Below are 57,325 nucleotides of genomic sequence, written 5' to 3'. Positions count from 1 at the left end.
GTCGATCTCGGCGAAGCGGCCCTGCGCGTCGAGGGCGGCGCCGACCTTGAACTTCTTGACGGTCGGTTGCGACGAGTACGGCGACTGCGTGATCGTGCGCGTGCCGGTGAACGAGCGGTCCCCGGTCTTGGTGACGTCCTTGGCCTGGAGCGCCGGGTTGGTCAGGTTCCACGGGAACTCGTCGTGGAACGTGACCGAGAGCTCATGGCCGTTCGGCAGCGCGGTGTGCGCCCAGGCGCCCGCCGCGAGCCGGTCGCGCACGGCCGGCTCGATCAGCATGGACTCCAGGATCGTGCCGCCGGCCCGGACGTAGAGCTCGGTGCCGACGCGGCGGACGACGTACTCCTTGCCGGTGATCTCCCAGCTGCCGGTCTTCGCATCCACGGTGCCGGTGTAGTCGTACCGACCGTCGCCGGTGTCCTGGCCGAAGTGGGCGGACTGGGTGCCGAGCCGGGCTTTCGCCGCGGCGAACGCTTGCGTGGGATCGGCCGGGATGCTGACCGCGGGCTCGGGGGAGGGGTTCGTGGCGGGCGCGCCGTCATCGCTGGCGGAGCAGCCGGCCGCTGCCGTGAGCACGATCGTGCCGGTGACCATCAGCTGTCGTGCCCGCATCCCGAAACCCCGTCCATTGATCATGATGGGCGTCACTGTAGCGGGAGGCGCGGGCGTCGTTAGAGTTAACACTCTTGACTAATTGATTAATCTCGATGTCAAATGTGACAACGTTGTCGAGCGGCGGGAGCGGTCATGATGGCTCGGGGTGTGCTGGCAACCGTGCTCGCCGTCGGTGTGGTGCTGCCGGCGGTGCCGGTGCGGGCCGCGGTGCAGGCGGTGGTCTGCAATCGCTACTGCGACGGGCGCGACGCCGGCTCGGCCGCTGGCGACCGGATCGCGGTGACCAGCGCGCTGTACGGGCGCACGTTCCGGCTGCACGTCAACGACACCGACGCGATGGCCTGGGCCACGGTCGACGGCGGGCAGGCCGGTGACCAGGTGTGGCTGGATCGCTCGTTCGACGGCGGGCGCACCTGGGCCGGGGACAGCAGGCTCGGCGTCACCACCGTTCCGGCCGGCTCGACCGGCTGGCGCACCGGGCAGTACAACGTCGACGACTGGAACACCACAGGTGTCGGGGCGCTGCGGGCCTGCGGCAAGGCCGGCGACCGGGCCGAGATCAGCTGCACGTCGTGGGCGCGCAGCAACTGGAACGCCTGGGACCGCCGCACGGCCGCCGCGACCGCCCTGATGATGCGGTTCGACCGGGGCACCGGCCTGTTCGACGGCAACGGCTGGTGGACCGGCGCGAACGCGCTCACCGCCGTGATCGACAACATCAGGCGCAGCGGCATGCACAGCTATCAGTACGCGATCGCGAGCACGTACGACAAGAACGTCAACGCCCGGCAGGGGCAGTTCCGCAACGAGTTCCTCGACGACACCGGCTGGTGGGGCCTGGCCTGGGTGGCCGCCTACGACGTCACGGGTGACAGCCGCTATCTCAGCACCGCGCGGGCGGACGCCGACCACATGTACAGCTACTGGGACGCGACCTGCGGTGGCGGCGTGTGGTGGAAGACCGATCGCAAGAACAAGAACGCCATCGAGAACAGCCTGTACATCCAGCTCAACGCGATGCTCAGCCAGCGGATCAGCGGCGACGTCACCTATCGCGGCCGCGCCCAGCAGGCCTGGACCTGGTTCCAGGGGACCGGCATGATCAACGGTTCGAGCCTGGTCAACGACGGCGTCAACCTGAGCACGTGCAAGAACAACGGGGACGTGACCTGGTCGTACAATCAAGGGGTTTTGATCAATGCCTTGGTGCAGCTGAACAAGCTTACCGGCGACGCCAACGCCCTGAGTGTGGCCCGGCGCATCGGTGACGCGATGACCGGTAGCACCTACCTGTCGCCCGGCGGGATCCTGCGCGAACCGAACGAGCCGGACGCCTGCTCCGGCGACGGCGCGTCGTTCAAGGGCGCGGCGATCCGGGGTCTCGGCGTGCTGAACGCGGCGGCCGGCGGCGCCTACAACACCTATTTGACCCGCAACGCCGACAGCGCCTACAGCCGCGACCGCGACAGCCTCGACATGTACGGCTCGCACTGGGCCGGCCCGTTCGCCGGGACCAACCACAGCTGCCAGCACAGCGCGCTGGACCTGCTCAACGCCGCCCCCTGAGCCGATCTCACCCGGTGGCGCTGACCGTCACCGCACAATGCACCACGCCGGCCGAGACCAGCGTGCGGCGACCGTCGAGCCGAGCCTCGAACGTGAGGGGATCACCAGGGTTGCCGATCTTCTCCTGGAGGGTCTTGCCGGTGTCGCCGTCGCGGATGAGCACGTCGCATTGGTCCTCGACCGGGGTGGCGAGGACGCGAATCTTCTCGACCCCGCTGATGAGCAGCGAGTCCGATCGCGTCTGTGTGATCGTGAACGGAAGTGACGCCGCGCCGGCGCCGGGGCGCGGGCGGGCCGTGCACGTTCCGGAGGTCTTGCTGATCCGGTACCGGAAGGTTCCCGAGGAGCGCACCTGGAGCCAGGCGGTGCCGCTGGCGTCGTTGGTGCTGTACACCTCGCCGACGGCCTCGTCGGAGCTGTTGAGCAGTTCCACCCAGCAGCTGACACCGGTGGTTTCCAGGCGCCAGGGAGCCGTGGCCTTGAACGACTCGGACGCCGCGTGGAAGGAGGCGTCCGCTCCGTCGGTCGGCGTGGCTCTGGTGGTCGACGCCGGGGAGCTGGGCGCTTGTCTTTCGCCCTGAGGGTCACCGGGGTCGTCGAGCAAGCTGAAGAACATGCCGGAGGCGGGCAGGGCCACGAGCAGTGTCGCGCTGATCGCCTGCACGATCCGGCGATGCCGTAGGACGCCGCCGGATCGCGTCGTGCCGTAGCCCGGCTGTTCCGCCGGCTTGCGTGTGCTGCCGGCCGCTTTCGGCCGGGTGAGTTCGTGGACGCGCGCCTCGTCCTCACGTACGCGGCTCTCGGCGCCGCGTAGTTCATCGGCCAGCCGGTCCGTCTGCTGTCTGACGTCTTCCACCGGGTCAGGGGACTCTTCCACCGGGTCAGGGGACTCTTCCGGCGGTGGGACGACGTCCGCGACGGCCGGTTTCCGCGTCTCTGCGCTCAGCCGGGCCTGCATGCTGGCCAGTTGCTCGGCGAGCTGCTTCTGCTCCAACCGGGAGTTCTCGAGTTCCTTCTCCCGGGCCTCGAGGATCTCCCGCAGTTCCAGGTTCTCCCGCTTCGGATCACGCTGGAGTACCGCCGGGATCGCGTTGCGGGCGAACTCGAACTCGTCGGCGGTGTCGCTGGTGCGCCGGGTCGGTGAGGGCTTGCCGTCGGCGAGGAGCCGGGAATGGACCTCCAGATAGATCGGGTTGAGGCGGAGCCGGCCAGGTTCGCCGGCGATCCCGTCCCGCAGCACCGTGGCGAAGTTCTTGGTGAAGTACGTGAGAGGCGGCTCGCCGCCGGACCCGGTGGACTCGAACCAGGCCGCGCCGAACGGGCCGCTGGCCGCCATGGTGTACACACCGTTCGCCCTGGCGCGGACCGCCAGGTCCGCCGAGGATCCGGACAGGCTGTTCGCCTGTTCGGTCGCGATACCCGAATAGCAGCAGTCCAGAATGACGATCTTGACGCGCGCCGGGGAACGCTGCAGGGCCCGGCGCACGGCACCGTATCCGAGACTCGTCGTGCTGCGCCGGGGCGCTTCGGTCACCGACCTGGCGGTGCAGAGGCAGAGCTGGTCCTCCTCGTCCACCTGCCCGTGTCCGACGAAATAGAACAACGCGACGTCGCGGGCCTCGCCGAACAGCTGGACCAGCTGATCCGGCAGATCGGACGGATAACCCGGATTTCGCAGGGTGGTGACACTGCTCTGCGGCCAGCCGCAGATGTCACTGGTCAGCGTGGTCCGCATCAGCTCCAGGCTGTTGCGCGCCGCCGGAACGTCCGGAAGGTCAGCTGAGGTGTACGACCAGGTGCCGATGAGCACCGCACGAGACGCACCGAGGTCGACCTCGGTCACTGGCCGGTCAGCTTGTCTAACATGGTGGCCGCGTCGGTGGCGTTGTCGGCACTGACTTCGATGGTGCGACCCTTGTGGCGCAGTTTGACGACGACCGGTGACCGCTTCGAGCGGATGAACTCCGGGATGACCTGGACGAGGGCGGCGAGGGCGGAGCTGCTCACCACGGCGATCACGATGTCCGCGGCTCCCAGCTCTCCCGCGCCGGGCGGTACGGCGACCCGTCTCACCCGGGTGTCCGGGGACCGCCCGAGCCAGCGCGCGAGGGAGGACAGCAGCGCCGGGTCGGACACCTCGACCTCCAGCTCGACCAGATCATCCGGGTGGGCGTTGCCCGAAGCGGCGGTCTTCTGTGAGTGATGATCGGCGTCCATGGATCAACAGATACCCGAACCCGGCCGTCGGCGCATCCGACGAGAATGCAGTTCATCGACACGGACGACGCTGCCGGCCGACAATCCCGCCACTGTGGAGCACCGATCGGCCCGGCCCGGCTCCGGTTCTGACCGGCGCGACGGCGGCCGGACAATGAGCGGCCCGGCAGCCCTTCGCGGGCGGCCGGGTGCCGGTCAGACGCCGTCGAACGTGTTGAGGGTGCTGAGCAGGGTGGTCAGCTTGGCGGCGCAGTCGGCCCGGTTCGGGGTGCCGGCTCGCAGCGCGGTCAGCACCTCGTCGATCTGGTCGTCCAGCTCGTGCCACTTGGCGGAGTCGCGGGGCTTGAGGCCGGCCTCGGCGTCGTCCCAGGCGACCTCGAGGTCCTTGACCCGGGTCTTGCCGCCGGCCAGGTCGTTGCCGGTGACCTTCGCCTGCAGGTCGGTGACGATGGTGGCGAACGCGCTCACGTTGCCCAGCCGGGTGGTCGGGTGCACGACCTGCGTGACCGGCGCTGCGGTGGCGGCCACCCCCGGCTCGGTCGCTGAAGGCGCGTTTCCGCTGCTCAGCGCGATTCCTGCGGCGGCGATCACCACGGCCGCGCCGGCGGCCCACGCGTAGTCACCGCGCTGCCCGGCGTCCTTGCCGCCGGGGCGGCCGGCCAGCAGCTGCTCCCGGCCGACCAGGGTCACGATCACGGCGAAGAACAGCAGGCTGGTGGTGCTGGCGCCGAGGTCGAGACCGCCGAAGTCCTTGGCCTGGGTGAGCAGGTCGCCGAGCGAGGCACCGAGCGGGCGGGTCAGCACGTAGGCGATCCAGAAGGTCAGCACCAGTCCGGCGCCGAACCGGCCGGCGAGCCAGGTGACCAGGATCAGCCCCGCGAAGATCACCGTGCCGGTCCGGAAGCCGAGGCTGAGCGCCTCGGTGGCCAGGTCACCGGCGGCGGTGCCGAGCGCGAACGTGGTCAGGATCGCGCCCCAGTAGAACGCCTCCCGGCGCGGGGTGTCGATCGAGGTGATCGCCAGGGTGCGCTCCTGGCGGTACCAGGCGGTGAACACGACGGCGAGGATGACCGCGAAGACCGCGGAGCTCACGTAGAGGCTGACACCGAGCGTGTCGGTGAAGAAGTCGGTGATCTGGGTGCCGACGATGCTGACCAGCACCACGCACAGCCAGTAGATCCACGGCGTGTACCGCCGGGTCCGGAACTGCACGACGAGCGCGACGGCGAGCACGGTCATCATCACCGCGTCGGTGACCAGTGGGCCGAGCCCCACGTTGACGGCCAGGTAGTCGGCGAACGTCTCACCGACCGTGGTCGACAGCACCTTGATCACCCAAAAGATGGCGGTGATCGCCGGGACCTTGGTCAGCCAGGCGCCGGCGCTCGTGCGTGTCGCCGTGCCGTGGGCGTACTCCATGGTTTCTCCTGCCGAAGTGGGACGGCCGCGCCGCGGCGACCGTTGATCGTCACCACCATGGGGAAACGGTCCTGAGAGCGGCCTGAAGGCCGCACCGGCTCGCCGACGGTGACATCGGCGCCCACCTCGACGGTCGCAGTCACCGGGTCGCCAGCGCCGACGCCGCCCTCGGCAGGCCCTTAAAGCAGCATAAATCTCACTTTCAGGGGTTATTCAGGTTCGGTGTCGCACGCTTCTGCTCGAACGATCTCGACCGACTGTTCCGAGGAGAAGACATGACCGCATCCGTGATGCCGCCGTCGAGCCGGGCCGAGGCCGTGATGAAGAAGTTGCCGGAGATCACGCTGGCGTTCTGGGTGATGAAGGTGGCGGCGACGACGTTGGGGGAGACCGCGGGTGACATGATCTCGCAGACGTTGGAGCTGGGCTATTTCCTGAGCACGGTGACATTGTTCGCGATCTTCGTGGTGACGCTTGTGGTGCAGTTGCGGTCGAGCCGGTATCACCCGGTGTTCTATTGGACGGTGATCCTGTCGACGAGCATGGCCGGGACCACGCTGTCGGACTTCATGAACCGGGACACCGGCAACCTGTCGGCCGGGACGACATCGCTGGGCTGGGGCCCGCAAGGCCTGGGGCTGGGGTATCCGACGGGTGCGGCGATCCTGACGTCGTTGCTGATCGCGGTGTTCGTGGTGTGGAGGACGACCGGCCTGACGTTCGACATCAGCAAGATCAATACGTTCCGTGGTGAGGCGTTGTTCTGGACCGCGATCCTGATCTCGAACACGCTCGGCACGTCGATGGGTGACTTCCTGGCCGACAGTTCCGGCCTCGGCTACCTCGGTGGCGCGGTGCTGATCACGGCGGTGCTGGCGGTGCTGGCCGCCTGCACGCAGGTGCGGTGGATGCCGAACGTGCTGGTGTTCTGGCTGGCGTTCGTGCTGACCCGGCCGTTGGGTGCGACGGTGGGTGACTTCTTCACCAAGCCGGCCGCGAAGGGTGGTCTCGGCCTGGGCACCTACGGTGCTTCGGCGGTGCTGCTCGCGGTGCTGGCCGGCTTCATCGGGTACGCCATGGTGGGCGAGCGCCGCCGCCGGGCGATCGCGGTGCCCGCCGCCACCGTAAGGACGTCAGCGCCGATCTGACCACGTTCACCCAGAACAGCCGTACCCGTACCGGCGGCAAATGACCACGCCGCGTCCTCACCTGCCGCGACCCTGTCAGCCCGGCGACGCCGGCCGGCCGAGCACCGGCATGTCGTCCAGGTGCGTGCCGGGCTGCCAGGGCCAGCGGAGATACCGGTCCGGCCACACGATCTGCAAGGCCTCGACGGCCGAGCCGGTGCCGGCGTAGAACAGCGCGGCAACGGGCAGGTGGCGGTCCGGCTCGATCACCGCGACGAACTGAACCGGGTGCCCCTCGAGAACGTCGTCGGCGTATTGGCCCGGGGTGAACCGGCGCCGGCCCGCGATGATCTCACCGGCGACCGCGCGCAGGGTGGGCCGGGAGATGTCGGGAGGCAACCCGAACAAGATCATTTCAGGCTGCCCGTGTCCCGTGAGACCGATCGTGTACCAGCACGTCTCCAGGGGAATCGGCTGCGGCACGAACTGCAGATGGACCCCGGAGCGCTCGATGGCCTCGCCGATCTGACCGAGTCCGATCTCCTGCTGTCCAGCCGTCACCGGATCACTTCCCGCCTGTCGCTGCCGGTCCCGGCGTCACTGTGAGACCAGGCATGTGCCCTTCGTACTGCGTACCCGCGAGCTGAACACCCATGCCCCGGCTGTGCGAACACGTCCGACGGGCCATCTGAGGATCCGGTTCCAGCTCACCTACCGCAAAGATTTCGCCTCCGACGTGGCAGCGGCGCTCGCCCCCGACAACTCCGTGACCGTCCGCCGGGAGCTCGCCGCGGAAACCGTCGATCCAGCCGTCCTGGCGTCCTTGAGTGCCGACACCGTCGCCAAGGTCCGAGCCGGCGCGGCGATGAACATCCGTACGACGGCCGAACAGCGCCGACTCCTCGCCACAGCTCCGTCAGCTCTGGCCCGGTCCGCCCTCGTGCGCACAGTCGCCCCGCATGAGGAAGACCTGCAGCGGCTCGCCCGGGATCGATCGATAGAGTCCGATGGGTGGATGGCCACCGCACGTCGCACCCCACGACACATCCGCACCATATTGAGGCAGGACCCGGATCCATCCGCTCGCCAACGGGCGGAATTCCCTCGTACTGAACGATCTCGCCGGCACGGCTCACCAATCCCGCCTTCGACACCTTCACATGCCGACGAGAGTGCGAATGTGCCGACGGCCCTCGCGGGCGCATAGTGTCCCGGATCTAGGATCATCACGTGGTGAGAATTCTTGGCAAGGCTGTCCCTGACTGGCGCACCGAAATGGCACGCTGGTCGACCGATGGTTTGGTCGAGCCGCTCAATGACGCCACTGTAATTCACTGGCAGGTGAGCGCCGAATCTCGAGTGCTCCTCTCGGAAGTTGGCCTGCCAGCATTCGGATCGATCTTCACTCGTTGTCCTCAAGATTCGAAGGAGCCATTAGCTCCTCCCTACTACATCCTGGGGATGGAAGCTGTTGGAAAGCATCCGCACATGCTCTCCACGCATGCTGCCTGTGGGTGTGGATACTTTGGAGTCAGCGCCGCTGATGGCACCGTTTCTCAGCTGTTCCCTGGCGGCAAAATACTTCCGGTCAACTCGAATCTGCCGCTTTTTTACTACTTTCTTCACAAGGTGGGCGGGGCGTGGCCCCGAAGTGACAGCGAGATTTCCGAGCGAATCGCTGTACGGCGGGCCGAGACGGTAATGCGACGCCTAGTCAAAAGAGACCCCATACTGACGAGCGGGGTTGACTCCTTCTGGGGTTATCTTTTTGAGCGCCCGTGGGGTTGAGCGAGTCAGCAACGCGCTCAACTGCCGCCGATAGGGGCGTGCCGGCGGCCTTGGCTCGTCGGCATCGAGCGCTCGGCCACGGCTGCCATCCTGATCAGTTCGCGCTGATCAGCCGCCGGATCAAAGTGTCGACGTTGAGCGAGATCGCCTCGGCGGAACGCTCGATTGGAGCGGTCAATGCCGCCAGCAGCCGCCCGCTGCGTTCGACCATCAGTAGTCCTCGATGCGGCGGACCGGGCCGCCCGAACGTCGAGTACCTCCTGCCAACGGGTTGACAGTCATCTATTGGATACCGGACGGTCAAGGGATGCACACACACCGCTTCCGTGCATTGCTGGCCGTTCTGCTCTCCATCGGCGCGCTGCTCCTGGTCGCCGGTCGGGCCGCAGCGGCTGCGGCGCCCTCTGCGCCCGCCAACCTCCACGTCACCTCCGTCAGCCCCACCTCCGTGACTCTCGCCTGGACCGCTTCCACCGGCGATCCCGTCGACTACTCGCTCACCTACTGGCCAGCCTTCGGCGACGTCGGCTACGGCCAGCATGTCGGCAACGTCACCACCGCAACGATCACGTCCGGCATCAACCCGAACGGCCAGATCCAATTCACCGTCCAGGCCATCGACGCCGACGGCCACTCCTCAACGGCGAGTAACACGCTCGTCGTGGTCACCCCGGCGAACACCACCGGTGACATGACCGCACCGACCGCCCCCGGCAACCTCACCCTGACCGGCGTCGGACCGGCCGGCGCGCAGCTGACCTGGGCGGCGTCCACCGACGACGTGGAGCTGACCGGCTACTACGTCTACCTGTTCGACGGCTGGTACGTGTCCCGGTATCTCGGCACCACGACCGGCACTTCCTTCACCGCGCCGATCCTGAGCACCCAGACCGGCATGGTCCGCTACTACGTTCGCGCACGCGACGCGGCCGGCAACCTGTCGATCGCCTCCAACCAGGTATCCACGACCGCCACCCCACCGGCCACGCGGTGCAAAGTCGCCTACAAGACGACCAGCGACTGGCCGGGCGGCTTTGTCGCCGAGGTGACGCTGACCAACACCGCGACCACACCGGTCAACGGCTGGTCCCTCACCGTCTCTCTGGGCGGGGACCAGCACGTCACGTCGTCGTGGGCGGCGAAGTGGGCCCAGTCCGGCTCAACGGTGACGTTGACCAACGAAACCTGGAACGCGACGATCCAGCCCGGCGCCGGCATCACGGTCGGCCTGGTCGGCACGTACACGAAGAACAACGCCTCCGCCACAATCGCCGCGCTGAACGGCACGGCCTGCACCCTGGCCTGATCTGCGGGGTATCCAGACTTTGGGCGCCCGGCTCCCGCCATCGAAATCGACTGCCGAGCTCTTGCCCAATCAGCGTCCGTGCGCCGTCCAGGTGGGAACGGACGTCTTAGAACTGGTGTCGTCGCGAGCCCTCTGAGGCTCGCGGCGGCATTTATGCACGTCTTGGACAACAGCTTCAAGGCCAAGGACCGATGCAAGGAGATCTGCCGGCTCGAGCAGGCGTACGATCTGGACGAAGAGCGGCGGGACCGGCTGGTCGCAGAAATCGATTCCGCAGTTGCCGCCATACTCTCCCAGGTCTCACGACTTCGTCTGTTGGCGCCGAAACATGTCATCGACACGAGCCTGGCGCTCGGTGATGCGAATCTTCGCTTTCGCGTCGCCGTCACAGACGAACCGAATTCTGTCGTGGTGCTGGACGACACTCTGCATCGTGCCAGGATTCGGGATTCTCGCGATCGAGTAATCGCTGCGGCGAAGCGTTTCATGCAGATCCCGCAATAGCCCTGCCCGAGCCGCGGCCGGTGACCGGGTCTGTCGGTCACGCTCGGCGTAGCGCTGCTCATGTCGATGACGGGCAGGGGTGGACCGGCGGGCGATGGGAGTCGCTGAGCTGGGCTCAGCGGGGATCGGTGATGTCCAGGTCGACGAGGAAGCCGCGGGCCTGCCACTGTTCGGCCGGCAGCTGGTCACGAACCAGCCGGAAGTATTCCTCCGGGCTCATCAGCCGCACGGTGCCGGGCTCGGGTTCCCCGTCGTCAGGCATCGGTTCGTCGAAGGACGGCTCGTCACGCAGACGTGCAGGGCAGGCGTCGGGGACGTCGGTCAGGCGTGTGCCCCCGGGCCGGCGGATCCATTCGCTGGTGCCGCGATCGTGCAGTTCATGCACGACACGGACTCGCCGGACGACGCCCCCCGTGGTGGGCAACTCGCCGACGAGCCCCAGGAAGGCGCCGAAGCCCAGGCATCCGTCGAGCGTCACGTCACCTGCTCGGTGATCACCCTCCCGGATCGCGCGCAGGTCGCCGGCCTCGATGAGTTGCGCCCATGGCTGCCCGTCGACATCGAGCAACGTGCTGGCCCGCACGGTGATCCGGTGCCGCACCAGGTCCTCGGGGAGACCGGGGTCGTCGAGCCATCTCAGACGGGTCGAGACCCGTTCACCCAATGACCACACGCTGTCGCGGGGAGCAGCGTCGAGCAGGACCGGCCAGAGCATCGCTCTATCGTGTCACTCCCGGCGACCGGCACGCGGCGGTGGGGAAGAGTCGAAGAGGCTTTTGTCCCGGCTTGAGCCGACGGTCTGGCGGTCGTGGGACGACTTGCGGCCTCTATCCCAGGCCGTGGGGCCGGGTCGCCGTCGACCGCGATGGTACCCATCTCGCTAGGCGATCGCAGGTCATCGGCATGGCCGCGCCCACACGATGGTCACCACCGTCCTGGACACCACCCATGCTCTGCTGAAGAGTTGGTCGCTCGGTCACGACCTGCAGCCGGCCCGGCCCCTGCGCGCACAGACCGGGGTGCACGAGTCCGGTGGTCCATCATTCGCGGTGGCGCTGGACTATGCGGGGATCGCCGTCTACCCGGACGTGTTCGGTCCCCGGGTGAGCCTCGACGCGCTGCCGGGCACGGTGGAGCGGCTGTTGCGCGATTTCCGTGAGCGAACCCTGGTGACGGCGGGGATTCCGGCCACGGTGCCGATCCGAATCTGTGAGAACGGTTGGCCACCGGCCCGGGCCGGCCTGAGGAACAGCAGGCAGTGTGCTGGAAACCATCATCCGGACGGTGTATCGGCTGCGGGCGGAGCTGAACGTGACGCACTGGCAACTGTTCACACTGCGCGACGCGGACAGTGCGAAGGACGACCTGTTTCACCGGTTCGGCGTGTTTGCGCAGCGACTATTCGCCGAAGCCTGCGTTCCACAGCCTCCGTCGCCTGATCGCGGAGCTCGGCTGATTCCTGTTCGATGGAAGTCGTCGGCTCCCGGCGTGCTGGCGTCGAGGTCCAGGTCGTCATCGGTGCGCGGTCAGCCAGGCGTGGCTGGTGCTGGTCAGATGCGGAAGGTGGCGACCAAGGCGCTGAGGTCGGTGGACATGCGGGCCAGTTCGGTGGTGGCCTGCTGGGTCTCGTTGACGCCGTGGCTGGTCATCCGGGCGGCCTCGGCGACGCCGGTGATGTTCTGGGCGATCTCGCCGGCCCCGCCGGCTGCCTCGCTGACGCTGCGGTTCATTTCCGCGGTGGTGGCGGTCTGCTCTTCCACGGCCGAGGCGATGGTGGTCTGGAACTCGCTGATCTGTTCGATGACGACGGAGATTTCGTCGATGGCGGCGACCGCGCCGGTGGTGTCGGCTTGGATCGCCTGGACTCGGCGGGAGATGTCTTCGGTGGCCCGGGCTGTTTCTTGGGCGAGGTCCTTGACCTCGGAGGCGACCACGGCGAAGCCCTTGCCCATCTCCCCGGCCCGGGCGGCCTCGATGGTGGCGTTGAGCGCAAGCAGGTTCGTCTGCTCGGCGATCGCGGTGATCACCTTGATGACGTTGCCGATCTCGGCGGACGAATCGCCGAGTTTGTTCATCGTGGCCAAGGTGGCGGTGGTGATGGTGACTGCTCCTGAGGCGATCCGGGCGGCCTCGGCGGCGTTCTGGGAGATCTCCCGGATGGAGGCCCCCATCTCTTCGCTGCCTGAGGAGACCGTTTCCACGCTGCGGGAGACCTCTTCGGCGGCGGCCGCTACCGCCAGCGCCTGGCTGGATGTCTGTTCTGCGGACGCGGCGATGTTGGCGGCGGTGCTGCTCATCTGCTCGGAGGCGCCGGCCAGCGAAGTGGCGGACCCCTCGATGGTGGTGATGGTCTGCCGCAGTCGCGTCAGAGCGGCGTCCAGCGCGCGGGCCATCCGGCCTGGCTCGTCGCGGGTGTCCAGGCCGGTCCTGCGGGTCAGGTCGCCGTCGGCGAGTCCATAACACACGTAGGTGACCTTCATCAGCGACTGCACGATCTTGCGGGCGACGATGACGCCGATCGCCAGGGCGAGGACGAGGCCGACGGTCAGAGTGATGAGGGACGTGGTCCGGCTGGACTCGTAGCCTGACTTCGCGGCGGCGGCGTTCTTGGCGGCGTCAGCGGTTTCCAAGCCGTCCATGGTGGCCAAGGCGTCGTACACCCTCGTCAGGATCGGCAGCACCTCGCTGTCGCGGATCTTCGTCCACTCGACCAGGGCGCGGCGGTTCCCGGCCGGAATCAGTTTGTTCACCGCGACGTCGGCGTACGCGTTCCAGTCGGTCTGCAGCCGGGCGATCAGAGCGGTGTCCGACGCCGGGTTGCTGGCGCGGTAGGCGGCCATCGCCGTGGTGAACGACTGCAGATCGGCGGTGTAGGAGTCGGCGAACTTCGTTTTTGAGGCCTCATCGATCGACAGCGCCTGGTTCGCGGTGTCCACCCGGGCTTGCGATACGACGGCCTTCAGCTGTCCGACCGCTCTGATGCTCGCGACGTTGCTCCGAGAAATCAGCTGGGCCGCGGCGCTGGCGTCGCGTAGTGACAGCAGTCCCAGAATCCCGACGATCAACGCGACCAAGGCAGCGGTTCCGACCGCGGTGAGGACCTTCACGCTGACGCTCAGGTCGGCGAACGACAGCCGTCGGGGCGCTGTGCCCGTCTCGGCCCCGGTGCCGGTAGGCATGTCTGCAGAGATGGACATCGCGGCCATAACAGTCCCTCTTCGAACGAAAGTTCGTTCTGCCCCGGCGGGAGTACGCTTACCGCCCTCACTATGCGAGCACGCCATAGGCGATCGCGGAGCTTGCCCGAGGTTGGGAAACAGCTCCCTGCGGGGGGCGGACAGGCCCACCGGTATCCGGATAACGACCGATTAGCATGACGGCGAGGTGATGACTTTGTCCGAGAATGACGCTGGCGGTCGGCCCCGGGCTGCCGCCCTGCACAGCACCGACTTGGATGAGACCCGGGTCGTGATCGCCGAGCACTTCTACTCCAACTTCATCGACATGTTGGAGCCGTCCAAGAGCCTCGACACCCAGCTGCGGGTCACCAGGCTCGGCCCGGTCACCATTGGTGACGTGCGCTTCGGCACGGACCTCAAGCTGAGACTGAACGAGCTGGGCGCTTACCACGTCGACGTGCTTCTGTCCGGCCAACTCGAGTGGCAGCAGGGCAGAGACGACCTCAGGGTGGCCACCAACATCAGCGGGGCGGTGTTCCAGCCGGCAGGCGACACGGTCCTGCATCGGTGGAGCGGCGACTGCCGCATGCTGGCCATCAAGATCGACCCCGAAGCCCTCGAGACACAGCTGGCCCGCATGCTCGACACGCCCGTCAGCTCCCCCATTGCGCTCGGCCCCCAGCTGGACCACTCCCACGGACCCGGCCGTACCTGGACCAACCTGATCCGGGTATTCGCCGCGGACGCCTTCGGCGACGACCCCGGCCTGGCGCAAGACCCGCTCCTTGCCGAGCCTTTGCAGGAGATGCTGCTGCGCGGCCTGCTGCTGGCCGGCGACCACCCGTACCGCGACCGGCTGACCACGCCCGGCGGACCCTACCCAGCGCCCCGGGCGATACGACGGGCGATCGACCTCTTGTGCAGCCAGCCCGAACGCCCGATCACCATCGCCCAACTCGCCGACATCACCCACATGAGTGAACGGGCACTGCAGGCAGGCTTCAAACGATACGTAGGCATCCCGCCCACCACGTTCCTGCGTCAGGTCCGCCTCGACCGCGCCCATGAGGAGCTTCGGGAGGCGGATCCCGGCCAGACGACGGTGGCAGACATCGCACACCGCTGGGGATTCCCGCATCTCGGGCGCTTCGCGGGTTTCTACCGTGAGCGGTACGGCGTGACACCGTCGCAAACCCTCTGCGCCTCCGTGCGCTCGAAATAGTGCTGACCGCACGGCGACGCGACGAGCGGAAACCGAGCCGATAATTCTTGGCCGCCCTCCGTTGCGAGTCCGTGAGGTTGCCCGCGCAGGGCTCTAGCCGATGAGTGGTTCGCCGCGTACCCGACTGCCGCGATCCGCGCGGTTCGGTCGGCTGCGGGGTCAGGACAGGCCGAGCAGGAATAGGGTGCCGGCGGTGACCAGGCCGGCTTCGACCAGGAGGATGAACGCGCGGTCGGTGACGTGGCCGACGAGCTTCTTGCCCGTCCACGCCCCGGCGAGCGTCGCCGGGGTGAGGGCGGCACCGAGCCATAACACCCGTGGGGTGAGCAGGTCACCGGCGCCGTACACCGTGAGTTTGGTCAGGTGCATGGTGAGTGCGGCGGTGGCCTCGGTGCCGATGTACGCGGCCCGGGTCAGGCCGTAGGCGAGGAAGAACGGGGCGGTCAGCGGGCCGACCGAGCCCAGCAGCGCGGAACCGAAACCCGACGCCGCGCCGACGGCGGCGAACATCCGGTCACCGGGCTTGCCGGGTTGTCGCCGCAGGTGGCGCCAGACGACGACGCCGATCAGGAAGATTCCGAGGAGGCGTTTGAGCGGGCTCAATGGCGCATGGGTCAGAAGCAGTCCACCGGCGACGGACAGCGGGACCGCTCCGGCCGCGAACCAGCCCACCAGCGGCCACCGGACCGCGTCGCGGTTGAGCCAGGTCCGCGAGCCGTTGCTGGAGAGCTGCGTCAGTGTCAGCATCGGCACGGCGAAGCGCAGCCCGAACAGTGCGGTGAACACCGGCAGCAGCAGCACGCCACCGCCGAACCCGGCGACGCCCGACAGCATCGCCAGCAGGAACGCCGCCGCCGACGCGATCAGCAGGGTGACGGTCATCGGTGCCCGTCCTGATTGAGCAGTGTGCCGGAGGCCCGGCCCGCGAGAAGCCTGCCGATCGTAGTGGTGGCCGTGAGCAGCTCGGGCCGGACAGGCCGTTGCGAAGGAGAAGCCAGTCTACCGAGCACCGGATCGCCCGGCGGTCGCGGCCACGGTCGGTTCGATCGCAGGAGACCTGGTGCGGCAGTGCAGGTCTCGATCATGAGCGGGTGTGTTGTACCTTGCTGCCTGACTTGTCCGTCCACATAGGGGGCACCATGTCAGTCAATTTCTCCCGGCGCTCCGCACTCGGCCTCGGTGCGGCCGCCGCCGCGGCGACCGTCGGCGTCGGGTCGCCCGCGGAAGCCGCCGTGTCCGGGCCCGCGGCTGTCAAGAAGGTGTACGAGAAGCAGAAGGCCAAGGTCGGCGGCCTGTGGCACACCCACATGGCGGCCGTGGACGCGACCGGTGCGATCACGCCGTTCGTCGAGGACGACGCCGACCACGTCACGTACGGCTACAGCGTGCAGAAGCTGGCCGTGGCGACCGCGGTGCTCGACAAGGTCGACCGGGGTGAGCTCACCATGGGCACCAAGGTCGACCTGCAGGGCGACATCGTCCTCGACGGGTCGGGCATCTACTTCCTGCAGGGCACGTACGGCGACGACCTCACCGTGGCCGGGTTCCTGACCGCGATGCTGCTGGTCTCGGACAACACCGCGGTACGCCTGTGCGGCCGGCTGGTCCCGGCGCTGGAGATCAACCAGATCCTCGCGGCCAAGGGGTTCGTGCAGACCCGGGTCATCCCGGTGGCGAACCCGAACCGCTTCTACCTGGGGGTGACCACGCCGCGCGAGATGCACGACCTGCTGTGGCGTCTGGCGACCAAGACGCTGCTGTCGCCGGCCTCGTGCGACTTCATGCTGCGGGTGACCCGTGGTCTCAGCGGCTACCACGACGGCGTGCGCCGGGTGATGTCGTCGCGGGAGCGCGAGCGCGTCGCGACGAAGTACGGCGCCGACTTCAACGAGCTCGGTGAGTCACGGCACGAGGTCGGCATCATGTTCGACACCAACGGCGTGCCGCTGCTGACCTACGCGATGTTCGCCGAGGGCCTGGGTGACCCGCTGAACTACGGCGCGACGCACCCGGCGGTCGAGGCGCACGCGAAGATCGGCCGCGCGTTGATCGACAACCTGCCGCCGACGCCGGGCGCCACGGTGGCGCCGCGGTCGAAGATTCAGCACTTCAAGCCGGTCAGCGGCGGCTGACCCGGCCCGCGGTCATGGCAGCCGGATGCCGTCTGCCATGACCGCGGCACCACCCGGTCGCGCCGCGCAGCCGCGTAGTCCTCGAGGACTACGCCGGGAACCCGTCCGCCGGCGGATGCGACCGTCCGCCGGCGCGCCCTAGATTCGGTACGTGAACGGTATGGACAGTGCGTCGGCACGTGCCTGGTGGGCTGCCACCGCGGACCCGTTGCCGCGGGCGGCGACCCGATGGCGCGCCTGGCTGCCGCACGTGCTGGTGGCCGGCTTCGCGGTGCTCACCGCCGCCGTGACGACCGGCCTGGCGTTCAGCCAGCCGGTCAGCGGCGCGGAGCTGACCGTCTCGCTGCTCGCCTGCGCGGCGGTGGTCCTCGCGGTGTTCCGCCCGGTCCCGGCCTGGTGGTCGGCGATCCTGATCCTGATCGCCGGGGCGCTGACGACCGGCCCGCCGTACCCGTGGGGTTACCTCGCGATCCTGCCGGCGGCCGCAGTGCTGTTCCTGCTGGCGCTGCGGGTCCGCGCCAGGGTGTTGTTCGCGTCGCTGGCCGCGGGTCTGCTGGCGCTGCTGGCCGCGACCGGGTTCGCTCTCGGGGAGCACAGCGGCTACGGCGTGCTCGGCCTGCTGACCGGCACCGAGCCCGGCCGGGTCGCGCTGCTGCTCGGCGGCGTCGCCGGCGTGGGCACACTGCGGCGCGCCCGGCGGGTCAGCGGTGCCCGGCTGGCCGCGCAGGTGACCCTCAACGCCGACGAGCGGGCCCGGCGCATGCTGCTGGAGGAACGCGGCCGGATCGCCCGCGAGCTGCACGACGTCGTCGCCCACCACCTGTCGGTGATCTCCATTCAGGCGCAGGTCGCACCGCACCTGGTCACCGACCCGCCGGCCGAGCTGCGCGAGAACCTCACCGGCATCCGGCAGAACGCCCTCGACGCGCTCACCGAGCTGCGCCGGGTCCTCGGCGTGCTGCGCGCCGGCACCGCGCCGCACGCGCCCCAGCCGGCCCTCGCCGACCTCGGCGAGCTGGTCGCCAACGTGCGCGCCGCCGGTCCCGCCGTCGCGGTCGAGGTCACCGGGACGCCGCGCCCGCTGTCGCCGGGCGTGGAGCTGTCCGCGTACCGGATCGTGCAGGAGGCGCTCAGCAACGCCATCCGCCACGCGCCGGGCGCGCCGGTGCGGGTGCGGATCGCGTACCGTCCGGCGAGCCTCGGTGTCCGGATCGGCAACGCCGCCCCGGCCCGGCCGGGGCAGCCCTCGCCCGGCGCCGGGCACGGCCTGCCCGGCATGCGGGAACGCGCCGCCATGCTCGACGGTGACCTGGCGGCCGGGCCGACCCCGGACGGCGGGTACGAAGTGAGCGTGACCCTGCCGGCCCCGGCCGCCCCGTGACCGGGATCCGGGTACTGATCGCCGACGACCAGATGCTGGTCCGGCAGGGCTTCACCGTGCTGCTCGGCGCCGAGCCCGGCATCGAGGTGGTCGGGCAGGCCGTCGACGGCCTCGACGCGGTCGCCAAGGTCGCCGCGCTGGCCCCGGACGTCGTGCTCATGGACATCCGGATGCCGCGCCTGGGTGGCATCGACGCGACCCGCCGGATCTCCGGCGGCGCGGTCAAGGTCCTGGTGCTGACCACGTTCGACCTCGACGAGTACGTCTACGAGGCGCTGCGCGCGGGCGCCTCCGGGTTCCTGCTCAAGGACGCCTCGGCCGCCGAGCTCGCGCACGCGGTCCGGGTGGTCGCGGCCGGCGACGGCCTGCTCTCGCCGGACATCACCCGGCGGCTGATCGCCGAGTTCTCCCGCACGTGCGGCCCGCCGCGCACCCCGCTCAAGGACCGGGTCGGTGGGCTGACCGAGCGCGAGACCGAGGTCCTGGCGCTGATCGCCCAGGGCCTGTCCAACGCGGAGATCGCCGCGCAGCTGTTCGTCGCCGAGCACACCGTCAAGACCCACGTCAGCCGGATCCTGACCAAACTCGGCCTGCGCGACCGGACCCAGGCCGCGATCTTCGCGTACGAGGTGGGCCTGGTCCGCCCGGCCGGGTAGTCCTCAGGAGTGAGGCCGGCTGGTAGCTCCACGGGCGGATGCCCGGCCGGTGCCGCACTTCCTAGCGTCGTGCCATGACCAGCGAAGAGATCGTCGTCAGCCTCGACGAGGTGCGCAAGGAGTTCGGCGACACGACCGCCCTGGGCGGGGTGTCGGTGCGGATCCACGCGGGAGAGGCCGTCGCGGTGACCGGACCGTCCGGCTGCGGCAAGTCCACCCTGCTGAACATGATCGCCGGCCTGGACCGGCCCACCGCGGGAACGGTCACCGTGCAGGGCGAGAATCTGGCCCTGCTGAGCGAGACCGGTCTGGCGCTGTTCCGGCGCCGGCACCTCGGCATGATCTTCCAGTTCTTCAACCTGCTCGACGACCTGCCGGCCCTGGACAACGTCGCGCTCGCCGGCCAGCTCACCGGCGCGTCGGCCCGGCAGTCCCGGGCCCGGGCCCTGGAGCTGCTCGGCGAGCTCGGGGTCGCCGCCCGCCGCGACAGTTACCCGGCCGCGTTGAGCGGCGGCGAACGCCAGCGGGTGGCGGTGGCCCGGGCGCTGATGAACCGCCCTGCCCTGCTGCTGGCCGACGAACCGACCGGCGCGCTGGACAGCCGTTCCGGTGCGGACGTGATGCAGATGCTGCTCGACCTGAACCGGAGCGGACAGACCCTGCTGATCGTCACCCACGATCCGCAACTGGCCGCCCGCTGCGGGCGCATCGTCGAGATGACCGACGGCCGGGTCGCCCGCGAGCGCACCCCGGAGCGTGCGGCATGAGCGCCGTGGGGACGGCCGCGCGGTCGATCGTCCGGCGCCGCAAGGTGCAGACCTTCGTGATCGCCCTGGTGGTGCTGTTCTCCACCCTGACCGTGGTGATCGCGCTGGCCCTGCTGGTCGCCGCCTCGGCACCATTCGACCGGGCCTTCGCCGCACAGCACGGCGCGCACGCGGTCGTGACGTTCGACCGGCCCACGGTCTCCGGTGCGCAACTCGCGCAGGCCGCCGGCCGCCCCGGCACGGTGGCCGCGGGTCCGTTCGACGCGGTGGTGCTGGAGGTGCCCGAGGAGTTCCTGTGGCGGCCGGCCGGGCCGCTGGTCGTGGTCGGCCGCGCCGATCCGGGCGGCCCGGTCGACCGGCTCGATCTGGTCTCCGGCCGCTGGGCCACCGCCCCGGGCGAGATCGTGGTCAGCTACCCGACCGGCGGCGGCGGACACATCGACCTGCCCGACGCGCCGATCGGGGCGACCGGTGCGCCCCCGCTGACCGTGGTCGGCTTCGCCATCAGCATGAGCGGCTCGGCCGACGCCTGGGTCGCGCCCGCACAGATGGCGGCACTGCACCCCACCGCCCGGCAGATGCTCTACCGGTTCGCCGCGGCGTCGACCGACGCCCAGGTCGCCGCGGGCGTGCAGCGGGCCACCGCCGGCCTGCCGCCGGGTGCGATCACCGCCACGCAGTCCTATCTCACCGGCAAACGGGCGTTCGCCGCGATGGCCGACTCGTACCTGCCGATCATCACGGTGTTCGGGCTGCTCGGTCTGGTGGTCTCGGTGGTGATCGTCGGGAACGTGGTCAGCGGCGCGGTCGTCTCCGGCTACCGGCGCATCGGTGTGCTCAAGGCCCTGGGGTTCACCTCGCGGCAGGTGATCGCCGTCTACCTCGCGATGATCTCCACACCGGCGCTCGCCGGGTGCCTGCTCGGCGCGTTGTCCGGCGCGCTGCTGGCACCGGCCATCCTGAAGATCGCGTTCGCCGGCATCCACACCGGCACCGCCGTCATCGGCGTACCCGCCTGGGTGCCGGTGCTCTGCGCCCTGGCGATGCTGGCCGTCGTGGTGCTCGCCGCGCTGGTCCCCGCGGTGCGGGCCGGCCGGCTCTCCGCCGCCCGGGCGATCACCGCGGGCAGCGCACCCCGGGCCGGTCGGGGCCTGCGCGCGCAGCGCTACCTCGCCGGGCTGCCGATCCCGCGCCCGGTCAGCCTGGGCCTCGGCCAGCTGGTCACCCGCCCGGGCCGGGCCGCGCTCACCGCCGTGGTGATCGTCCTCGGCGTCGCCACCGCGACCCTGTCGACCGGCCTGACCAGCACGATGGTTGCCTTCGCCGGGCTGAACCACGGCGACGGCGTGCCCGTGGTCGACGTGGTGGTCGGCACGCCGGGCAACCAGCACACCGTACCCAAAAGGACCGACAAACAGATCGAAGCACTTCTGTACGCGGTGCCCGGCGCCGATACCGTCACCGCGCGGGCACTGTGCCAGGTCCGGCTGCTCGGCCACCCGCAGCCGATCTACGTCAACTTCTACCGCGGCGACACGTCGGCGGACGCCGAGCAGATCGTCGCCGGGCGGATGGCGGCCGCACCCGACGAGGTGGTGACCGGCCCGTCGTTCCTGACCCAGCACGGGGTGGCGGTCGGCGACCGGATCACCCTCGAACTCGGCGACCGGCGCGTGCCCGTGACGATCACCGGCGAGCTGATCGGCAGCAGCCCCGACGCGGTCGACGCCACCTGGCCGCTGCTGGACCTGCTCGCGCCGGGCACCCCGGCGGTCGACTACACGGTCACCCTGGCCCCGGGCGCCGACGCGGCCGCCTACGTCCGATCGGCCGGGGCGGCCGAACCGGGCATCATGGTCGCGGCGCGCGGCCCCGGCAACGCCGCCACCACGACCATCGTGACCTTCGCCGCGGTCTTCACCGTGCTGCTGGGCGCGGTCGCGGCGCTCGGCGTGTTCAACACGGTGTTGCTCACCACCCGCGAACGCCGCCGGGACCTCGGCATGCTCAAGGCGATCGGGATGACCCCGCGCCAGGTCGTCACGCTGACGGTGACGTCGGTGACCGCGCTCGGCGCGCTCAGCGGGCTGCTGGCCATCCCGGCCGGCATCGCCGCACACCGGCTGATCGTCGACCACGTCGGTGTGGTGGCGTTCCCGGAGTCGATGAAAGCGGTCTGGCACGCGCCGCAACTGGCCGCCCTGGCCGTGGCCGGCGTGCTCATCGCGGTCCTCGGCGCGCTGGCCCCGGCGCGCACGGCGGCCCGCCTGACCGTCGGCGAGGTGCTGCACACCGAATAGCGGCGGCTCACCGCAGGACGACCACGGCCCGCGGTGCGGGTCCGCCGGTGGATCGGCGCGCGACACTGTGGTGTCGCCGGCGCCGTCGAGGACCGGCCGTGACACAGGAAGGCCGTTCATGGCACCCACCTTCTCCGTCCAGGACATCCCGTTCAGCTACCGCGGGTCCTGGTTCGGCATCTCCCCGGTGATCGCGGAGAAGACCTACGCGGACGACCTGCACCTGGTGTCGCACCAGACCGGCATGCATCCCGTGCTGCGTTTCGAGGCCCGTGACGGTGCCGCCCGCGCCGACCCGGCCATCGTGGCGACACCCTCGCGGCTGACCTGGCTCGGCGACGGCGGCCGCATCGACCTGGTTTTCGACAACCACGACACCATTCGGGTACGAGGTGAAGGTCTCGGCCTGCGCCTCGCCGCGGCGGCCACCGAGCTGACCCCGTTCAGCGGCACCTACCTCTACACCGACCCGGTCGACGGCTCGCACGTCTTCACCTCGTACGAGACCGGCCGCCGGTACCGGGTCACCGTGCTGGCCGGTGACCCGGTGGTGGCCGGCTCGCAACTGCTCGGCGTGGGGGAGCGCCACGTCGACCTGCCCAGCGGGACCACGTGGGAGATCGCCGTCGAGGAGTACGCGACGGCGCGCGCCCGGTACTCCTCGACGGCGAGCTTCGCGCAGGTGGCTGACGCCGTACACAAGCAATTTGCTCTTTTCCTGGAAGCGGTCGCGCCGTGGCGCAGCGACCGCACCCCGGCCGCGGACCTCGCCGCCTACGTGATGTGGTCGGCCACCGTGGACCCGGGCGGTTTTGTCACCCGTCCGGCCGTGCTGATGTCCAAGCACTGGATGGACAAGGTGTGGAGCTGGGATCACTGCTTCAACGCCATCGCGCTGGCCACCGGCGACCCCGGCCTGGCCTGGGACCAGTTCCGGCTGCCGTTCGACCACCAGGACCCGGCCGGCGCGCTGCCGGACTCGGTGACCCACTCCGAGGTGCTCCACAACTTCGTCAAGCCGCCGATCCACGGCTGGGCGCTCGGCCTGCTGCGCGAGCGCGCGCACCTGGACCCCGAGCACCTGCGGGAGGTGTACGAGTCGCTGAGCCGCTGGACCCGGTTCTGGCTGACCGGCCGCCGGGCACCCGGGCACGAGCTGGCGCACTACCAGCACGGCAACGACAGCGGCTGGGACAACGCCACCACCTTCGACGAGCACCGGGTCCTGGAGACTGCGGATCTCGCCGCCTTCCTGGTGACCCAGCTGCGTGAACTGGCCACGCTCGCCGCGGAGCTCGACGAACCGGCCGACGCCCAGCAGTGGAGCGCCGACGCCGACCGGATGCGCGACGCGCTGCTCGACCAGCTCTGGGACGGCGACCGGTTCATCGCCCGCAGCCCGTTCACGGGGTTGCCGAGCACCAGCGCCAGCCTGCTCGCGCTGATGCCGATCGTGCTCGGCGCCGACCTGCCGGCCGAGGTCGGCGAGCGTCTCGCCGCCGGTCTGCGGGCGCATCTGACCGCGCACGGGCTGGCCACCGAACCGGTCGACTCGCCGCACTACGCGGCCGACGGGTACTGGCGCGGGCCGATCTGGGCGCCGTCGACCGTGCTGATCGAGGACGGTCTGCGCCGGGCCGGGCACACCGAGCTGGCCGACGAGGTGAGCCGGCGGTTCCGGGCGCTGTGCGAGAAGTCCGGGTTCGCGGAGAACTTCGACGCCGAGACCGGGGCCGGGTTGCGCGACCGGGCGTACACCTGGACGGCCAGCAGCTATCTGATCCTGGCCGCCGCCTACGAAGGTCGCTGACCGCGGGCTCGCCGGGACCCGCCGCCGCGATCAGACGTACCACGCCCGGTCCGGCCGGGCGGTCGTCGCCGGGAAATAGCAGCAGCGCATGCCGGTGTGTACCCGGGCGCGCAGGTGACCACCGATGAGCGCGTCCCGGTCGTGGATCCGGGTGATCGCCCGGCGGATGGCCCGGCCGGCGGCGAGCCGGGCGCGTTCCGCGTCGTCGGTGAAGTCGCGGGACCGGCCGCCGAGCCCGACGCCGGCGGCCATCTCCCGGACCAGCCAGTCGCGTTCGGCCCGGGCCCGCGCGGCCTGCTCCGGCGGGCCGGCCGACTCCAGCTCGTCGATCTCGTCGCGCAGCCGGGACAGCCGCTGCCGGTACTGCTGGATCGCCGTGCGGTCGAGCACCGGCTGGGCCGACCCGGCCGGGCGCGGCACCGGCCGGGCCAGTGCGGCCACGCCACTGACCAGCTCGATCGCCGGGATGTCGACCCCCGGGTTGGCCAGCAGGACCGCCAGGTGCAGCAGGCCGACGCTGTGCGCGACCAGCAGCCGGCGGCCGCCCAGGCCGACCCGCCACGACCGGCCGTCCCGGACACACGTCGCGATCCCGCCGTCCACCGTGCTCTCGTGGCCCGGCCACGCGTCGACCACCACCGCCGTGCTGACCATCGTCGCTCCCCGTCGTCGTCGCGGCCCCCGGAGCGGCGGCCGACGCCCCTCAGGGTGGTGGTGCTCGTGTCCCGCGGTCGTGGTGCGGATGTCCCGGCCGGCCGGGACGTTCCGGCACCGGCGCGGCTGCGTCGGATATCGGTCTCGGTCGTTGTCCTCTGATCGTCGATCATGTCGCCTGGGCGACAGCACGGCACCGGGACACTGCGCACACTGCATGAGGCCCCCAGCCGAAACCGCGTTCACTCTCGGAGGAGCCGTCATGTCCGCAGGTCTGCCCCAGGACATCAATCTCATCGTCATCGCCGTCTCGGCCACGAGCAGCCGGGCGCACCTCTATCCAGATGTGAAGACGCTGCTCACCGCCCTGGACGGACTGGTCGTGGCCGGTGGGTCCAACCTGCGGATGGAGTTCTTCGACAAGCAGGGGGTGCGGATGCACCCGGTGTTCGGCAAGAAGTGGCAGCTGGTCGGCATCGAGGCCGGTGTCGACGGCCCGGAACCGGAGATCCTGCTGAGCCGGCTGCGCACCGCCGTCACGGACATCGAGACCTACCTGTTCGACCCGGTCGTGGCGGACGTGCTGGCCGGGATGAAGCTGACGCCGAAGCAGGCCGCCGCGCGGCTGCCCCGGCTGGCCGAGGTGACCGACCTGGCCGAGGCCCTCCGCCGGTGCGACGGCCCGTTCGGGCACGCCGACGCCGACCCGGGCGACAACGGCAGTCCGCTGCACAACCTGTTCGTCCACGGCATCCTCTGACCGCCGAGGTGGCCACCGTCCTGACCACGCCGGACCCGATCGCGGCGAGCGCGCCGGCCGGGCCCCGGACCGCGCTGATCACCGGGGTGGCGCTGCTGGCGCTGGCGGTGGCCGGCCAGGTGCGCGGCACCGGTGAGGTGACCTCCGGCGTGATCGGGCTGACCGCGCCGATCGCCGTCGCATACACGATCATGGGGGCTCTGGTGCTGGCCGGCGTGCCCGGCCAGCCGGTCGGGCGGCTGACGCTGGCCGCCGGCGGGCTGGCCGCCGTCGCCACGCTGGCCGCGAGCTGGTCGCACTGGGTGGTGGCGGCCTGGCTCAGCCAGTGGCTGTGGTGGCCGCCGATCGGGCTGATCTTCCTGGCCCTGCTGGTCTTCCCGGACGGGCGGCTGCCGTCGCGGCGGTGGCGGCCGCTCGCCGCCGGGCTCGCCGCGGCGACCGTGGTGGCGAGCGTGGCGCTGGCGCTGGCCGCCGCCGCCCATCCGTACACCCTGCTCACCGAGGTGACCGTGGTGACGCCGCAGGCCCGGCTGCTGCTGCGGATCGCCGCCGCCGCGATCGTGCTCGCGGCGGCCGGCCTGTTCGCCGTGCTCGGGTCGCTGGTCGTCCGGTGGCGCCGGGCCGCCGGGGAGACCCGCAGCCAGCTCGCCTGCCTGGTCGCGGCGGGCGCGATGCTGGTCGTCGGGCTGGCCCTGAGCGTGCTGAACCTGCCCGGCTCGTCCGTGGTGATCACGCTGGCCCTGCCGCTGGCGATGACGGTGGCCGTGCTCCAGCACCGGCTCTACGGGCTGGACCAGGTCATCCACCGGGGCATCGTCTGGCTGCTGATGACGGTGCTGGTGGTCGGCGGCTTCGTGGTGATCGTCGCCGGTCTGGGCGGCGAGGTCACCGGCGGGGACACCTCGATCGCCTCGCTGGTGGCGACCGGGCTGATCGCGGTGACGTTCGAGCCGCTGCGCCGGCGGGTGCAGCGCTACGTCGACCGGCTCGTCTACGGCGACCGCGACGACCCGTACGAGGTGATCGCCCGGCTCGGCGGGCTGCTCGGCTGGACCGGGGAGCCGACCGCGCTGCTGCCGCTGCTGACCGGGTCGATCGCCGGCTCGCTGCGGGTGCCGTACGTGGCGGTGGAGATCGACGGCCGGGCCGGCCCGCGGCTGCTGGCCGAGCACGGCACGGCCGGCACCCCGATCGAGGCCTTCGACATGGTGGCCCGCGGTGACCGGGTCGGCCGGCTGCTGGTGGCCACCCGCAGCCGCGGCGCCCGGTTCACCCGCCGGGAACGCCGGCTGCTGCGCGACGCCGCGGTGCACGCCGGGGTGGCCGCCGAGGCGACCCGGCTGATCCGCGATCTGCAGGACTCCCGCGAGCGCCTGGTGCTGGCCCGCGAGGAGGAACGCCGCCGGCTGCGCCGCGATCTGCACGACGGGCTCGGTCCGGCCATCGCGGGTATGTCTATGCAGGTCCGCGCCGCGCAGAAGCTGCTGACCGACCCGGACCGCGCCGCCGAGCGCCTGCCGGAGCGGGCCGGCGAGATCCTCGGCACCCTCGCCACCGACCTGCGCACCTGCACCGCCGAGCTGCGCCAGCTGGTCGACCAGCTGCGCCCGGCGGCCCTGGACCACGGCCTGGCCGACGCGTTGCGCGCCGAGTGCCGGCGTTTCGACACGACCGGCCTGACCGTGCGGCTGCGGATCGAGCAGCCGCTGGACGGTCTGCCGGCCGCCGTCGAGGTGGCGGCGTACCGGATCGTCGCCGAGTCGCTGACCAACGTGGCGCGGCACGCCCGGGCCGGCGCCTGCCAGGTCACCGTGCGGCGCGGCCGGACCCTGCGCATCGACATCGTGGACGACGGCGTCGGGCTGTCCGCGGCACCCCGCAGCGGGGTCGGCCTGGACTCGATGCGTGAGCGGGTGGCCGAGCTCGGCGGGGAGTACGAGATCGGCCCGGCCCAGCCCCGCGGCACCGCCGTGCGGGTCGCTCTGGCCCTGCCCGCGGAGCCGGCGTCGTGATCGCCGGCCGGCGGGTGCTCGTGGTCGACGACCACCCGGTGGTGCGCCGGGGTCTGCGCGCCATGCTGGAGAGCGAGTCCTGGGTGGCCACGGTCACCGAGGCGGCCACGGTCGCCGAGGCGGTGCGCGCGGCCACCGTCGGCCCGGTGCACCTGATCGCGATGGACGTGGGCCTGCCGGACGGGGACGGCATCGACGCGGCCGGCCGGATCCTGCGGGCCGCGCCCGGCACCCGGGTGCTGATCCTGACCATGGACGACGACGAGAGCGTGGTGGACCGGGCACTGCGCGCCGGCGCGCACGGGTTCCTGCTCAAGGACACCGATCCGGAGCTGGTGGTGGACTCGCTGCGGACCGTCGCCGGCGGGGGCGTCGTGCTCGGCCCGCGCACGGCGGGGGCGCTGCTGACCGGGATGCGTGCGGCGCCGGCCCGGGTCCCGGCGCCGTTCGACCGGTTGTCCGAGCGGGAACGTGAGGTGGTGACCCGGCTGACCGCGGGGGAGAGCAACGCCCAGATCGCCCGGCGGCTGGGACTGAGTGAGAAGACCGTACGCAATCAGCTCTCCTTGATTTTCAGCAAGCTCGGCGTGACCGACCGCCTCCGGGTCGCCCTGCTGGCCCGCGACGCAGGCCTGCGGTGACCACGGAAATCGCCTCGGGCAGCCACCGCGAAGAGGTGACTGCCCGAGGGTGGGTCACTTGCTGATGACGACGATGGCCACCACGATCAGGACGACGACCCAGTTCAGGATGTCCTCGTCGGTGGGGTGGCCCGGCCCGGTCCCGCCGGGGCCGTCGGCCGCGACGATGAACTGGGTCATGTGGTCCGAGCCGGTCTGCAGCGCGGTGGCGAAGGACGGCGACGTCTTGGCCTTGCTCTGCACCTGACGCAGCAGCTCGGGAAGGAAGTCGGGCTCCAGGTTCGCCAGCACCGCGGGCACCGGCATGCTCCGGGAGATCTTCGGTTGCGGTCGGTCCTGACGCTGGGTGTAGGACAGGAACCCGAAGGCCAGCAGGGCGCGTGTCTCCGGGTTCTCGTTGACGGCGGCGTCGATGGAGTCGCTGCCGGTCAGGTTCGTGATCCGGCGCCGGACCCAGGCGAGCAGGTCGTCCGCGCCCGGGTCCCGGGGTGCGGACTCGGCGTAGGCGGTCAGGCTCGTCTTGAGCAGCCCGGTGGCGCCCTCGAGGTTGATCGCGCCCAGGTCGGCGTTGACCAGGTTCAGCACCCGGCGTGCGTGCAGCGCGGTCGCCGGGTCGGAGGCGGCCGCCGCCGCGCCGGGCAGCGTCGCGGCGGTCACGGCGGCCAGCGCGGCAGCGCCCCCGCCCACGATCAGTGTTCGTCGGTCCATGATGGTTGTTCCCTTTCCCTAACTGGTGAGAACCGGCAACGCGGCCTTGGCGACCGGATAGCTGGTCGCACTCACGGCGTCGTCGATGGCGGAGGTGTGGTCGATCGGCGGCAGCGGCTGGCCGCGTTTGATCCGCAGGACGACCGAGTCGTAGCCCTGGGCGCCGTTGTAGGCGGTGCAGATGATCTCGACCTCGACCGGCTGGCCGGGCCCGGCGTCACCCCACAGCGGTATGTCGCGGCAGGACGGCTTCAGCCTCGTCAGGACCGTGCTGTCGGCCGAGGTCAGCGAGCTGCGCAAGCCCCCGGTCATCAGACCCGCCGAGGTACGGGCGAGCAGGGCGATCGGCCCGACCACGTTCACGGCGAAGCCGAGTTCGTCCACCGACCCGGCGTTGCCGACCGTGGCCAGCAGCGACTGGGCCAGGGTGACGCAGTCGGTGGCGTTGAGCGCGAACAGTTGCCGGCTGTCCGGGCTGAGCGCGCCGATGTCGGCCACGTTGATCACCGCGCTGGTCGTACAGGCGCGGACCTCGGCCGTGGCGAGCCGGTCGGTGTGCCGCATGATGTCGGTCTTGGCGGCGTTGACCGCGTCGATGATCTTCGTGGTGGCGTCGTCCAGCGTGAGGCCGCCACCGGCCAGCTTCTGGTAGACGTCGTACGCCTTCAGGGCGGCGCCGACGATGGTCGCCGGGTCGACGGCCTGTGCGGGCATCGGGGTGGCGGCCACCAGGGCAGCGGCGGTCATGGCGGCGATCGCGGTGGCGGCCGGCCGGCCGCCGAGTCGTCGGAACATCATCGGTCAGAAGTTCCGGTTCACGGTGTTCGTCCGGACCGAGACGACGGTGCCGTTGGCCTCGCGCACCGCGACCTGGCCGTGGATCTCGTCCTCGCGGTTGAACGGGAAGTCGTCCTCGTTCAGCGTTCCCTGGTCGACCAGCTGGCCGGGCAGGAAGTTGCCGAGGAACTGGTCGAACGGGAAGTCCTCGGCGTACAACGAAATGCTGGTCGGCGTCCCGCCGGTGCAGTTCAGCAGGATCCGGTAGACGGTGGTGCTGGGCCGGGCGAAGTCCAGCTGGCAGCTCGCCGCCAGCGCCGGGCCGCCGAGCCCGACGACGGCACCGAGCCCGCAGCCGACGGCCAGCGCGGCAGCGGCGAACCTGTTCGTGGAACGGTGCATCTCATGTCCTTCCATCCGCGGAGGTGCGGTGTTCACGAAGGAGGCGTTCCGTTCCGTTCCATCGCCTGGGCCGTTCATACGACCCCGATCGGGGCTGTCGGATCGGGCCGGGATTTGGTCATAGTTGTCGGGAAGTTGCGGGCGTTCTGATCCGGATCTGTCGAAGGGTCAACTGGTGGATCTTGATATTTTGGCGGTGACCGCGGCTGCCGCAGTGGTGCAGGCGGCGAGCACCGACGCGTGGACCCTGGTGAGCGGCAAGGTCGCCGGACTGCTGAGCCGCGGCGACCGGAGCCGGCGCGACGTGGTCGAGCACCAGCTGCTGCACACCCGCGAGATGCTCGGCTCGTCGCCGGGCAAGGAGTCGGCCGCTGCCGAGGAACAGCTGTGGGCGATGCGCCTGGCGGACCTGCTCGCGGAGCGCCCGGAGACCAGGCCGGAACTGCAGAACCTCGTCGACACGCAGAAGCCGCGGCCGAACGTGACGATCGGCCCCCACGCGTTCGTCGTCCTGGGCGACCACAACCAGGCGAACCAGACGCATAACCATTACGGACCGTCGTCCCCGCCGCAGTGACCCGCCACGACGTGGACACCCGGCTGCGGCTGACCGACCGGATCTCCCGGATCGGTCTGCAGGACTGGATATTCGGCGGCAGCGGCAAACGTCTCGCCCGTGCCGTCGCCGCGGTGGAGGCCGGGTTCGCGAACCCGCTGCCGGCCCGGCCGGTGCTGCGCCGCTACCGCCGGGCGCTCCGGCTGGCACTGCGGGCCAACCCGCGCGAGGCGGTGGGCCTGGTCCGCCGGTACCACGCCAGGATCCCGGCGGATCGCTACCACGAGGCTTTCCGTACCGGGGACGCCGGTTGGCTGGCCGGTCACGTGGTCGACGGCGACCAGCACGCGTTCGCCGTGGTGCTGGAACTGGCCACCACGCTGTGTCTGCCCGACCTGCAGCACCGCGCCCGGGACCGGATGTCCGCGGTGCTCGGCCGGTCGTCGGACGTGAACGAGGTGATCGGGCACCTGCGGCGCTGGTCGCAGCTGCAACTGCTGGACCTGGACACCGCGACCCGGGTGCTGCGCGGCTGGCTCGACCGCGCCACGCTGGAACGCGACGATCAGGTGTGGCAGGCGTTCTTCGGCGAGCTGCCGCAGTCCCAGGTGCCGGACCTGTTCGAGGTGCGCTGTTTCGTCGGCCGCGGCGTCGACGCCGTCCGCCTGGCCGACGGCAGCGTGCCCCGGCTGCGCGCCGCGGTGGAGGTCTGCGCCCGCTCCTCATCGGTGATCGACGTGGACGCCGGTCTGGGCGCGGCCCGCCACCAGCGCTGGGGCGTCGAGGTCCGCAACCTGCTGGTGCGCCGCGGTGACCTGCTGGCGGCGGACCGGCTCTTCAACGAGGCCCTGCTGTCCTATCAGGAGGCCGGCCGCACCGACCGGGTCAGCGAGTGCCACGAGATGCGGGGCCGTCACGGCAGCGCGTTCGACACCTGCCCGCTGCACCTGACCGACCGGCTGATCCGGCTGGCGGCGCTGTGCCAGGACGACATCCACGAACTCGCCGACCAGGGTGACTTCGCCGCCGCCATGAACCGGATCCGGGCCCTGCTCGGCCGGCTGGAGCAGGCGGCGCACTCCGCCGACGTGCTCGAACGCGACGGCGCGACCGACGTCGTGGCCCGCTGCCAGGCGGCGGTGGCGAGCCAGCGCGACGACGTGCTGAAAGCCGGCCGGTTCCACTTCGGCGCCACCACTCCGATCGCGCACGCCGCGTGGAGCCGGTTCGAGGAGGCGGCCGGTGACCTGTTGATGGCGGCCCAGCAGGCCGAGGCCGCTCAGGAGTCGCACCGCGCGGCCCGGCTGTACCGCGACTGCGGGCAGTTCGGCCGCGCGGAACGCATCCACCAGGACGACACCAGCGTCGAGGCGCTGCGGGACCGGGCCGAGACCCGCAAAGCCGCCGGCGACGCGCTCGGGGCGGCCCAGATCCTCCAGCAGACCGCCGACTTCGACGCCGCCGCCGATCTCTACCTGCAGGCCCGGGAGTACGACGCCGCGATGGTGTGCCTGCACCAGCTGCACACCGACCGGGTCGTCGAGGACCCCCGTACCGTCGCCTGCCTGCGCGGTGGCGGCGACTACGAGCAACTGGTCGCGCTCTGCCTGCGCTCGCTCGCCGGTGGCAGCGGATCGGCGCGCGAGGAACTGCGGCTGCTGCGCGCCGACCCGATGGTGCCCGCCGCGCTGCACCAGGACATCGACACCGCGCTGCACGAGCTGGAAGCCGGCAAACGCGAGGCATTCGTACGGCTGGCACCCGGCTGGGTCGCGCAGGCCCGCGACGAGACCGACCGGCGCTTCGCCGGCATCTGGGGGCTCGACCTGGGCACCAGCACCTGCGCCGTGGCCGTCTTCGACACCGTCACCGACCGCGCCGTGCTCTGCCCGACCGAAGCCGGCGAGCACCTGTTCGCCGCGACGCTGAGCCGCGACGTGCACGGCGACGAACTCGTCGGGCTCGCCGGTGAGCGACTGCTCGCCGGGCGGCTGGTCGGGCACATCGCCGCGGCCAAACGCGCGATGGGCACCGACCGGACATTCGCCATCACCGACCGGGAGTACCGGCCCGAAGAGGTCGCGGCCCGGCTGATCAGTCACGGTCGTAGCGTCGTCGAACGGTTCCTGGCCGAGCGGGTCGCCGAACGCGTCGCCGAACTCGCCCGCGCCGAGCTGGGCCCGGTCCCCGAGGAACTGCTCGCCGGGGCGGCACAGCGGCACGACCTGCGACTGTCGCGGTCCCGGGTACTGGTGACCGTCCCGGCCTACTTCACCAACAACCAGACCGCGGCGACCCGGGCGGCCTGCTCGATCGCCGGGGTCGAGCCGGTGCTGCTGCTGCACGAGCCGACCGCCGCCTGCGTCGCAGCCTCCCTGCAACACCACCTCAACGGCGCGGTGGTCGTGATCGACCTCGGCGCCGGCACGCTGGACGCCAGCTACGTCGAGGTCGTCGACGGGGTGCACAACGTGCGGCAGGTGCTGGGCGACACCCAGTTCGGCAGCATCGACTTCGACCAGGCCATCGTCGAGGAACTCGTCGCCCGGCTCGGCCGGCAGGGCATCCAGGCGCCGGCGAGCGGACCGGCCCGGCAACGCCTCGAGGTCGCCGCCGAACACCTGAAGATCACCCTGTCGTCGGTCTCGGAGGCCGAGTACGTGCTGGTCGGCTACGCCGGCGACCGCGACGTCACGCTGACCCTGTCGCGCACCGACCTGGCCGGCGTGCTCACCGCCGCGCTGGGCCGGCTGCATCGCATCTGCACCCAGCTGCGCGACGAGCTGCCCGGGACGCCGCAGCACCTGGTGCTCGTCGGCGGGCCGATGCAGTCGCCGCTGGTGCGTGAGGTGGTCGAGAAGGTCTTCGGGCTCGGCCGTACCGGCATCCAGGATCCGCGCACCGTTGTCGCGTGCGGGGCAGCCCTGCAGGCCGCCGTCATGGACGGCAAACTCCAGCAGCGACTGATCCACGACGTGACCCCGTTCTCGCTGGGGATCCAGGTCGCCACCGGGACCGGCACGCAGGAGTACTCCAGCATCGTCGAACGCAACGCCCGCATCCCGGTGACCCGGTCCGCGATGTACACCACCCACACCGACCGGGCGACCAGCGTCCGCATCCAGATCTTCAACGGCGCGGTCGACAGCAGCTTCCTGATCGGTACGTTCTGGCTCGAGGGCCTGCCCCCGGCGCCCCGGGGAGTCCCGAAAATCGAGGTGGCGTTCACCATCGACGAGAGCTGCGTGCTCGAGGTGACCGCCCGGGAGATCCAGACCGGGATCGTCGCGGGCATCAAGATCACCGACAGCACCCTGCTGGCGCCCGCGGAGATCGACGCGCTGACCCGCCGGCACCGCGAACTCGCCCTGCAGCAGGACCTGCGGCAGGCCGGTGAGCGGCTCCGCCGGGAGCTGCGGGCGCTGGTCGCGACGGTCGCCGGGCGCGACGTCGACGCGGCCTGGCAGCGGTTCTGCGACCGCAAAGCCGCCCACCGGCCCTCGGCGCACGCCGACGCGGACACCCAGCGGACCCTGATCGAGGTGTTCCGGGACGCGAACCAGACCAGCATCGACCTCGACCTGGTCCGGGTGCCGCTGCGCGACCTGCTGACCAACGCCCGGCAACACCTGGACCGCCCGCCCGCCGATCCGGCCGGGGACCTGGCCACCGGGCAGCACCTGCTGCACGCCGTCCAGCGGCACCTGCCCCGGCTGGACCCGCTGCTGGCCCGGATCGCGCGGTGGAACGCCACGCTGTCCCAGCTCACCATGGCCGACCCCGACCCGTTGTGGCGCTTCCGCGCCCAGCACGACACCCGGGAGTACGCCCCGGCGCTCGACTCGCTGCGCGCCTACGGCGGACGGCTCAGCGACCCGCAAGACGTCACCCGGCACCTGCGCTGCCTGGCCGAAACCGGGCACGCGGACACCTACCGCCGGGTGCTGGCCGCGAACGCCACCGTGCTCGGCCTGGTGCTGCCCGACCCGGACCGCCCGGAACGGTTCCTGGACCCGCTGCGCGACGCACTCGTACGCGTCGAGGTCGCCGGCGGTCCGGCGGCGATCCGGCTCAAGGACCCGGCCGGCACCGACCTGATCCGTCTCGGCCATCCGAAGCTGCTCCGCGTCGGCGACCGGGTCTGGGCCGTCCAGGATCGTGGCCCGGAGCCGTTCACCGCCGTGGCCGGCGTCGTCAACCGGTTCGGACCGGCCGGCGGCACCGGCGCGCGCACCTTCGCGATCGAGATCCAGGGCCCGGTCACGGACGGCCCGCTCTTCAACGACCTCGGCGAACTCGTCGGCATCCGCACCGGCACCTCAGCGGTCCAGATGGAGAGCCTCGAACCGGCACCGTGACGGGGCGAAGGCCGTCGCCGGTGGCGTCAGCCGCGGCCGCGCACCAGGGGGAGGAACACCTCGTCCACGATCTCGACCAGCACCTCGTCGGGGACCGAGGGGATGCCGCGCATCGCGTACTCGGCGCGCAGCAGCATCATCGGCGTCGTCGCCACCCGGTGATGGGCGGCCGCCGCCGGCGCCTCGCCCCGGGCCGCGGCCCGTTCCAGCATCCCGAGCCAGGCGCGGTCCATGGTGTCCGCGCCGGAGCGTTCGCGCATGAGGGTGAGCAGCTCCGGGTCGTCGGCCGCGGCGGCGAGCAGACCCCGCAGCACCACGCCGTACGGCGACGACCACGTCTCGTTGGCCCGGCGCAGCATCTCGAGAGCGTCACCGCGCAGGGTGCCGGTGTCGGGGTTCGGCATGGCGGCGTCGGACAGGTGGCGGTACGCCGCGATGCCCAGCGCCGCCCGATGCGGCCATCGCCGGTAGATGGCGTTCTTGTTGGTCCCCGCGCGGGCGGCGACCCGGTCCATCGTCATCCCCGCGTATCCGGACTCGCGTAGTTCGTCCGCTGCGGCGTGCAGGATGGCCCGCTCCAACTCCTCGCCCCGGCGCCTCGTGCTCATGCCTTGTAGGGTACTGGACGTACCCTATAAGGTACGCAGCGTACCGTATGAGGAGAGGAACTCGCGATGCGCGTCTTCGGCATGAACTACGACACCGGCTTCGTGAGCGGCGGATCCACCACACACGAGCCGTTCGACCCCGGCACCGTGCGGAACGACCTGCGTGTCATCCGCGACGAACTGCACTGCGACGCGGTCCGGATCACCGGCGGTGTCCAGGACCGGCTGGAGCTGGCCGCGCGGCTCGCGGCCGAGATCGGGCTCGAGGTGTGGTACTGCCCGTTCACCAACGGCCTCGACCGCGCCGGGCTCATGGCGTTCGTGCTCGACGGCGCCGAGCGGGCCGAGCGGCTGCGGCGCGCCGGCGCCTCGGTCGTGTACCTCACCGGTTCCGAGATCTCGGTGTTCACCGACGGTTTCCTGCCCGGCCGTGACCTGGCGGAGCGGATGGCGCTGTTCACCGATCCGATGCGGATGAGGGAGGCGGTCCCGGCCGCCCGGGCCGCCGTGCGCGACTTTCTCGCCGACGCGGTACCCGCCGTGCGCGAACGGTTCGGTGGCCTCGTCGGATACGCCTCGATACCGCTCGAGGACGTCGACTGGGCACTGTTCGACATCATCGCCAGCGACGCCGGCTACCGCGACGCGACCAACGTCACGACGTTCCCCCAGACGCTGGCGGCGGCGGTGGGGCAGGGCAAGCCGTACGCCGCGACCGAATTCGGCTGCTGCACGTTCCGCGGCGCGGCCGACGTCGCGGGCGGGGCGGAGCCGGTGACGTTCGACGAGCACGGCCGTGCCGTGAAGCTGACGGCGGAACTGGCGCGCGACGAGGAAGGACAGGCGCGCTACCTCGTTGACCTGCTGCGCGACTACGAGGCAGGCGGTGTGGAGGCGGCGTTCGTGTACACCTTCGCGAATCGGCACCTGCCGAGCACCGGCGACCCCGAGCACGATTACGACCTGGCGGCCCGCGGGATCGTGCGCGTCCTGCCGGACGGCTCCTGGACACCCAAGGCCGCTTTCCACGCCCTCGCCGCGTACGGTCGTTCCCGCACGCAGAGCCGGTGACGTGGCGGCCGAGCGGGATCGGCCTCGGACCGGTAGAAAGGGATGGGCATCTGTCGATCTTCGTGGAGGACCTGTGACCCATTCCCGATCCCGCCGCGGGCCGCTGCGCCTGGCGACCGCCGTCACCGCCGTCCTGGCCCTGGCCGCCGGCCTGCTCACCGCCTCCATCACGCCGGCGAGTGCCGTCGCGTCCGGGCCGGTGATCGATCAGAACTTCGCCGATCCGGACGTGATGAAGGTCGGCCGCACCTACTACGCCTACGCCACCAACAGCGACGGCCGGCACATCAAGTGGGCCACCTCGAGTGATCTGGTGACCTGGGCGGTGCAGGACGGTGATGCGCTTCCGGCGCTGGGTGCCTGGGCCGACCCGGACTGGTCGTTCCCGTCCGGCGGGTCCGGTGATCACGGCGTGTGGGCCCCGGAGGTGTTCGCCACCGGATCGAAGAGCTTCGTGATGTGGTATACGGCGCACGATCGTGCCTCCGGCAAGCAGTGCATCGGCGCCGCGACCGCCACCGCGCCCGGCGGGCCGTTCGTTCCCCGCGACACCGCGTTGGTCTGCACCCCGGAGACGGGTGGCGCGATCGACGCGTCGTCGTTCGCCGAGAACGGCCGCCGGTACATGCTGTGGAAGAACGACGGCAACTGCTGCGCCCAGGACACCTGGCTGCACCTGCAGCAGGTCAGCGCGGACGGGCTGCGCCGCACCGGCACCGAGTCCCAGCTGATCAAGCAGAACAAGCCGTTCGAGGGCACCCTCGTCGAGGCGCCGACACTGTGGAAGCACAAGAACACGTACGTGCTGTTCTACTCGGCCAACTTCTTCGGCAACGGCAGCTACCTGAGCAGCTACGCCACCTCGACCAGTTTGCGCGGGCCGTACACCAAGGCCGCGGCGCCCCTGATGACCACCGACGCGTTCGCCGGTGCGGTACGCGGCCCGGGCGGCCAGGACATCGTGACCGGGCCGGACGGCCAGGACCGGATCGTCTTCCACGGCTGGAACCCCGGCTTCACCTACCGGGCGGTGTACTCGCAACGGCTCGACTGGCAGGGCAGCCGTCCCATCGTGCAGGGCGCCAAGGTGCGCTACGAGGCCGAGGACGCCGCCTTCACCCGCGCCAACGCCCGGTACGCCGCCGGCGGCGCCAGCAACGGCATCGTCGTCGGTGGCATCGACTTCGACGACAGCCGGGTCACCTTCAGCGTCTATGTGCCGCGGGCCGGCACCTATCAGCTGTACACCCGCTACGCCAACGGTTCGGATGCCGGCGCGGCCGGTCACACCCTGGTCGTCAACGGCGCCGCCGCCGGGACGGTCGACTATCCGTTCACCGGCTGGGACAACTGGCAGACCAGCGAACGCACCGTGACGCTGACCGCCGGGACCAACACCATCGCGTACGGCAAGGGCGCGAACTTCGCCGAACTCGACGCGATCGACATCTCCTGACCGGTTGGGGCCGGCAGGCGGTGTCAGAGCGCTTTCGTGAGGAACAGGGTGGTCCCGTGGGCCGGGTCCACCCTGGTCCGCCCGGTCTCGGTGAAGCCGATCTTGGCGAGCACCCGGCGTGAGGCGGTGTTCCAGTCCCAGACCGTGGCCGACAGGCGCTCATGGCCGGACGACCTCGCCCAGTCCAGGACCGCCAGGGCGGCCTCGGTCGCGTACCCCTGCGACCAGACCCGGCGGAGCAGCTCGAACGCCAGCTCCGGTTCCCGGTCCGGCCCACCGGCGTCGATCAGTCCGCAGTAGCCGATGACGGCACGATCGGCCTTGCGCTCGGCGGCCAGCAACCCGATCGACGACGGCGGGTTGGCGCGGATGTACTCCTCGAGCTCCGCGACCGTGGGACGCCCCTGCGCGTCCCGCGACGAGTAGGCTGATCGTCCGTCATCGGACGAGGGAGACCGGCGTGGACTATGGCGACAAGCTCTTCTGGCTCTCGGTGGTGATTCAACGCAAGTACGCGCAGATCTGCGCCGAGCTCGACCTGACCCCCTCGCAGGCCACGCTGCTCTGCGCCATCAGGAACGAGCCGCGGCAGATGGCTGACCTCGCCGCCGCGTTGGGTATGACCAAGAACGCGTTGAGCCAGCTGGTCGATCGCACCGCGCGGCGCGAGCTGGTCGTGCGGGCGAGCTCGGCGCAGGACCGACGGGTCGTCATGCTCAGCGTGACGCCCACCGGGAAGGTGCTCGCCGAGGCCGTCTTCGCTGAGGTCGCCAAGCGTCTGCCCGAGATCGCGAGCAACCTCGGCGCCGACGACCAGCGTGACTTTGAGCGCGTGGCCACCGCCATCGTGGACACCTCGGACCTCTCTCCGCCCACCTCGAACCGACCCGTCACACCGTGAGGTCCGCTGCACCCGCGCCTTGACGATGTTCATGCCGTGAACTAGTTTAGTTCACGGCATGAAATAGTGAAGGGTGGCAGTGATGAGCACACAGACGGCCGGCACGATCGCGGTCTTCGGCGCGACGGGGCAACAGGGCGGGGCGGTGGTCGACGCGTTGCTGGACCACAAGGCGCGGGTGCGGGCTCTGGTCCGCAACCCGCAATCCGGCCCGGCTCAGGCGCTGGCGGCCCGCGGCGTCGAGGTGGCGGCCATCCGGATCGACGACCCGGCGTCGCTGATGGCCGCGCTGGCGACGGTCGAGGCGTTCTACTTCATGACCCCGGAGGCGAACACCCTCGACGAGGTCGAGGCGGAGGTCCGCGTCGGCACCGCGCTCGTCGACGCGGCGGTCGCGGCCCACGTCCCGCACGTCGTGTTCAACTCGGTCTTCGGGGCGGACCGGGAGACGGGTGTGCCACACCACGACTCGAAGCACCGGATCGAGGAGTACCTGCGGAAGTCCGGTCTGAGGGCCACGATGGTGCGCCCGGCCGCGTTCATGGAGGGCTTCGCGAGCGTGATGGCGCCGAGCCTGGAGCATGGGGAGATCGTGCTGAGGCTGCCGCTGCCGGCGGACGTCGCCCTGAAGATGATCTCGATCAGGGACATCGGCCGGGTCGCCGCCGCGCTCCTGCTCGGCACCGCGGAGGCGCCCGGCGGAGCCGTCGAGCTCGTCGGCGACGAGCTGACCGGCCCCCGGATCGCCGCGGCGTTCGGCGCGCGCGCCGGGCTCCCGGCGCGGTACGAAGCCCTCCCGCTGAGCGTGCTTCCCACCGACCTCGACAGGGCGATGTTCCGCCAGTTCGCGGAGGCGGCGGACGACCCTTCGGACCTCGCGGTGGTGCGCTCGATCGAGCCGGCCACCCTGGACCTGGCCGGGTGGATCCGAGCTACCGGCTGGACGGCCGGCTCCTGAGCCTCCGGCCGCGATTCCGGTCTCAGGGCCTGCCCACGCCGGCGCCCGCGGTGACGGTGGCCTTCACGGTGGCCGGGTCGTCCAGGGTGTAGGAGTAGTAGGTCGAGGGCTCCTGCACGGTGCCGCTGCAGACCGGGGTGCCGGACTCGCCGGTGAAGACGTTGTTGCGGGCCACGCAGCGGCCGGCCGGGCCGGCGTAGGTGTTGGTCACCGGCTCCTCGACGTCGGAGAAATAGTTGCCCTCGACCAGGCAGCCCGCGGTGTTCTGGCAGGCCACGCCGGTGTCGGTGTTGTAGAAGTAGTAGTTGTTGTAGACGTGCACCGGCTCGCCGAAGCGGACCCGCGGGTTGCGCTGCGGCGTCGCGTCGAACCAGTTGTGGTGGTAGGTGACCTTGAGCCGCCCGGTGTCCTGCGCGCCGTTGGCATCGTCGTGGCCCAGCAGCATGTTCTTGGTGTGGTGGTGGGTGTGGTTCCACGACACGGTCACGTACGACGAGCCGCGCTTGATGTCGATCAGCCCGTCGTAGCCCTGCGCCAGGTCGTTGTGGTCGATCCACACGTGGTGCGAGAACATCTGTACGTTGATCGAGTCGTCGCTGGCGTTGCGGAACGTCAGGTTCTGGATGATCACGTTGCGGACCGCGTCGTCGGGCGGGGTGGTCATCGCCGAGACCGGCAGGCCGATGTTCAACCCGCCGCCGGTGATGCCCGCCGTCGAACCCACCCCGACGATCGACTTGTTGCTGGTCACGTCGTACATCCCGGCGGGCAGGGTGATCGTGCCGGTGACACAGATGGTGAGCGGCCCGACCCTGGCGATCGCGGCCAGCAGCTCGGCGGCGGTGCCGACGTCGACGACCGGTCCGCCGGCGCCACCGGTCGTGCCGTTCTGGCCCCACGCGTTCACGGTGGCGAAACCGGCCGGCGAGCCGGTGACCGCGCAACTGCCGGGTGCCGGGGGAGGGGTGCTCTTCGGCGGCGTCGAGCTGCTGGGAGTCGGCGTGGGCACACCGGTGTCGACGGTGACGTCGTCGTAGGAGGCGCTCGCGTATGCGGCGACCAGGCCGATGCGCCCGGAGCCGAACGTGCTGTCGGTGGCCTGCAGCAGCGGGGTGCCGTCGACCGCGCCGCGCAGCGTGGTGCCCTGCACGCTCAGGGCCAGGGTGTGCCAGGTGCCGGTGGTGCCGCCGGCCGCGGCGGTCGCCAGCACGGTCGCCGTGCCGCCGGAGACCTTCTGCAGCTGGGCGGCGCCGCTGCCGGTCAGGACCAGGGCGTAGTACGCGGTCGAGGACTGGACGCGGGCGGCGACTCCGATCGTACGATCAAGGGTGGTGAAAGCGATCGGTCTGACGCGGACCTGGAGCGTGTAATCGGTCCAGGACGTGGCGCCGGCCAGGATTCTGGCGTTGGCGCTGGTGCTCGACTGGCGCAGGGCGGGGGAGCCGTCGGTGACCACCGACCAGGAGCCGCCGGAGCGGCTCCAGCCGTTGGCGTCGCCGTCGTCGAACGTGTCACCGAAGACGGTCTCGGCGTAGGCCGGAGCGGTGAGCACCGAGCCGAGCAGCGCGGCGGACGCGGCCACCGCGACCCCGGCGACGATCCATCGCATGCGTGTCATGGCTGATCCACCCTCGGGTAGGAAGCGCTTTCCCGCTGCTTAGCATGCCGACCATAAATTCAGGCATGGGTGGACGTCAATGTGTTGGGTTGCTCAGTACTTGGTGTAGCGGGCCCAGTCATACCCGGCGGTCAATGTGTGGCCCGGGTAGGTGAAGGGCTGCAGCCAGCTGTCCACGCCGATGCCGGGCCAGAGGTTCATCATGATCCGCTGCGGGTGGGTGGGCAGTGGCCCGCGTGAGCCGTTCTCCTGGTGCACGAGTCTTCCGTCGACGAACCAGTTGATGGTGCCGCCGTTCCACCATTCGAACGCGTAGTTGTGGTAGCCGGTCGAGGCGTCGAAGCCCAGGTTGATGACGGTCTCGTGGCCGCCGACCCCGTTGGTGAAGTAGTTGAGCTGTATCTGGGTGGTGTTCTTGCCGAGGATCTCGACGTCGATCTCGTCCCAGGGCTGGCCGTCGCTGGGCCCGGTGTAGGTGAAGAACGAGGTCACGGTGCCCGGGTTCTTGACCGCTTTCAGGCGGGCTTCGAAGCGACCGTACGAGTACAGGTCGGTGGTGCGGTACTCGCCGGCGGCGTACGGCTTGCCGGAGCAGCCGGACGGGCAGGAGCGGGTGTCGAGGCTCAGGTTCATTAGGCCACCGCTGACGGTGGCGTGGTCGGCGCGCCAGCCGGCGTTGAACATCGAGCCGTTGCTGTAGCCGTCGGCCTTGTACCAGCGGCCGGTGTCGAAGGTGTCGAAGTTGTCGACGAAGCTGGGGCCGATGGCGGCCTGGGCGGGTGTGGCGCCGACGCCGGTCAGGGCGGCGACGAGGCCGAGGGCGAGGCCGGTCAGGGCCAGGGATCGAGTGTTTCTCATCGACGTCTTCCGTTCTGCGGGGAATGGGGATTGGAAGCGCTTCCAGTCAGTCGCATCGATGCAAATTTTGTAACCGCACGGCAAATCGTTGTCAAGCAGTAGTTGGACATAATCTCGAAACCTGGTCTTTACATCAATGAGCGTCAGTCGTACCTTGTGACCGGAAGCGCTTCCAGCGCTCACGGTGACCTTGGGGAGGCGGCATGCGCAGGCGGGTAATGCTGGGCGGCGCGGCGGCGGCAGCGGTGGCGGTCGTGGTGACCGAGGCCGGCGCGGCCGCCGCAGGCCGGGAGGTGACCCGGTACACGGGCGTGTTCCGGGACGGCGACCCGGCAGCGGTCGCCGCGGATGTCACCGCCATGTACGGCGTCACTCCCGCCAGCGTGATGTGGTTCGACAGCTGGGCGAGCGGGCGACCCTTCCCGGTGCAGCAGGCCCGGCAACTCTGGCGGCGCGGCATCATGCCGCACTACACCTGGGAACCCTGGGACACCACGCTCGGGGCGAACGACCCCGCGCAGATCCACCTGGCGGACATCGTCGGCGGCGCCTGGGACGACTACATCGTGGCGCGCGCCCGGGAGTTCGCCGCGGTGCGCCAGCCGATCCTGGTCCGTTGGGGCCACGAGTTCAACGGCAACTGGTATCCGTGGGGCATCGCGAACAACGGCGCGGACCCGTCGGCGTACGTGCGGGCATACCGGCACGTCCACGACCTCGTCCAGGCAGCCGGGGCCCGCAACGTGCAGTGGGTGTGGGCGTTCAACAACGGCTCGTCACCGGCCGAGCCCTACAACGACCCGGCCGGCGCCTACCCCGGTGACGCGTACGTCGACTGGGTCGGCATCGACGGCTACAACTGGGGTCTCGGCCCGTCGTGGGATCCGGCCGCCGACCACTGGACGAGTTTCGACGCCACGTTCGCCGCTGCCTACGCCACCGCCCGCGCCGTCGCGCCGCGCAAGCCGGTGATGCTCGGTGAGTTCGCGTCCACCGAGGACGGCGGCGACAAGGCCCGGTGGCTCCGGGAGATGGACACGACGCTGCGCTCGGGCGCGTATCCCGACCTCAAGCTGCTGACCTACTTCGACGTCATCAAGGAGGAGCCCTGGTCGCCGACGTCGTCGCCGGCCGCGCTCGCGGCCTTCACGGCCTGGGTCCACCGTCATTACATGAGCGGGCACGGCCACGAACTGGCCCGCATCGCCGGGCACGGGCGGTTCAGGCCGAGTCCCTGATGACCATCCGGGTCGGCAGGATGAACGGGTCCGGGTGTTCGCCGTCCAGCAGGTCGACGAGCATCCGGGCCGCCTCGCGGCCCAGCGCCTGCACCGGCTGGTGCACGGTGGTGAGCTTCGGATCGGTGTGCACCGCGACGGTCAGGTCGTCGAAACCCACGACGGCCACGTCGCCGGGCACCGAGCGCCCGGCGTCGCGCAGCACCCGCAACGCCCCCGCCGCCATGTTGTCGTTGGCGGCGACCACGCCGTCGAGGTCCGGATGCACGCTCAGCAGGGCGCGCATGGCCGCGGCGCCGCCGCTCTCCAGGAAATCGCCGGATTCGACAGCGTACGGACCGTGCCCGGCCAGCAGCAGCGCCTCGGTGTAACCGCGCCGGCGGTCCCGGCCGACGGCGGTGTCGTCCGGTCCGGTGATCATGGCGATCCGGCGGCGGCCGCTGCGCAGCAGGTGCTCGGTCGCCAGCCGTGATCCGCCGGCGTTGTCGACGTCGACGTAGAACGGCGGCGTCCCGTTCAGCGGCAACCCGACGAAGACCGTCGGCAGCCCGGACTGCGCGGCGATCTCGATCAGCGGGTCGTCACCGCGCATCGCCACCAGCATCACCCCGTCGGCGCTGCGGGTCTGCAGGAACGCCCGCAGCCGGTCCCGGCCGCGCACCGGTGTCGCCAGGCTGAGCATCAGGTGCAGGTCGGTCTTCTCCAGGGCGGCCGAGGCCCCCACGATGATCTGCGCGAAGAACGGGTCGGCGAACACCTCGGGCCCCTCGCCGGAGACCACCAGCATCACCACCCCGGTCTGGCGGGTGACCAGCGTCCGGGCGGCCCGGTTGGGCGTGTACCCGAGCTCGCGGATCGCCTTCTCCACCGCGGTGCGCTTGGCCAGGCTCACGTGCGGACCGTTGTTGATCACGCGGGAGACCACGGTGCGCGACACCCCCGCCCGTGCGGCGACCTCGTCGAGGGTGGGCGGTCGCGACGTTGCCGGCGACGGCATCCGGGGCACCCTCCGCTCGACCTGGCCTTCGGGAGATCCTAGGGAGCCGCGCGCGGCTCTGTAAAGCCGGCGCGGCGCCTGGGTGGTCGGCTCAGTGGTGGGACCGGAGCCACGCCCGGATGTCGGTGACGACCTGCTGGTCGGGGTTGCCGAACTCCGGGGTGAACTTCGGGGTGACGTTCATGGTGTGTGCCATGCCCGGGTAGATGACGATCCGGTGGTCGCGGTTGCCGGCCGCGGCGACGGCGGCGTCGGCGGCCAGGGCCGCCCGGGCCGGGGTCTGCAGGTCGTTCTCGCCGTTGAGCAGCAGCGTCGGACCGGCGAACCGGGGCAGGGCCACGGTCACCGTGGGGAAGCGGGCGATGTCGGCGACATAGTCCTGCAGCGTCTCCAGCCCCGGGACGTTCGGGTACGCGTCGATGCCGGTGGCCTCGCGCAGCACCCGGCCGGCCTCGGCGTCGATCGCGATCTGCCCGTCGTGGTCGGTGTCGGAGCTGGCCAGGACCTTGTCACCGTCGAGCAGGACCGAACGGAACTGGTCGGCGGCCGCCTCCGGCTGGCCGATCAGCCCGTCGATCGCCTCGGCGGCCGTCAACCGGCCGTCGGCGTCCACGTCGAACTCGTCGTGCAGCTGCAGCAGGAGCCGTCCGTAGATCTGCAGGGTCAGCAGCTTCTTGATGTCCTGGCCGACGACACCCATCGCGATCACCCCGGCCGGGGTGGGGATGCCGTACGCCTTCGGGTCGGCGGCCAGGTTGGCGGCCACGTTCGTACCCTCGCTGTGGCCCAGCAGGACGATCCGCGACGGGTCCAGCTTCGGTGACGCGGCAGCGAACCGGATCACCGACGCCGCGTCGCGCTGGATCTGCGTGTACGGGTGCTTCGGGTTCAGCTGCGCGGGGTCGGTGCTCTCCACCGGCCCGATCCCGGTCACGCCGCGCTTGTTGAAGCGCAGCGCCGCGTACCCTTCGCGGGCGGCGGCCTGGGCGAGCGGCACGAACGTCGCGCCCTTGCCCTCCGGCAGGGTCTGATTCATGTCGTTGTGCCCACTGCCGTGCAGCATCACGACCACCGGGAGCCGGCCCTTCGCCCCGCTCGGATAGGTCAGCTCCGCCTGGGTGACCCAGCCCTTGCCGAGGTCGATCCGGACCTGCTCGCGGGTGATGCCGGCCCATCCTGTCGCCGCGGACAGGGTCGCGTCCCGGGTGCCGGTGACCTCCGCGTGGGCGACGCCCACACCGCCGGCCAGCACGGTGGCGGCGGTCAGGGCGACGGTCAGAATCCGATATTTCTTCGCCGTTGTCATGGGTGAAACGCTATGGATCACGGGCGTGGGCATCGATCCCGCTAACCACCGAATCCGGGTACAGCAGGCTGTACCCGCCGGCGGTCAGGCCGGCGCGGAACTGGCCGAGCCGACGATGGTGGACGCCTGCGCCTTGGCCGACGCCCACGCCTTCGCGAGCGCGTCGTGCCCGGCGGTGAGCGCCGGCGTGGTCAGCTCCCGCTCGGCCCGGTCCTGCGCCGCCCCGACGATCTCCGGCAGCGTCACCGACTCCTCGCACCGGCTGTCCTCCTGGGCGACCCGCAGCTCGTACTCCGCCACGCTCTTGCGGGTTTCCGGGGTCGTCGCGGCCTGCCACCGATCGGTGACGTCCCGGCGGGGGCCTTGCAGATCGGCGTAGGCGTATCCGGCCTTCGTCATGCAGGCCGACCAGTCGGTCACGGCGCTCGTGACCGGGCCCGCGGCGGTGACCCGCGTGATGACCTGGTTGGTGTCCGCCTCGGCCTGCGCCCACAGCCGGTCCCAGTCGTCACCCTGCAGCGAGCGCCGGGCGGCGTAGGTGCACCCGTCCGTCCTGACCGTGATCGTCGCGCCGGTCGACAGCTCGACGGTGCGCTGGTGGCTCGGGGTGCCGACCAGTGCCGCTTCCCAGTTCTGCCTGTCCCGGTCGCTGAGCGCGGCGACCGCGGCCCGGTTCGGGTCGGCCGGCGGGCCGGACGCAGCGCTGATCGCCTCGCCGACGATGCCGTACCCGTCGATCCGCGCGTGCCGGGGATCGAGCAACGCGTACGGGTTGGCGGCCGACGCCCTGGTCAGGTCGGCGAGCGGGGCCGGCCGGTAGTCCTGGCCCTTGGTGCGCATGCAGTCGCGGATCAGGATCTCGGTCGCGGTGTGGACCAGGCGCTGGTCGTCGGGCGGCGGGTAGACGACGCCGCCGAACGGCCGGGGTCCGGGGACCGGTGGCAGGGCAGGCGCGGGGCCGGGCGCCGACGAGCACCCGGCCACGCTCCCTGCCAGCATCGCGACGATCAGCGAGCTGAGGTGACGCATACGGTCACACGCACCACTTGTTCGAGGCGATGTTGTCGCGCAGCGGGCTCCCGGTCAGGCTCGTGTACTGGGCGCCCCGGGCGATCGTCACGGTCGAACCGGTGTAGCTCGTGCCGGAGTAGATCCGCACGTTGCAGTCGTTGCCGTTGTTGGCGACCGACTCGGCGTTGTTGAACGCGTTGTACTGCAGCAGGTTGGTGTTGTTGGCGTAGACCACGCCGCGGGAGCCGCTGAACGACTGCCCGGTGTAGGCGCAGAGGCCGCCGGAGGGACAGTCGTCCGGCACCGCCTGCGCGGGGCTGCCCACCAGGACGGTGGCGGTGGCGGTGGCGACGGCGAGGGACGCCGTGAACATACGGAGGCGCATGGGTGGTTCTCCCCGTGGATCGAAGTGCGACACATTCGTCCGTCAAGATCGAAAGATCTCGATCATTTGATCGTACGATCAATGACGATCCGATGTGGACCGCTCACCGCCCGTCATGTCCCACGGGGGAGCCCCGTTCGCCCTGGTTGCGAAAGGAGTGAGCGTTCACACCCGTGAAACGTGTGACATATGTCGCTCACGCGCACGTCCTGCGGGGCCGGCTTCCGCGGCATGCGGAAGCGGGAACCGTCGCCTTGCGTGCAGCTCCCGCCGGTACCGCCACCGCTCGGAACCCACCTGCCGCTCCGACCAGCGGGTACCGCGGTTATCGTGGCGCCCGTGGTCCTGTGCCACCCGAGTACGCGAACCCAGGGGAGGCGATCGATGACGAGTCCCAGCCCTCTGCCCGGCGCGGGACGGGGCCCAGCCGGTGGTCTGTACGCCTGGCTGCTGGACGGATCATTGGACGCCACCGGCGCGCGGGAGCTGCTTCCGGAGGACTACACCGTGCTCGACGTCGCCACCGCGGTCATCCGGGTCACGGTGCGCACTGCGGACGGCAGCAGCGCCGGACCGGACGGCGTACTCACCGTGCTGCGTGCCGTGCGCGACGCCGACCGGGCGGAGCGAGCTGCCCGGGCACTGGCGAACGACTGGCACCTGGAGGACTACCGGTTCGCCGGGTGGGACCACCTGCCGTGGTCGCGTTCGCGTACCGCCCGCTACCGGCTCACCCAGGTCCGGCGCGTCGTACCGCAGCAGCAGGGACGCCGCTGGGCGTTGACCGCCGGGCCGGTGGTCCCGGACCTGCCGGGGGCGAGCGCACGGACCAGGGTCCTGCGCGAACGGTGGGCCGGGGAGAACGAGGAGATCCAACAGGCCGGCGGCGTGTTCGATCGGCTCGTCGCGCGGTTCGCCGGCCGGGCACTGGATCCGGTCCTCGACGACCACCGGGCCGTGGTCGCCGGCGCCCGGCACCGGGCTCACGACCTGGCGCAACTGGGCCGGGACCTGTCCCTGCCCGCTGTCGGCGCCCGCCAGGACGACCTCGTGGAGATCTTCGAACGGCTCGGCGAGTGCCGCAGGATCGTGGTGAAAGCGATCAGCCAGGTTTCGCAGCTCTACCTGCAGGTGGTCGGCGACCCCGGACCGGCAGCGCTGGAGGCCGCCGAACGGTTGCACCAGGTCGGTTCGGCACTCGCCGAACTCACTGTCACGCCACCGGCCGGAACCTGATCGTCGTCTCGTAGTCGATGATCTGCGAAACCTTTTAGGTCGCCTGGACCGCGGACGCGGTGTCGGTACAGGCCGGCCCGCAGTTCCGGAACCGTGGACCCCGCGCACTGCCGCCGGTGCCGATGGCAAACATCCTGACCTGCAAGAACGTCGGAATAATCGGTTACCGGCAGCCATTCTCAGGCCGGTCGAAGCCATTGACAGTCATTAACGGGACGTTCACAGTGACGGCCAAGAGAGCGCTCCCGCGTCTTCGCGATGAACTCCGCAACAGCTCCGAAACATCCCCGATCTCCAAGGAGCAGCCGCATGAATTCCCCCGTCTTCCGAGGCAGAGCGGCCCAGCCCGGCCCGTCCACCCGGCACCGGAACCGCGGCCTGCGTCGCGCTGCTCTCGGTGCGGCGCTGACCGGCGCCCTGGTGGCCGGTGGCATCGCCGCCACCTCCGCTTCGGCGGCGACCCCGGTGACCGTCCAGGCCGAGTCGTACGCCGCTCAGTCGGGAGCGCAGGTCGAGCCGACCATCGACACCGGTGGCGGGCAGAACGTCGCCTACCTGGCCGACGGCGACTGGCTGCGGTACGACAACGTGGACCTCGGCGCCGCCGGGGCGATCACGGTCGGCGCGCGGCTGGCGTCCGACAGCGGCACCACCGGCAGCATCCAGGTCCGTACCGGATCGGCGACCGGAACCGTGCTGGCCAGCATCCCGGTGGCCCGGACCGGTGGCTGGCAGACCTGGGTCACCACGACCGCGGTGGCGGACGCGCATCCGACCGGCGCGCAGACCGTCTTCCTCACCATGACCAGCCCGCAGGCGGGCAACTTCGTCAACCTCAACTGGTTCTCCGTCACCGCGGCCGGCGGCACGACACCCTCCACCCCGGCCCCCACCGGGACATCCGGCCCCGGGTGGCCGACGGTGGACCCGGCGCGGCAGGCTGCCGACACCGCCGCGTTCTTCGCACTCACGCCGCGGCCGATCACCGGGGATGTGGTGCGGGTGCCGGAGTTCAACGCCGGCTGCACGGTCAGCCACCACCTCAACGACGACCCGATCATCTTCCCCGGGCTGGCCGGCGCGTCGCACGCGCACACCTTCTTCGGCAACACCAGTACGAACGCGAACTCGACGAACCAGTCCCTGCTCGGGCACTCCGCGACCACCTGCACCCCGGCCGAGGACCTGTCCGCGTACTGGATCCCCTCGCTGCTGCAGAACGGCACGGTGATCGACCCGGCCGGAGTCACCGTCTACTACGGCTCGCGGCTGGCCGACCCGAGCCGGACCCAGCCGTTCCCGCCGGGATTCCGGATGATCGCCGGTGACGCGAAGCTGCAGGTGCCCAGCAGCGGCAACCAGTTCTGGTGCGCCGGACCGGGCGGCCAGGTCGGCCGCAGCGCCGACGGGAACTGGCCGGTCTGCGCGCAGACCGCGAACCTGACCTACCAGCTCGTCTTCCCGGACTGCTGGGACGGTGTGCACCTGGACAGCCCCAACCACAAGGACCACGTCGGGCCGACCGGCCCGGACGGTACCTGCGCGAGCGGGAAGTTCCCGGTGACGATCCCGTCGCTGTCGTTCGTCATCGACTACCCCGTCCACGGCACCACCGCCGGGTTCACGCTGGCCTCCGGGATGGCGTCGTCGATGCACGGTGACTTCATGAACGCCTGGCAGCCCGCCGCGCAGGCCGCCCGGGTCCGCAATTGCATCGACCAGTCCGTGAAGTGCAACGCGGCCGGCAACAACTGACCTACCACCGACGGTGGCCCCCGGCGCCTCCGCCGGGGGCCACCATCAGGTCAGTCGTCGTCCTCGTCGTCTGTGGGGTCCGGGTCGTCGGCCTTGTCCCGGGCCCTGTCGCGCAACTCCTGGAAGCGTTCGACGGAGCGCCACGGGGTGGTCCGGAACTCGTCGTCGCCGATCAGGTCGTAGACGGCGCAGGCTTCCCGGAAGTACCGGCCCATCGTCAGGCCGTAGGCGAATTCGTTCCACACCCGCGGGGTCATGATCGACCTCCGGTAGTCGTCGTGCCAGAACGAATTGTGGGCGGCGGCGTAGATCTCGCCGGCCACCTCGTTGCGCCGGAAGTGTTTCTTGTCGCCCGAGGACGACCGGTGTTCCCGGTGCGCTTCCGCGATGAGGACCGGGATGTCGGTGCCGGGCCAGGCGGCAGCCCGGGTCCGGGCGAAGTCGAACATCGCCTCGGTACTGCCGCTCCACTTCGGTTTCAGGTTCTCGAGCATCTGCTGGTGGCCGAACAGGTGCGTCGGGTCGATCTCGATGAGCTTCTCGAACCGGCGCCAGCGCTCCTGTTCCGGCAGCTGCCGGGCCCGGCTCAGGATGATCAGGTAGTGCCACGCCTCGGCACATGCCGGGTCGCGGTCGGTCACCTCGTCCAGGCAGTTCTCGGCCAGTTTGAGCCGGGAGAACCAGATCTTCCACTGCTCCGGGCTGACCGTGTCGGCGGTGCCGCTGCCGCGGGCTTCCCAGGCCCAGTAGACGGCGCGGGCGCCGCGTACCAGCAGCGGAAGGGTGGAGTCAGGCTCGGCGCGGACCACGTCGGGGATCCACTCCTCCACGCCTGCCGCGTCCGCCACGTGCACCATGTAGGACATGAGGTGCACGGGGTCGGCGGCGGTGAGGATGTCGCGGACCGCCGGCCAGTCCCGGGCCTTCAGGCCCAGGTTGAGCTGCTGGAGGTCCGGAGCTTTCGCGAGCCCGATGGTCGTGGGGGCGGGGTCCTGCTGCTTCGTGAAAGGCCACATGACTGATCAGAGATTCTTCTCGGTGTAGGTGCGGGAGCGACGGAAGAACTTGATCGTTTCCCACGGTTCCCGGGTGATCCAGTCCTCGCCGATCGAGTCGAACAGGCTCCAGGCCGGCTTGTGGAAATCACCCCAGGTGAACGCGTAGGCGAAGGTGTTCCACACGATCGGCGTCAGTACCGAGATCGGATAGTCGTCGTGCCAGTACGAGGCCTCCGCAGCCTCCCAGACCTCGTCCATCACCTCGGCCGGCTCCCAGTCGGACAGGGGCGGTTCGCGGTCCGGATCGTCCGGCTCGGCGAGCTGGTTCAGGTGGACGAACTGCTCCTGGTGCGCCAGCACGATCAGGGTCGGGATGTGGGTGCCGGGACAGGCGGCGGATCGCTCACGGGCGAACGCGAACATCGTCTCCGAGCTGCCGCCCCAGCGCGGGCTCAGCGCGAGAAGCATCTGCTCGTGGCCGAACCAGTGGTGCGGCTCGATCTCGACCAGCCGCTGGAAGCGCCGCCGGCGCTCCGGCTCGGGCAGGTTCAGAGCGCGGCTCAGGGCGATCGACCAGGTCCACGCGTCCGCACATCCCGGATCGCGCCGGAGCACCTCCTCGACACACTCCTCGGCCTGCCGTACGAGCCGGGTCCAGAGCTGCGCTCCGGCGTCACTCATCGTGCTGGCGAGCCCGTCCCGGCGCAGTTCCCAGGCCGAGGTCAGCAGGCCCGCACCGCGCAGCAGCAGCGGCAGGGTCGCGTCCGGCTCGTCGCGGATGACGTCGGTGATCCACCGTTCCACCCCGACGGTGGTCGCGGCGACGGAGAAGTAGTACGCGCGAAGCTCGGGATCCTCCGCCTCGAGGATCCCGCGGGCGGTCGGCCAGTCTCGCCGACGCAGCGCCCGGCGCAGGAGTTCGGCCTCCTCGTCGAGGAACCGGCAGAACTCCAGAGTTCCGTCGTCATCATCGGCTTCGTTCTTCTTGATCGACCACACGGCCGCCGATCCTATGTGCAACCGCCCCGTCCCGGAAGATCAAATCTCGGCGTCCGGCGGGAGATCAGACTCGGCCGAAGTCCTGGGTCCAGTAGATCGTGCCGATGGACGTGGTGGCGATACCGACGCCGACGGCGGTGCTCGAGCAGTCGAGGATGTTCGCGCGGTGCCCGGCGCTGTTCATCCAGCCGGTGACGACCTCCTGCGGTGTGCGGTATCCCCAGGCGATGTTCTCCGCCGAGGCGCCGTTCTTCGGGTAGCCGGCGGCGACCTCACGGGCGACGAAGTCGCTGCCGTTCGAGCCGGTGTGGCTGAAGAAGTTCTGCGCGATCATGTCGCTGCTGTGTGCCCGGGCGGCGGTGATGAGACGGTTGTCGATGCGCAGCGCGCCACAGCCGTTGGTCAGGCGTTCGGTGTTGGTCAGCGCGACGACCTGTGCCTCGAAGTCGTTCGAGGTCGCCGGCGGCGCGGTCGACGTCGTCGGCTTGACGGTCGGTGACGACGTGGGGACGGGCGCGGAGGTCGTCGGCCGCACCGTCGGGGACGAGGTCGGCCGGGAGGTGCCGGGCGTCGCCGGCGGGGTGGGCCGGGACGCCGGCTTGCGGTGCCACCGGTCATCAGGCCGATTCGGCTGCCCGTGCGGGTGGCCCGGGTTCGTGACGACGACACCCGACGCGGCGGGCTGTGCCGCGGATGCCGCAAGCGCCGGGCCCACGACAGCGCACAAGGGTGCGGCGATGACGACGGCGGTGAGGGCGGCGCGGCGGAGCGTCCGGGTCACGAGGGGGCCTCTTTCTGCAGTCGACATGGTCACCGCTCTGATCGGGTGGGCCGGTCGCACGACGAGCAGAAGACCTCAACCGCAACTGTCGGCACCTGAAGCGCCACCGGCCGGTGCTCGTCGTCACCCGCCCCGGAACCGCGCCGAACCCGGTCCGCCCACGGGACGGACCGGGTTCGTGACCGGTTGCGGTCAGAGCGTGCCGGTGCCCGCACCGGCCTTCACCCTGGCCTTGACGGTGGCGGCTCCTTCCGGGGGACTCAGTACGGGGCGGTGGCCGGCCAGACGATCTTGCTGTCCGGGATGGAGGTGTTCGTGAGCTGCTTGAAGTACGCCGCGGGCAACACCGCCTGGCTCTGCAGGGCGGTGCCGATCAGCCGGGCGACCTCGATCGCGCCGTGCGCCTGGAAATGCGTGTTGTCCGCGGCCCCGGCCGGATAGTTGGGGTTCTGCCCGGCGGTCAGGAACAGGAAGCACGCCTTGGTGCCCTCGACGCCGAGCCGGTTCCACAGCGCCATGCTGGACGTGCTCAGATCGACGAGCGGCACGCCCTTGGCCGTGGCGAGCTGGCGCATCGCGGCCGGGTAGGCCCCGTGCGAGGCGGTGGCCACCCCGGCGCCGCTCGACCGGCGTGATCAGGACCGGCTTCGCACCCTTGGCCCGGGCCTTGTCGACGTACTGGCTCAGGTACGACTGATAGGTCGTCGCCGGCTCGGTGTACCGCGCCGGATCGTCGGTCTTCTCGTCGTTGTGCCCGAACGAGATGAGCAGGTAGTCGCCGCTCCTGATCAGGCCCAGGATGTGGTCGAGCCGGCCCAGGTCGATGAAGCTCTTGGAACTGGCACCGGACTTGGCCACGTTGACCACGCTCGCGTCCGAGGTCAGGAACAGTTGCAGGGCCTGGCCCCACCCGGTTCGCGGCCGGTATCCGGTGACGTACGTCGAGGCCGTCGAGTCGCCGGCGACGTACACGCGCACGGCGGTCGCGGCCGAGGCCGGGCGCGCCGTGGCGAGCGCGGACGTGGCCCCCGCGGTGATCGTCGCGGCGGCGGTCAGCAGCGCGGATCTGCGGGTCGGCATCAGCCGACCGGGTTCCACGCGTCGGTGCCGGCCAGGTACTTCTGCGGGGTGTAGTTCGCGGCCTGCGCGTCGGTGAGCTGCTTGCGGTTGCTGTTGACGGTCGCGCCGGCTCCGGTGTTCTTGTACTCGTAGAACCGGGCGTTCTGCCAGGTGTTGGTGGACATGTTGACCCACGGCTGGGCGGTGGCGATGGTGGCGCTCAGCGACGACTCGCGATAGGTCACCTGCGCGCCCTGGCCCCACGGCCGGCCGAGCTGGGTGGTGTCGGCGGTGGCGCCGGTGATCGTCGACTGGTAGATCAGGAAGCCGTACGTCTGGGCCGCCGGGGTGTTCGCCGCGGTGATCGGCCCGCCGGTGCTGCGCTTCTCGTAGATGGTGCAGGCGTGGAACACCGCCGAGCCGTTGCCGTAGATGAAGTCGACGGTCCCCTCGATGGACGAGTTCGCGATGTACGCCCGCGCACTGTTGTAGATCAGCAGGGTGTCCTGGTCGGCGGTGACCCGTACGTTCTTGAGGACCGCCTTGTCGCCGTAGAGGGCCAGCGCGAGCGCCTGCGACGCCGCCACGGTCTCGTCGTAGTCGTTGTTGAACGTCAGGTTGGTGGCGTTGAACTCCTTCGCCTGCACGTAGACGGTGGCCGACCCGGTGGTGCCGGCCGTCGAGGCGGGCTTGTTGTTGACGATCACCGTGGCGGACGGCGCCGAGCCCAGACCCTGGAAGGTGATGAACGGCTTGTTCGACGGGATGACCACGCTCTCCCGGTACGTACCGGCCTTGATCGCGATCGTCTTACGGGTGGTGTTGTTCGCCGGCACCGCGTCGACGGCGGCCTGCACGGTGCTGTACTGCCCGGTGCCGTCCTTGGCCACGGTCAGGCTCCCGGCCGGCGGCGTGGTGCCACCGGTGACCGGGGTGAACGCCCACTGCTTGTTGCTGTTGGCCGAGCAGGTCTCCTGGATGATCGCGGCGCCGGACGAGGTCGACGCGCCCTTGTCGGTGACGCAGAGTCCACTGCCCACCCCGACGATCTGGTACGTACCGGTGCCGCTCGCGGTGAGCTTCCACTGCTGGTTGGTCTGCGACGACACACAGGTGTACTGCTGCAACTGCACGCCGGAGTCGGTGGAGTGATCCGGCACGTCGATGCACTTACCGCTGTTGACGTTCTTCAGCTGGTAGACCGCGCCGACCGCCACCAGCGTGAACTGCTGCCAGGTGGCACTCGGTGTGCAGCCCCACTGCTGCAGCAGTGCGCTGTTGTCCTTCGACCCGGCGGTCACGTCGACACACATGCCGCTCTTGGTCACCGCCAACTGGTACGTCACGCCGGCGGCCGGTGCTGCGGCCGCCTCCGACGGGAGCGCCGCGTAACCGGCCACGGCGCTGGGGACGGCCAGCACCACGGCGGCCACCAGCAACCGCGTTCTCCTTCTGATCCCTGACATCGCAGGTCCCTTCTAGGCGTCATCGATGGCTCTCCCGGCCGAGGACGACCCGGGAGCCCGCCTAGTAGTTGCGCCAGCCGACCGGCGATCACAGAAATCACCGAAATTTCATAGCCGTATGTCGATCGGTGGGCGTCCGGATGGCATGCGCGAAGGGCGATCCGGCACGACAACTGTGATAGACAGACCTCAATCAAAGGGGGGTCGGATGGTTGTTCCGATCAGTCGACGCAGCGCCTTGACCGCCGGCGCGGCAACCGTCACCGGTCTGTCGATACCTCGACCCGCCGCTGCCGCAGCGCTCACGCTCGGGCCGTCCGGCCTGGCTCCGGGAGCGTCGCTCCCTGCCAACCCGCGAGTCATCAGCCATGTCACGTCGATGCAGAACGGGCACGGCTGGACCGCGGGGAACGTCAGCGCCAGCAACCTCAACGACACGACGACCTACGCCCTGGGCACCCAGTCCGCGTCGATCACCACCCGCAGTGACAACGTCGCCTCGACCCTGACCCGGACCGGGTTGTCGGTGAACCTGTCCGGCGCCAAGCACCTGCGGATACTCGTGCGCGTCGACGGGATCGACAATCTCAAGGGCCTCAACGTGTACGTGTCCTCGGACGGTGTGATCGCCAACTTCGGGTATGTCTACGTCCAATCGGAGACCCCCGACCCGGCCGTCCGGTGGCTCAAGGACGGCGAGTGGAAGTGGGTCACGCTGCCCTGGCAGTCGGCGACCGTCACCGGCAGCCCGAACCTCGCCGCCGTCGACTCGTTACGGCTACGGGCGTTGTCCGCCGGCGGCACGACCTGCCAGGTGCGGTTGCAAGCCGTGCAAGTGATCGAGCGCCGGCCGGTCGCAGCCGGCGGCATCGTGTGTTTCACCTACGACGACTCGTACGCCTCTCAGTACACGATCGCGAAGCGCGACCTCGACAAGTACGGCTGGCCCGCCACCGCGTACACGATCGTCTCCAGCGCGCAGGACGCGGACGCGGGGAACACCGCCTATCTGAGCACCACCCGGCTCAAGCAGCTGCGGACCTGGTCGGGGTGGGAGATCGGTCCGCACGCCATGACCGCGACCTCCCACAACAGAGGCTTCGCCGGCGGCACCAATCCGCTGTCGGCCACCGAGCTCGACACCGACATCGGCGACACCGTGCAGTGGCTGGTCGACAACGACCTGACGGACGGGTTCATCGGGCACTGTTATCCGCAGGGCCGGTTCAGCACCGCAGTGCAACGGCAGATGCTGCGGGCCGGGGTGTCCTACGCCCGCGCCATGACCAGCACGGCGAACAGCGCCGAAACGGTGCCGCCGGCCGACTCGTACGCGATCCGTTGCTACACCCTCGACAACAACAGCACCCTGTCCGGCCTGCAGGCCCAGGTGGACGCGGTGGCCAACCACGGCGGGCTGCTCGTGTACTGCTGCCATGACATCGTCACCACACCCACGACATCCACCCAGTTCTCGATCGCCAACCACACGGCGCTGGTCGACTACGTAGCCGGCAAGAGCGGGATCCGCGTGATGACGCTCGCCGACGTCATGCGCTCCCCACCCGGCTGACGGTCCGTAGGTCAGGCAGCGTCCGCGCGCTGCGGGCGCTGGTAGCTCTCGTGGTGTCGAAGGGCGTCGTCGAGTTGGTTCTCGAGGATGATGATCCGGCAGGCGGCTTCCAGGGCGGTGCCGTGGTCGACCATCTCCCGGGCCCGCGCGGCGAGGCGCAGCTGGTAGCGGGAGTAGCGGCGGGGCCCCCCGGC

At 70.4% G+C, this 57,325-nt stretch carries 49 protein-coding genes and 3 pseudogenes (1 of these 52 cut by a window edge); 25 read left to right on the top strand and 27 right to left on the bottom strand.

Annotated features, from left to right (window positions below; all coding sequences use genetic code 11):
- Nucleotides 1–636 carry the 5' portion of a hypothetical protein gene (locus ADL15_RS21395; protein ID WP_157441497.1) on the bottom strand. It extends 138 nt beyond the left edge of the window, so 636 of the gene's 774 nt are visible here — the first part of the coding sequence; it begins with the start codon at nt 634–636; its stop codon lies off the left edge, out of view.
- Between the two features lie 111 nt (nt 637–747).
- Here ADL15_RS21395 and ADL15_RS21390 point away from each other — a divergent pair, with 111 nt between their 5' ends.
- The gene (locus ADL15_RS21390; RefSeq protein ID WP_198170927.1) at nt 748–2,181 is read left to right on the top strand and encodes a glycoside hydrolase family 76 protein; all 1,434 of its coding nucleotides are present in this window, start codon (nt 748–750) and stop codon (nt 2,179–2,181) included.
- 7 nt (nt 2,182–2,188) lie between these two features.
- Here the strand turns inward: ADL15_RS21390 and ADL15_RS21385 are convergent, their stop codons facing one another.
- The 3 genes from ADL15_RS21385 to ADL15_RS21375 form a co-directional block, all read right to left on the bottom strand.
- Entirely contained in the window at nt 2,189–4,024 is a 1,836-nt protein-coding gene (locus ADL15_RS21385; protein ID WP_067693921.1) for a caspase family protein, read from the bottom strand.
- A complete protein-coding gene (locus ADL15_RS21380; RefSeq protein WP_083971536.1) occupies nt 4,021–4,398 on the bottom strand; it encodes an effector-associated constant component EACC1 in 378 nt (125 codons plus the stop codon). Before ADL15_RS21380 ends, ADL15_RS21385 begins: the two co-directional genes overlap by 4 nt.
- Before the next feature lie 195 nt (nt 4,399–4,593).
- Nucleotides 4,594–5,817 (bottom strand): COG4705 family protein, encoded by a 1,224-nt coding sequence (locus ADL15_RS21375; RefSeq protein ID WP_067693918.1) that lies wholly within the window; start codon nt 5,815–5,817, stop codon nt 4,594–4,596.
- 275 nt (nt 5,818–6,092) lie between these two features.
- On the opposite strand from ADL15_RS21375, the gene ADL15_RS21370 reads away from it, so the two are divergent.
- Entirely contained in the window at nt 6,093–6,965 is an 873-nt protein-coding gene (locus tag ADL15_RS21370; protein ID WP_067693915.1) for a COG4705 family protein, read from the top strand.
- A gap of 75 nt (nt 6,966–7,040) precedes the next feature.
- Here ADL15_RS21370 and ADL15_RS21365 read toward each other — a convergent pair whose 3' ends face one another.
- Nucleotides 7,041–7,505: a DUF4262 domain-containing protein gene (locus ADL15_RS21365; RefSeq protein ID WP_067693912.1), complete on the bottom strand. Its 465-nt coding sequence runs from the start codon at nt 7,503–7,505 to the stop codon at nt 7,041–7,043.
- A 669-nt stretch (nt 7,506–8,174) separates the two neighbouring features.
- Here ADL15_RS21365 and ADL15_RS51570 point away from each other — a divergent pair.
- The 3 genes from ADL15_RS51570 (at nt 8,175) to ADL15_RS21355 (ending at nt 10,542) form a co-directional block, all read left to right on the top strand.
- Nucleotides 8,175–8,732 carry an SUKH-4 family immunity protein gene (locus ADL15_RS51570; RefSeq protein WP_157441496.1) on the top strand — a complete coding sequence of 186 codons (558 nt, stop codon included), beginning with the start codon at nt 8,175–8,177 and terminating at the stop codon, nt 8,730–8,732.
- 307 nt (nt 8,733–9,039) lie between these two features.
- Entirely contained in the window at nt 9,040–10,038 is a 999-nt protein-coding gene (locus tag ADL15_RS21360) for a cellulose binding domain-containing protein (RefSeq protein ID WP_067693909.1), read from the top strand.
- A gap of 162 nt (nt 10,039–10,200) precedes the next feature.
- Complete coding sequence (locus tag ADL15_RS21355) at nt 10,201–10,542, top strand: hypothetical protein (protein WP_157441495.1); 342 nt, start codon at nt 10,201–10,203, stop codon at nt 10,540–10,542.
- 115 nt (nt 10,543–10,657) lie between these two features.
- Here the strand turns inward: ADL15_RS21355 and ADL15_RS21350 are convergent, their stop codons facing one another.
- Both ADL15_RS21350 and ADL15_RS21345 read right to left on the bottom strand, forming a co-directional pair.
- Nucleotides 10,658–11,257 carry a hypothetical protein gene (locus tag ADL15_RS21350; protein ID WP_067693904.1) on the bottom strand — a complete coding sequence of 200 codons (600 nt, stop codon included), beginning with the start codon at nt 11,255–11,257 and terminating at the stop codon, nt 10,658–10,660.
- A gap of 835 nt (nt 11,258–12,092) precedes the next feature.
- Nucleotides 12,093–13,889 (bottom strand): methyl-accepting chemotaxis protein, encoded by a 1,797-nt coding sequence (locus ADL15_RS21345; RefSeq protein ID WP_338025555.1) that lies wholly within the window; start codon nt 13,887–13,889, stop codon nt 12,093–12,095.
- A gap of 46 nt (nt 13,890–13,935) precedes the next feature.
- Between ADL15_RS21345 and ADL15_RS21340 the strand changes: the two genes are divergently transcribed.
- Nucleotides 13,936–14,943 (top strand): helix-turn-helix transcriptional regulator, encoded by a 1,008-nt coding sequence (locus tag ADL15_RS21340; protein WP_198170926.1) that lies wholly within the window; start codon nt 13,936–13,938, stop codon nt 14,941–14,943.
- A 159-nt stretch (nt 14,944–15,102) separates the two neighbouring features.
- Here the strand turns inward: ADL15_RS21340 and ADL15_RS21335 are convergent, their stop codons facing one another.
- Nucleotides 15,103–15,825 (bottom strand): sulfite exporter TauE/SafE family protein, encoded by a 723-nt coding sequence (locus ADL15_RS21335; RefSeq protein WP_067693901.1) that lies wholly within the window; start codon nt 15,823–15,825, stop codon nt 15,103–15,105.
- Between the two features lie 257 nt (nt 15,826–16,082).
- Between ADL15_RS21335 and ADL15_RS21330 the strand changes: the two genes are divergently transcribed.
- The 6 genes from ADL15_RS21330 (at nt 16,083) to ADL15_RS21305 (ending at nt 23,989) form a co-directional block, all read left to right on the top strand.
- A complete protein-coding gene (locus ADL15_RS21330; RefSeq protein WP_067693897.1) occupies nt 16,083–17,075 on the top strand; it encodes a serine hydrolase in 993 nt (330 codons plus the stop codon).
- 160 nt (nt 17,076–17,235) lie between these two features.
- A complete protein-coding gene (locus tag ADL15_RS21325; RefSeq protein ID WP_067694045.1) occupies nt 17,236–18,456 on the top strand; it encodes a sensor histidine kinase in 1,221 nt (406 codons plus the stop codon).
- On the top strand, nt 18,453–19,112 hold the full coding sequence (locus ADL15_RS21320; protein ID WP_083971532.1) for a response regulator: 660 nt from the start codon (nt 18,453–18,455) through the stop codon (nt 19,110–19,112). The genes ADL15_RS21325 and ADL15_RS21320 overlap by 4 nt, the downstream gene beginning before the upstream one ends.
- Before the next feature lie 74 nt (nt 19,113–19,186).
- Nucleotides 19,187–19,879 (top strand): ABC transporter ATP-binding protein, encoded by a 693-nt coding sequence (locus ADL15_RS21315; protein WP_067693894.1) that lies wholly within the window; start codon nt 19,187–19,189, stop codon nt 19,877–19,879.
- Entirely contained in the window at nt 19,876–22,179 is a 2,304-nt protein-coding gene (locus tag ADL15_RS21310) for an ABC transporter permease (RefSeq protein WP_067693892.1), read from the top strand. The genes ADL15_RS21315 and ADL15_RS21310 overlap by 4 nt, the downstream gene beginning before the upstream one ends.
- A gap of 118 nt (nt 22,180–22,297) precedes the next feature.
- Nucleotides 22,298–23,989, top strand: coding sequence for an amylo-alpha-1,6-glucosidase (locus ADL15_RS21305; protein ID WP_067693889.1), 1,692 nt, complete (start codon nt 22,298–22,300; stop codon nt 23,987–23,989).
- Between the two features lie 30 nt (nt 23,990–24,019).
- On the opposite strand, the gene ADL15_RS21300 is transcribed toward ADL15_RS21305, so the two are convergent.
- Complete coding sequence (locus tag ADL15_RS21300; RefSeq protein WP_067693886.1) at nt 24,020–24,643, bottom strand: hypothetical protein; 624 nt, start codon at nt 24,641–24,643, stop codon at nt 24,020–24,022.
- Between the two features lie 262 nt (nt 24,644–24,905).
- Between ADL15_RS21300 and ADL15_RS21295 the strand changes: the two genes are divergently transcribed.
- Genes ADL15_RS21295 through ADL15_RS21285 form a run of 3 tightly spaced genes read left to right on the top strand, consistent with a single transcriptional unit; the run spans nt 24,906 to nt 28,056 of the window.
- Nucleotides 24,906–25,403: a hypothetical protein gene (locus tag ADL15_RS21295; RefSeq protein ID WP_067693884.1), complete on the top strand. Its 498-nt coding sequence runs from the start codon at nt 24,906–24,908 to the stop codon at nt 25,401–25,403.
- 8 nt (nt 25,404–25,411) lie between these two features.
- A complete protein-coding gene (locus ADL15_RS21290; protein WP_232344255.1) occupies nt 25,412–27,415 on the top strand; it encodes a sensor histidine kinase in 2,004 nt (667 codons plus the stop codon).
- Nucleotides 27,412–28,056, top strand: a complete 645-nt coding sequence (locus tag ADL15_RS21285) for a response regulator transcription factor (RefSeq protein ID WP_083971530.1) — start codon at nt 27,412–27,414, stop codon at nt 28,054–28,056. The genes ADL15_RS21290 and ADL15_RS21285 overlap by 4 nt, the downstream gene beginning before the upstream one ends.
- A gap of 54 nt (nt 28,057–28,110) precedes the next feature.
- Here the strand turns inward: ADL15_RS21285 and ADL15_RS21280 are convergent, their stop codons facing one another.
- Genes ADL15_RS21280 through ADL15_RS21270 form a run of 3 tightly spaced genes read right to left on the bottom strand, consistent with a single transcriptional unit; the run spans nt 28,111 to nt 29,943 of the window.
- On the bottom strand, nt 28,111–28,764 hold the full coding sequence (locus tag ADL15_RS21280) for a hypothetical protein (RefSeq protein ID WP_157441494.1): 654 nt from the start codon (nt 28,762–28,764) through the stop codon (nt 28,111–28,113).
- Between the two features lie 18 nt (nt 28,765–28,782).
- The gene (locus tag ADL15_RS21275; RefSeq protein WP_067693880.1) at nt 28,783–29,562 is read right to left on the bottom strand and encodes a hypothetical protein; all 780 of its coding nucleotides are present in this window, start codon (nt 29,560–29,562) and stop codon (nt 28,783–28,785) included.
- A gap of 3 nt (nt 29,563–29,565) precedes the next feature.
- On the bottom strand, nt 29,566–29,943 hold the full coding sequence (locus ADL15_RS21270; RefSeq protein WP_067693878.1) for a hypothetical protein: 378 nt from the start codon (nt 29,941–29,943) through the stop codon (nt 29,566–29,568).
- Nucleotides 29,944–30,118: 175 nt separating this feature from the next.
- Between ADL15_RS21270 and ADL15_RS21265 the strand changes: the two genes are divergently transcribed.
- Both ADL15_RS21265 and ADL15_RS21260 read left to right on the top strand, forming a co-directional pair.
- Complete coding sequence (locus tag ADL15_RS21265; RefSeq protein ID WP_157441493.1) at nt 30,119–30,520, top strand: hypothetical protein; 402 nt, start codon at nt 30,119–30,121, stop codon at nt 30,518–30,520.
- Nucleotides 30,517–34,857, top strand: coding sequence for an Hsp70 family protein (locus ADL15_RS21260; protein WP_067693874.1), 4,341 nt, complete (start codon nt 30,517–30,519; stop codon nt 34,855–34,857). Before ADL15_RS21265 ends, ADL15_RS21260 begins: the two co-directional genes overlap by 4 nt.
- A 26-nt stretch (nt 34,858–34,883) precedes the next feature.
- Here the strand turns inward: ADL15_RS21260 and ADL15_RS21255 are convergent, their stop codons facing one another.
- Nucleotides 34,884–35,465: a TetR/AcrR family transcriptional regulator gene (locus ADL15_RS21255; protein ID WP_067693871.1), complete on the bottom strand. Its 582-nt coding sequence runs from the start codon at nt 35,463–35,465 to the stop codon at nt 34,884–34,886.
- A gap of 66 nt (nt 35,466–35,531) precedes the next feature.
- On the opposite strand from ADL15_RS21255, the gene ADL15_RS21250 reads away from it, so the two are divergent.
- Together ADL15_RS21250 and ADL15_RS21245 are read left to right on the top strand one after the other, a co-directional pair.
- Entirely contained in the window at nt 35,532–36,536 is a 1,005-nt protein-coding gene (locus tag ADL15_RS21250) for a hypothetical protein (RefSeq protein ID WP_067693868.1), read from the top strand.
- 73 nt (nt 36,537–36,609) lie between these two features.
- The gene (locus tag ADL15_RS21245) at nt 36,610–37,992 is read left to right on the top strand and encodes a family 43 glycosylhydrolase (RefSeq protein WP_067693865.1); all 1,383 of its coding nucleotides are present in this window, start codon (nt 36,610–36,612) and stop codon (nt 37,990–37,992) included.
- 23 nt (nt 37,993–38,015) lie between these two features.
- Here the strand turns inward: ADL15_RS21245 and ADL15_RS21240 are convergent.
- Nucleotides 38,016–38,381, bottom strand: a pseudogene (locus ADL15_RS21240) (GNAT family N-acetyltransferase); the annotation flags it as partial.
- Nucleotides 38,382–38,452: 71 nt separating this feature from the next.
- Between ADL15_RS21240 and ADL15_RS21235 the strand changes: the two are divergent.
- Both ADL15_RS21235 and ADL15_RS21230 read left to right on the top strand, forming a co-directional pair.
- A complete protein-coding gene (locus ADL15_RS21235) occupies nt 38,453–38,893 on the top strand; it encodes a MarR family winged helix-turn-helix transcriptional regulator (RefSeq protein WP_067693862.1) in 441 nt (146 codons plus the stop codon).
- An 82-nt stretch (nt 38,894–38,975) separates the two neighbouring features.
- The gene (locus ADL15_RS21230; protein WP_067693858.1) at nt 38,976–39,851 is read left to right on the top strand and encodes an NmrA/HSCARG family protein; all 876 of its coding nucleotides are present in this window, start codon (nt 38,976–38,978) and stop codon (nt 39,849–39,851) included.
- Between the two features lie 22 nt (nt 39,852–39,873).
- Here ADL15_RS21230 and ADL15_RS21225 read toward each other — a convergent pair whose 3' ends face one another.
- Entirely contained in the window at nt 39,874–41,469 is a 1,596-nt protein-coding gene (locus ADL15_RS21225) for a pectate lyase family protein (RefSeq protein WP_067693855.1), read from the bottom strand.
- A gap of 93 nt (nt 41,470–41,562) precedes the next feature.
- A complete protein-coding gene (gene bglS / locus ADL15_RS21220) occupies nt 41,563–42,327 on the bottom strand; it encodes a beta-glucanase (RefSeq protein WP_067693852.1) in 765 nt (254 codons plus the stop codon).
- A gap of 203 nt (nt 42,328–42,530) precedes the next feature.
- On the opposite strand from bglS, the gene ADL15_RS21215 reads away from it, so the two are divergent.
- Nucleotides 42,531–43,565, top strand: coding sequence for a glycoside hydrolase family 26 protein (locus ADL15_RS21215; protein ID WP_083971527.1), 1,035 nt, complete (start codon nt 42,531–42,533; stop codon nt 43,563–43,565).
- Here ADL15_RS21215 and ADL15_RS21210 read toward each other — a convergent pair.
- The 4 genes from ADL15_RS21210 to ADL15_RS21195 form a co-directional block, all read right to left on the bottom strand.
- Nucleotides 43,549–44,562 (bottom strand): LacI family DNA-binding transcriptional regulator, encoded by a 1,014-nt coding sequence (locus ADL15_RS21210; RefSeq protein ID WP_067693845.1) that lies wholly within the window; start codon nt 44,560–44,562, stop codon nt 43,549–43,551. The two genes, ADL15_RS21215 and ADL15_RS21210, sit on opposite strands and share 17 nt — an antisense overlap.
- Before the next feature lie 91 nt (nt 44,563–44,653).
- The gene (locus ADL15_RS21205) at nt 44,654–45,868 is read right to left on the bottom strand and encodes an alpha/beta hydrolase (protein WP_067693842.1); all 1,215 of its coding nucleotides are present in this window, start codon (nt 45,866–45,868) and stop codon (nt 44,654–44,656) included.
- A gap of 84 nt (nt 45,869–45,952) precedes the next feature.
- On the bottom strand, nt 45,953–46,897 hold the full coding sequence (locus tag ADL15_RS21200) for a hypothetical protein (RefSeq protein ID WP_067693840.1): 945 nt from the start codon (nt 46,895–46,897) through the stop codon (nt 45,953–45,955).
- 4 nt (nt 46,898–46,901) lie between these two features.
- The gene (locus tag ADL15_RS21195; protein WP_067693837.1) at nt 46,902–47,264 is read right to left on the bottom strand and encodes a peptidase inhibitor family I36 protein; all 363 of its coding nucleotides are present in this window, start codon (nt 47,262–47,264) and stop codon (nt 46,902–46,904) included.
- A gap of 384 nt (nt 47,265–47,648) precedes the next feature.
- Between ADL15_RS21195 and ADL15_RS53100 the strand changes: the two genes are divergently transcribed.
- On the top strand, nt 47,649–48,500 hold the full coding sequence (locus ADL15_RS53100; RefSeq protein ID WP_157441492.1) for a hypothetical protein: 852 nt from the start codon (nt 47,649–47,651) through the stop codon (nt 48,498–48,500).
- A gap of 309 nt (nt 48,501–48,809) precedes the next feature.
- Nucleotides 48,810–50,255, top strand: coding sequence for a DUF1996 domain-containing protein (locus ADL15_RS21185; RefSeq protein WP_067693831.1), 1,446 nt, complete (start codon nt 48,810–48,812; stop codon nt 50,253–50,255).
- A 50-nt stretch (nt 50,256–50,305) separates the two neighbouring features.
- Here ADL15_RS21185 and ADL15_RS21180 read toward each other — a convergent pair whose 3' ends face one another.
- The 6 genes and pseudogenes from ADL15_RS21180 to ADL15_RS21160 form a co-directional block, all read right to left on the bottom strand.
- On the bottom strand, nt 50,306–51,271 hold the full coding sequence (locus tag ADL15_RS21180) for a hypothetical protein (RefSeq protein WP_067693828.1): 966 nt from the start codon (nt 51,269–51,271) through the stop codon (nt 50,306–50,308).
- A gap of 6 nt (nt 51,272–51,277) precedes the next feature.
- A complete protein-coding gene (locus tag ADL15_RS21175; protein ID WP_067693825.1) occupies nt 51,278–52,252 on the bottom strand; it encodes a hypothetical protein in 975 nt (324 codons plus the stop codon).
- A 64-nt stretch (nt 52,253–52,316) separates the two neighbouring features.
- The gene (locus ADL15_RS54285) at nt 52,317–53,033 is read right to left on the bottom strand and encodes a CAP domain-containing protein (RefSeq protein WP_232344254.1); all 717 of its coding nucleotides are present in this window, start codon (nt 53,031–53,033) and stop codon (nt 52,317–52,319) included.
- A gap of 260 nt (nt 53,034–53,293) precedes the next feature.
- Nucleotides 53,294–53,644 (bottom strand): hypothetical protein, encoded by a 351-nt coding sequence (locus tag ADL15_RS55445; protein WP_232344253.1) that lies wholly within the window; start codon nt 53,642–53,644, stop codon nt 53,294–53,296.
- Between the two features lie 76 nt (nt 53,645–53,720).
- Nucleotides 53,721–54,113 (bottom strand): annotated as a pseudogene (locus ADL15_RS57105) (SGNH/GDSL hydrolase family protein); the annotation flags it as partial.
- Nucleotides 54,113–55,525, bottom strand: a complete 1,413-nt coding sequence (locus ADL15_RS21160; RefSeq protein WP_232344261.1) for a pectinesterase family protein — start codon at nt 55,523–55,525, stop codon at nt 54,113–54,115. The gene ADL15_RS21160 and the pseudogene ADL15_RS57105, both read right to left, overlap by 1 nt.
- A gap of 412 nt (nt 55,526–55,937) precedes the next feature.
- On the opposite strand from ADL15_RS21160, the gene ADL15_RS21155 reads away from it, so the two are divergent.
- Nucleotides 55,938–57,131 (top strand): polysaccharide deacetylase family protein, encoded by a 1,194-nt coding sequence (locus ADL15_RS21155; protein WP_067693820.1) that lies wholly within the window; start codon nt 55,938–55,940, stop codon nt 57,129–57,131.
- Between the two features lie 11 nt (nt 57,132–57,142).
- Here ADL15_RS21155 and ADL15_RS21150 read toward each other — a convergent pair.
- Nucleotides 57,143–57,325, bottom strand: a pseudogene (locus ADL15_RS21150) (MerR family DNA-binding transcriptional regulator); the annotation flags it as partial.

Source organism: Actinoplanes awajinensis subsp. mycoplanecinus (assembly GCF_001509495.1).
Lineage (GTDB): Bacteria > Actinomycetota > Actinomycetes > Mycobacteriales > Micromonosporaceae > Actinoplanes > Actinoplanes palleronii.
The sequence above is the reverse complement of the archived record's forward strand: the minus strand, read 5'-3'. Positions and strand labels throughout refer to the sequence as shown.

Excerpts from the sequence above, each read along its gene's own strand:
- ADL15_RS21390 (WP_198170927.1), top strand. The coding sequence starts at position 748 with ATGATGGCTCGGGGTGTGCTGGCAACCGTGCTCGCCGTCGGTGTGGTG.
- ADL15_RS21380 (WP_083971536.1), bottom strand. The coding sequence starts at position 4,398 with ATGGACGCCGATCATCACTCACAGAAGACCGCCGCTTCGGGCAACGCC.
- ADL15_RS21375 (WP_067693918.1), bottom strand. The coding sequence starts at position 5,817 with ATGGAGTACGCCCACGGCACGGCGACACGCACGAGCGCCGGCGCCTGG.
- ADL15_RS21370 (WP_067693915.1), top strand. The coding sequence starts at position 6,093 with ATGACCGCATCCGTGATGCCGCCGTCGAGCCGGGCCGAGGCCGTGATG.
- ADL15_RS21360 (WP_067693909.1), top strand. The coding sequence starts at position 9,040 with ATGCACACACACCGCTTCCGTGCATTGCTGGCCGTTCTGCTCTCCATC.
- ADL15_RS21350 (WP_067693904.1), bottom strand. The coding sequence starts at position 11,257 with ATGCTCTGGCCGGTCCTGCTCGACGCTGCTCCCCGCGACAGCGTGTGG.
- ADL15_RS21335 (WP_067693901.1), bottom strand. The coding sequence starts at position 15,825 with ATGACCGTCACCCTGCTGATCGCGTCGGCGGCGGCGTTCCTGCTGGCG.
- ADL15_RS21330 (WP_067693897.1), top strand. The coding sequence starts at position 16,083 with ATGTCAGTCAATTTCTCCCGGCGCTCCGCACTCGGCCTCGGTGCGGCC.
- ADL15_RS21325 (WP_067694045.1), top strand. The coding sequence starts at position 17,236 with ATGGACAGTGCGTCGGCACGTGCCTGGTGGGCTGCCACCGCGGACCCG.
- ADL15_RS21315 (WP_067693894.1), top strand. The coding sequence starts at position 19,187 with ATGACCAGCGAAGAGATCGTCGTCAGCCTCGACGAGGTGCGCAAGGAG.
- ADL15_RS21310 (WP_067693892.1), top strand. The coding sequence starts at position 19,876 with ATGAGCGCCGTGGGGACGGCCGCGCGGTCGATCGTCCGGCGCCGCAAG.
- ADL15_RS21305 (WP_067693889.1), top strand. The coding sequence starts at position 22,298 with ATGGCACCCACCTTCTCCGTCCAGGACATCCCGTTCAGCTACCGCGGG.
- ADL15_RS21300 (WP_067693886.1), bottom strand. The coding sequence starts at position 24,643 with ATGGTCAGCACGGCGGTGGTGGTCGACGCGTGGCCGGGCCACGAGAGC.
- ADL15_RS21295 (WP_067693884.1), top strand. The coding sequence starts at position 24,906 with ATGTCCGCAGGTCTGCCCCAGGACATCAATCTCATCGTCATCGCCGTC.
- ADL15_RS21280 (WP_157441494.1), bottom strand. The coding sequence starts at position 28,764 with ATGGACCGACGAACACTGATCGTGGGCGGGGGCGCTGCCGCGCTGGCC.
- ADL15_RS21275 (WP_067693880.1), bottom strand. The coding sequence starts at position 29,562 with ATGATGTTCCGACGACTCGGCGGCCGGCCGGCCGCCACCGCGATCGCC.
- ADL15_RS21270 (WP_067693878.1), bottom strand. The coding sequence starts at position 29,943 with ATGCACCGTTCCACGAACAGGTTCGCCGCTGCCGCGCTGGCCGTCGGC.
- ADL15_RS21255 (WP_067693871.1), bottom strand. The coding sequence starts at position 35,465 with ATGAGCACGAGGCGCCGGGGCGAGGAGTTGGAGCGGGCCATCCTGCAC.
- ADL15_RS21250 (WP_067693868.1), top strand. The coding sequence starts at position 35,532 with ATGCGCGTCTTCGGCATGAACTACGACACCGGCTTCGTGAGCGGCGGA.
- ADL15_RS21230 (WP_067693858.1), top strand. The coding sequence starts at position 38,976 with ATGAGCACACAGACGGCCGGCACGATCGCGGTCTTCGGCGCGACGGGG.
- ADL15_RS21225 (WP_067693855.1), bottom strand. The coding sequence starts at position 41,469 with ATGACACGCATGCGATGGATCGTCGCCGGGGTCGCGGTGGCCGCGTCC.
- bglS (WP_067693852.1), bottom strand. The coding sequence starts at position 42,327 with ATGAGAAACACTCGATCCCTGGCCCTGACCGGCCTCGCCCTCGGCCTC.
- ADL15_RS21215 (WP_083971527.1), top strand. The coding sequence starts at position 42,531 with ATGCGCAGGCGGGTAATGCTGGGCGGCGCGGCGGCGGCAGCGGTGGCG.
- ADL15_RS21210 (WP_067693845.1), bottom strand. The coding sequence starts at position 44,562 with ATGCCGTCGCCGGCAACGTCGCGACCGCCCACCCTCGACGAGGTCGCC.
- ADL15_RS21205 (WP_067693842.1), bottom strand. The coding sequence starts at position 45,868 with ATGACAACGGCGAAGAAATATCGGATTCTGACCGTCGCCCTGACCGCC.
- ADL15_RS21200 (WP_067693840.1), bottom strand. The coding sequence starts at position 46,897 with ATGCGTCACCTCAGCTCGCTGATCGTCGCGATGCTGGCAGGGAGCGTG.
- ADL15_RS21195 (WP_067693837.1), bottom strand. The coding sequence starts at position 47,264 with ATGCGCCTCCGTATGTTCACGGCGTCCCTCGCCGTCGCCACCGCCACC.
- ADL15_RS53100 (WP_157441492.1), top strand. The coding sequence starts at position 47,649 with ATGACGAGTCCCAGCCCTCTGCCCGGCGCGGGACGGGGCCCAGCCGGT.
- ADL15_RS21185 (WP_067693831.1), top strand. The coding sequence starts at position 48,810 with ATGAATTCCCCCGTCTTCCGAGGCAGAGCGGCCCAGCCCGGCCCGTCC.
- ADL15_RS21180 (WP_067693828.1), bottom strand. The coding sequence starts at position 51,271 with ATGTGGCCTTTCACGAAGCAGCAGGACCCCGCCCCCACGACCATCGGG.
- ADL15_RS21155 (WP_067693820.1), top strand. The coding sequence starts at position 55,938 with ATGCAGAACGGGCACGGCTGGACCGCGGGGAACGTCAGCGCCAGCAAC.